This window comes from Arthrobacter sp. SIMBA_036 (assembly GCF_046535135.1).
Classification (GTDB): Bacteria; Actinomycetota; Actinomycetes; order Actinomycetales; family Micrococcaceae; genus Arthrobacter.
Map to the genome: position 1 here is coordinate 1 of NZ_JAWRXG010000015.1, position 51,197 is coordinate 51,197.

Annotated in this window: 42 protein-coding genes and 1 pseudogene; 17 read left to right on the plus strand and 26 right to left on the minus strand. The window is 59.3% G+C overall.

The features are described 5' to 3' along the window. Window positions 1-616 precede the first annotated feature (616 nt). The gene (locus tag SB659_RS17560; RefSeq protein WP_410551280.1) at window positions 617-850 is read left to right on the plus strand and encodes a hypothetical protein; all 234 of its coding nucleotides are present in this window, start codon (window positions 617-619) and stop codon (window positions 848-850) included. Window positions 851-1,048: 198 nt separating this feature from the next. Here SB659_RS17560 and SB659_RS17565 read toward each other — a convergent pair whose 3' ends face one another. Continuing rightward, window positions 1,049-2,113: an acyl-CoA thioesterase domain-containing protein gene (locus SB659_RS17565; RefSeq protein WP_410551281.1), complete on the minus strand. Its 1,065-nt coding sequence runs from the start codon at window positions 2,111-2,113 to the stop codon at window positions 1,049-1,051. A gap of 744 nt (window positions 2,114-2,857) precedes the next feature. Here SB659_RS17565 and SB659_RS17570 point away from each other — a divergent pair. Then, window positions 2,858-3,298: a MarR family winged helix-turn-helix transcriptional regulator gene (locus SB659_RS17570; RefSeq protein WP_410551282.1), complete on the plus strand. Its 441-nt coding sequence runs from the start codon at window positions 2,858-2,860 to the stop codon at window positions 3,296-3,298. Further along, entirely contained in the window at window positions 3,291-4,712 is a 1,422-nt protein-coding gene (locus SB659_RS17575) for an MFS transporter (protein WP_410551283.1), read from the plus strand. Before SB659_RS17570 ends, SB659_RS17575 begins: the two co-directional genes overlap by 8 nt. 635 nt (window positions 4,713-5,347) lie before the next feature. Here SB659_RS17575 and SB659_RS17580 read toward each other — a convergent pair. Next, the gene (locus SB659_RS17580) at window positions 5,348-5,740 is read right to left on the minus strand and encodes a hypothetical protein (protein WP_410551284.1); all 393 of its coding nucleotides are present in this window, start codon (window positions 5,738-5,740) and stop codon (window positions 5,348-5,350) included. A 990-nt stretch (window positions 5,741-6,730) separates the two neighbouring features. Between SB659_RS17580 and SB659_RS17585 the strand changes: the two genes are divergently transcribed. Then, complete coding sequence (locus tag SB659_RS17585; RefSeq protein ID WP_410551285.1) at window positions 6,731-6,997, plus strand: hypothetical protein; 267 nt, start codon at window positions 6,731-6,733, stop codon at window positions 6,995-6,997. Between the two features lie 62 nt (window positions 6,998-7,059). Next, window positions 7,060-8,055: a zinc-binding dehydrogenase gene (locus SB659_RS17590; protein WP_410551286.1), complete on the plus strand. Its 996-nt coding sequence runs from the start codon at window positions 7,060-7,062 to the stop codon at window positions 8,053-8,055. Window positions 8,056-8,236: 181 nt separating this feature from the next. Here the strand turns inward: SB659_RS17590 and SB659_RS17595 are convergent, their stop codons facing one another. The 7 genes and pseudogenes from SB659_RS17595 to SB659_RS17625 form a co-directional block, all read right to left on the minus strand. Then, entirely contained in the window at window positions 8,237-9,751 is a 1,515-nt protein-coding gene (locus tag SB659_RS17595) for an MFS transporter (RefSeq protein WP_410551287.1), read from the minus strand. 596 nt (window positions 9,752-10,347) lie between these two features. After that, window positions 10,348-10,653, minus strand: coding sequence for a DMT family transporter (locus SB659_RS17600; RefSeq protein ID WP_410551288.1), 306 nt, complete (start codon window positions 10,651-10,653; stop codon window positions 10,348-10,350). Continuing rightward, window positions 10,650-11,003: a DMT family transporter gene (locus tag SB659_RS17605; protein ID WP_410551289.1), complete on the minus strand. Its 354-nt coding sequence runs from the start codon at window positions 11,001-11,003 to the stop codon at window positions 10,650-10,652. The genes SB659_RS17600 and SB659_RS17605 overlap by 4 nt, the downstream gene beginning before the upstream one ends. 106 nt (window positions 11,004-11,109) lie before the next feature. After that, window positions 11,110-12,466: pseudogene (locus SB659_RS17610) on the minus strand (glycogen debranching N-terminal domain-containing protein); the annotation flags it as partial. A gap of 169 nt (window positions 12,467-12,635) precedes the next feature. Next, entirely contained in the window at window positions 12,636-14,924 is a 2,289-nt protein-coding gene (locus SB659_RS17615; protein ID WP_410551290.1) for a molybdopterin-dependent oxidoreductase, read from the minus strand. 341 nt (window positions 14,925-15,265) lie between these two features. Next, window positions 15,266-16,414, minus strand: a complete 1,149-nt coding sequence (locus tag SB659_RS17620) for an alcohol dehydrogenase family protein (protein WP_410551291.1) — start codon at window positions 16,412-16,414, stop codon at window positions 15,266-15,268. Window positions 16,415-16,434: 20 nt separating this feature from the next. Further along, on the minus strand, window positions 16,435-17,883 hold the full coding sequence (locus tag SB659_RS17625) for an aldehyde dehydrogenase family protein (RefSeq protein ID WP_410551292.1): 1,449 nt from the start codon (window positions 17,881-17,883) through the stop codon (window positions 16,435-16,437). A 353-nt stretch (window positions 17,884-18,236) separates the two neighbouring features. Between SB659_RS17625 and SB659_RS17630 the strand changes: the two genes are divergently transcribed. Both SB659_RS17630 and SB659_RS17635 read left to right on the plus strand, forming a co-directional pair. Then, the gene (locus SB659_RS17630; protein WP_410551293.1) at window positions 18,237-19,919 is read left to right on the plus strand and encodes a choline dehydrogenase; all 1,683 of its coding nucleotides are present in this window, start codon (window positions 18,237-18,239) and stop codon (window positions 19,917-19,919) included. A 321-nt stretch (window positions 19,920-20,240) separates the two neighbouring features. Continuing rightward, window positions 20,241-20,675 (plus strand): hypothetical protein, encoded by a 435-nt coding sequence (locus tag SB659_RS17635; protein ID WP_410551294.1) that lies wholly within the window; start codon window positions 20,241-20,243, stop codon window positions 20,673-20,675. Window positions 20,676-21,480: 805 nt separating this feature from the next. Here the strand turns inward: SB659_RS17635 and SB659_RS17640 are convergent. From SB659_RS17640 to SB659_RS17660, 5 genes are all read right to left on the minus strand, one after another. Continuing rightward, entirely contained in the window at window positions 21,481-21,606 is a 126-nt protein-coding gene (locus SB659_RS17640) for a hypothetical protein (protein WP_410551295.1), read from the minus strand. A 1,029-nt stretch (window positions 21,607-22,635) separates the two neighbouring features. Beyond that, complete coding sequence (locus SB659_RS17645; protein WP_410551296.1) at window positions 22,636-22,998, minus strand: hypothetical protein; 363 nt, start codon at window positions 22,996-22,998, stop codon at window positions 22,636-22,638. Window positions 22,999-23,123: 125 nt separating this feature from the next. Then, on the minus strand, window positions 23,124-23,504 hold the full coding sequence (locus SB659_RS17650) for an acyl-CoA thioesterase (protein WP_410551297.1): 381 nt from the start codon (window positions 23,502-23,504) through the stop codon (window positions 23,124-23,126). A gap of 20 nt (window positions 23,505-23,524) precedes the next feature. Continuing rightward, window positions 23,525-24,430: a nitrilase-related carbon-nitrogen hydrolase gene (locus tag SB659_RS17655; protein WP_410551298.1), complete on the minus strand. Its 906-nt coding sequence runs from the start codon at window positions 24,428-24,430 to the stop codon at window positions 23,525-23,527. Window positions 24,431-24,719: 289 nt separating this feature from the next. Beyond that, the gene (locus tag SB659_RS17660; RefSeq protein ID WP_410551299.1) at window positions 24,720-25,958 is read right to left on the minus strand and encodes an NAD(P)/FAD-dependent oxidoreductase; all 1,239 of its coding nucleotides are present in this window, start codon (window positions 25,956-25,958) and stop codon (window positions 24,720-24,722) included. 355 nt (window positions 25,959-26,313) lie between these two features. Here SB659_RS17660 and SB659_RS17665 point away from each other — a divergent pair, with 355 nt between their 5' ends. Then, window positions 26,314-27,981, plus strand: coding sequence for a PucR family transcriptional regulator (locus SB659_RS17665; protein ID WP_410551300.1), 1,668 nt, complete (start codon window positions 26,314-26,316; stop codon window positions 27,979-27,981). Window positions 27,982-28,291: 310 nt separating this feature from the next. Here SB659_RS17665 and SB659_RS17670 read toward each other — a convergent pair whose 3' ends face one another. The 7 genes from SB659_RS17670 to SB659_RS17700 form a co-directional block, all read right to left on the minus strand. Beyond that, window positions 28,292-28,903, minus strand: a complete 612-nt coding sequence (locus SB659_RS17670; RefSeq protein WP_410551321.1) for an adenylate kinase — start codon at window positions 28,901-28,903, stop codon at window positions 28,292-28,294. Window positions 28,904-28,908: 5 nt separating this feature from the next. Then, a complete protein-coding gene (locus SB659_RS17675; RefSeq protein ID WP_410551301.1) occupies window positions 28,909-29,829 on the minus strand; it encodes a polysaccharide deacetylase family protein in 921 nt (306 codons plus the stop codon). 65 nt (window positions 29,830-29,894) lie between these two features. Beyond that, window positions 29,895-30,380 carry a MaoC/PaaZ C-terminal domain-containing protein gene (locus SB659_RS17680; protein ID WP_410551302.1) on the minus strand — a complete coding sequence of 162 codons (486 nt, stop codon included), beginning with the start codon at window positions 30,378-30,380 and terminating at the stop codon, window positions 29,895-29,897. Between the two features lie 56 nt (window positions 30,381-30,436). Continuing rightward, a complete protein-coding gene (locus tag SB659_RS17685) occupies window positions 30,437-31,663 on the minus strand; it encodes an NAD(P)/FAD-dependent oxidoreductase (protein WP_410551303.1) in 1,227 nt (408 codons plus the stop codon). An 80-nt stretch (window positions 31,664-31,743) separates the two neighbouring features. Continuing rightward, on the minus strand, window positions 31,744-33,285 hold the full coding sequence (locus tag SB659_RS17690) for a class I adenylate-forming enzyme family protein (RefSeq protein ID WP_410551304.1): 1,542 nt from the start codon (window positions 33,283-33,285) through the stop codon (window positions 31,744-31,746). 103 nt (window positions 33,286-33,388) lie between these two features. Beyond that, entirely contained in the window at window positions 33,389-34,441 is a 1,053-nt protein-coding gene (locus SB659_RS17695; protein WP_410551305.1) for an NAD(P)H-dependent flavin oxidoreductase, read from the minus strand. A gap of 118 nt (window positions 34,442-34,559) precedes the next feature. After that, window positions 34,560-35,339, minus strand: a complete 780-nt coding sequence (locus SB659_RS17700; protein WP_410551306.1) for an SDR family NAD(P)-dependent oxidoreductase — start codon at window positions 35,337-35,339, stop codon at window positions 34,560-34,562. Between the two features lie 610 nt (window positions 35,340-35,949). On the opposite strand from SB659_RS17700, the gene SB659_RS17705 reads away from it, so the two are divergent. The 7 genes from SB659_RS17705 to SB659_RS17735 all read left to right on the plus strand — a co-directional run bounded on the left by SB659_RS17705 (window position 35,950) and on the right by SB659_RS17735 (window position 42,633). Continuing rightward, complete coding sequence (locus SB659_RS17705; protein WP_410551307.1) at window positions 35,950-36,792, plus strand: citryl-CoA lyase; 843 nt, start codon at window positions 35,950-35,952, stop codon at window positions 36,790-36,792. A gap of 22 nt (window positions 36,793-36,814) precedes the next feature. Beyond that, entirely contained in the window at window positions 36,815-37,309 is a 495-nt protein-coding gene (locus SB659_RS17710) for a MaoC/PaaZ C-terminal domain-containing protein (RefSeq protein WP_410551308.1), read from the plus strand. A 14-nt stretch (window positions 37,310-37,323) separates the two neighbouring features. Continuing rightward, window positions 37,324-38,031, plus strand: coding sequence for an NUDIX hydrolase (locus SB659_RS17715; protein ID WP_410551309.1), 708 nt, complete (start codon window positions 37,324-37,326; stop codon window positions 38,029-38,031). Window positions 38,032-38,179: 148 nt separating this feature from the next. Continuing rightward, window positions 38,180-41,092, plus strand: a complete 2,913-nt coding sequence (locus tag SB659_RS17720; RefSeq protein WP_410551310.1) for an FAD-binding and (Fe-S)-binding domain-containing protein — start codon at window positions 38,180-38,182, stop codon at window positions 41,090-41,092. After that, window positions 41,089-41,367 carry a hypothetical protein gene (locus tag SB659_RS17725; protein ID WP_410551311.1) on the plus strand — a complete coding sequence of 93 codons (279 nt, stop codon included), beginning with the start codon at window positions 41,089-41,091 and terminating at the stop codon, window positions 41,365-41,367. The genes SB659_RS17720 and SB659_RS17725 overlap by 4 nt, the downstream gene beginning before the upstream one ends. Before the next feature lie 62 nt (window positions 41,368-41,429). Beyond that, window positions 41,430-41,858, plus strand: coding sequence for a MarR family winged helix-turn-helix transcriptional regulator (locus SB659_RS17730; RefSeq protein ID WP_410551312.1), 429 nt, complete (start codon window positions 41,430-41,432; stop codon window positions 41,856-41,858). A 49-nt stretch (window positions 41,859-41,907) separates the two neighbouring features. Continuing rightward, window positions 41,908-42,633, plus strand: a complete 726-nt coding sequence (locus SB659_RS17735) for a nitroreductase (protein WP_410551313.1) — start codon at window positions 41,908-41,910, stop codon at window positions 42,631-42,633. Between the two features lie 69 nt (window positions 42,634-42,702). Here SB659_RS17735 and SB659_RS17740 read toward each other — a convergent pair whose 3' ends face one another. Continuing rightward, on the minus strand, window positions 42,703-44,403 hold the full coding sequence (locus SB659_RS17740; RefSeq protein ID WP_410551314.1) for a CocE/NonD family hydrolase: 1,701 nt from the start codon (window positions 44,401-44,403) through the stop codon (window positions 42,703-42,705). A 32-nt stretch (window positions 44,404-44,435) separates the two neighbouring features. Beyond that, window positions 44,436-45,386 (minus strand): alpha/beta hydrolase, encoded by a 951-nt coding sequence (locus SB659_RS17745; RefSeq protein WP_410551315.1) that lies wholly within the window; start codon window positions 45,384-45,386, stop codon window positions 44,436-44,438. A gap of 999 nt (window positions 45,387-46,385) precedes the next feature. Here SB659_RS17745 and SB659_RS17750 point away from each other — a divergent pair. Further along, the gene (locus tag SB659_RS17750) at window positions 46,386-47,840 is read left to right on the plus strand and encodes an APC family permease (RefSeq protein WP_410551316.1); all 1,455 of its coding nucleotides are present in this window, start codon (window positions 46,386-46,388) and stop codon (window positions 47,838-47,840) included. Window positions 47,841-48,229: 389 nt separating this feature from the next. Then, a complete protein-coding gene (locus tag SB659_RS17755) occupies window positions 48,230-48,373 on the plus strand; it encodes a hypothetical protein (protein WP_410551317.1) in 144 nt (47 codons plus the stop codon). Window positions 48,374-48,562: 189 nt separating this feature from the next. Here the strand turns inward: SB659_RS17755 and panD are convergent, their stop codons facing one another. The 3 genes from panD to prpB form a co-directional block, all read right to left on the minus strand. Further along, complete coding sequence (gene panD / locus SB659_RS17760; RefSeq protein WP_410551318.1) at window positions 48,563-48,988, minus strand: aspartate 1-decarboxylase; 426 nt, start codon at window positions 48,986-48,988, stop codon at window positions 48,563-48,565. Window positions 48,989-49,242: 254 nt separating this feature from the next. Continuing rightward, window positions 49,243-50,400, minus strand: coding sequence for a bifunctional 2-methylcitrate synthase/citrate synthase (locus SB659_RS17765; RefSeq protein ID WP_410551319.1), 1,158 nt, complete (start codon window positions 50,398-50,400; stop codon window positions 49,243-49,245). Further along, the coding region (gene prpB / locus SB659_RS17770) for a methylisocitrate lyase (protein WP_410551320.1) at window positions 50,397-51,197 on the minus strand (801 nt) is incomplete at its 5' end. The genes prpB and SB659_RS17765, both read right to left, overlap by 4 nt.

A 51,197-nucleotide genomic window follows, 5' to 3' on the forward strand; every position in this document is an offset into this window, starting at 1 on the left:
CTTCGTCCCCAATGGACGCTCTGACGTCTAGCTGCCGGGGACCCTTACGCGTCGGCGTGATCTCGGCTGTCGCACGTGAATTCCTTTGAGCTCGCCGCTGAGCCTGCCGAACCCGAGTCGCTCGCCGAAGCGGAGATTGTCGAGGGCAGTCACGCCATGGGTGCTGACGCCTAGGGTCGCTCCTTATCCTCCCGGCCCCTTGCATCGACACCCTGCGGCTCGACTATGGTTGCTCGCTTTGTCGCTATGCACGCCACCCGGCGAACGACTCCTCGGCACTGTGAGTCGCGGGTTATAGAAAGGCGCTCGGGATTTACCCCCGCCTTTGCTTTTGTCCTCTGTATTCCTAGTCATAAGGGTGCTAAGAACCGGATCCGACCGCCGATCCTTCGGGCTTGTTGGGGTCTGCCGTAGCATGCTGTCGTTCCTCCCGAACAACCATCCATACTTAATCCTCACCGTGTTCGTCGCCGCCGCGTTGGCGGTCCTGGTGGGCGTTCGGATTTCTACGTGGTGCCCGAGCGTGCCGAGCTCCTCAAGGCGCTGTACCCGATGGGATGGGCGCGAGCATTGCACTTTCCGGTGATGCTCTACTGCGTTGATTACGGTGGTGCACGTGTTCTTCACCGGAGCATTGCGGAACCTGAACCACATCTACGGCTCCCGGGACGTTGTGGGCTGGTGGGGCCTCGCCACTTTGCTGGTTGCCGTGCTGGTCATTGCCGCAGCGACACCGACCACATGGGGTCCTGGTCGTCAGGGCATGCTTTCCAAGGAAATCTACATTCTGCCGCTCAAGAAAGTACTTCCGGTCGGGACCCCTGATTCAAGAGATAACCGGTGGGCATGATGCCAAAAGCAATTGACCCTGCCAGACCCGTGAGTTCCCGAAATGGTCGCCAAGGTTGTCCGCCTCAAGGGCGACGGCGTCAACTACCGCCGGCCCCTGGAGCAACTACGCGTTGTTCGACCTTGACTACGGGCCCGTCAGTGCGCCGGGCGGAGAATCGCTTGGGCTTGTGCAATCGGCTTGCTTTTGGTGGGCTGGTCATTCTCCTCCCTTTGACTCCGCGCCTGGTGCATGCGATGTCGGGTTGCCTGGAGTCGTGTGGCCGCTGAACAGTCCCACGTCCACGATGCGCAAGGAGCGTCCGGGATGGCGGATTCTTGCCCGAGAAGTAATCGGACCCGTGGCCGGGCGGAGGAACACCAACCGCAAGGACTGGAGATCGAAAGAATCAGAATCGGGCGGCATGGCCGCCTTGGCAGCGAGTCCCGCCATCATGGTAGTCACTCCTCCATGAACGGTCCCGTTGCGATTCAAGAACTCGTCGATCATGGGGAGGTCCGGCCCTTTGACGAATCCGTCGCTGTCTGCTGGGCCGCCGTCCGCAGCCTTCGACGCCAGACTACGAAGACCTAGCAACTTGTCCAGGGTGACGTCGAATGTGGGTCCTAGAGGCAACGCGCCCATGCGATGGAAATTGTCGAGTGCTCCAGTCGGGGCGGAGTGAACCGCTTGGAACCATCCAACGGCATGCACGTACTCCCTTGCGTCCGGCCCACGAAGGGCGCCAAAGGCCACGCCTCCCCTGGAATCAACGAAGCCGCTTCTGGTCCACGCCTCGAGAACGGTGCCGTCCGAAGGTGGCGGCACCAGGAAGTTCAGTTGGAGTTCCGTCGTGACCATCGTAGAAAGCTCCGGGGCCGCAGCGCGGATAGAGGTTGCCAGAGTTTGGTCGAGTAGGGCAGCGGCCGACAATCCCGTTGCGCGCCCGTCTTGGTCCAGGCACCAGGGGCCGGTGACTATGGAGCCGGTGCACTCCGGGATTGTCCCGTCCATCGCGCCACGCAGTCGGGTTCGCAAAAGCCGCTCGACTCGCCCCGAGGTTGGCGCCCTGAAGTTGAAAGTGCCATTCCACGAACATATCGGAATCTCCACGAGGCCTGAATCAACTTTGTAAATTGGACGTAAACCTGCCACCGAGGTTCGCATCAAGGCGTACATGGCGTTGAAATACCAGGGCGCGTCTCCTAAAGCTGTCACCCAGATGCTGACTGCCCGGAGAACGGCTCCGCCAAGGTAGGTGAGTGCGAGTTTGTCGTACCACATCGCGAAGGCCCGTCACTGATTGAAGATGCTGAATAGGTCCGTATTGCCCGGCGCGTACGCTAACTGGGCCCACAACGAACATTCGGATCATGCATTTGCACCCTCAGCAGCGGTCTTGATGTATGCGGCGTATCGGTCAGTTGGCTTCGCTAGCAGAGGACTTCAGTCCGCCCAATTGTCATCCTTGATATGAGCAGAAGGGCCGGGATTTCCACGGGTCCGACCGTAAGGGCGTGGCGGGTGGGGAAGTGGCACATGAGTCCAGGCTTGCTCACTTTGGCGGCAGTGGCGACCTTATCCAGCGTAACGCGGGGCCACCGGGTGGGCAGGCAACCTTAAACCCTGCTTCATCCCGTGGTGTGCACACTTCTGCTGCTGTCGTTCTACCCAGCAGAGTCTGGCGACCGCTGCCTCGATGCCGATTCGATCGGCCTTAGCGCCGACGCTTAGAAGTGCTGCCATGAATATTCCGCTCTGACGCCGTGAACGATGACGAGGTTGGGGCCAGCTCTGGCGACAACCACTCCAATGTTGCTGTTGAGCCGCTGAATCCAGTACTGCCGAGCTTTCCGCCGGTGGACAAAATCACGCACTCGGAGCTCGGACCTGCCTAATCCATCCGTCTGGATTCCGCTACCCCCTGATGACCACCTTCCCGGTCCCACAGGCGGAACCGTACTCGACCTTTCGTGGTTGTGACTGATTACACAAGTAACTTGGTCAAGTTACTTGTACAGTTAAGGGGTGGAACCAAGAATAATCGCAGGCGAAATTACTACGCGCTCCTTCTTCGACGCACTACGTCCGCTGTGGCGGCGCCTCGATGCTGAACGGACGATGTCCCCTGGCAAGCTTGGCGTGATTAGCCGCTTCGTGGAGCAAGGGCAAGCGGCATCGTCGGAACTTGGTGCCGTTGCTCACGTCAGCCCCCAAGCAATTTCGTTGGCAGTCGGCGAGCTGGAACGGCTGGAATTCGTGGTGCGGGCGACCGGCGACGAGGACCGTCGTCGGACCTGGACCATCCTCACGGTCGAGGGACGGCGCAAACCAGTTCAGGAGGTTGCAGCCGAGCATGCCTGGCTTGACCGTGCAGTTGCGGAACGGTTGACACCGGAAGGCCGGAAGGCGCTGGAGGGGGCTATCCGAGTCCTGAGCAAGCTTGGGCCTGAGGTGTCCGTTGACTGAACCGGCCGTACGTTCAAGCCTGGTTCCGGCGCTGGTCTACGCGGCGCTCTCCACAGCGATCGTGAGCTCGCTCGGCATGTTGTTGGTGCCGTCAATTGCCCGTGAGATGGATGTGCCGGTCAGTACGGCGCAGTGGATGCTCACCGTCAACCTTCTGGTCGGTGCGGTGGCGACCCCGGTGATGGGACGGATCAGCGACGGACCGCACAAGAAGCGGCTCCTGCTGTTGGCACTGTGGATCATCCTCGCCGGGTCCGTCATGGCTGCGACGGCTCCAAACTTCACGGTGTTCCTGGTCGGACGGGCGCTTCAGGGCCTGACCTACGGGATTGTTCCTGTGACGATCGCCCTCGCCCGCCGCTACATCGCTGCTGATAAGGTGCGATTCTCCATATCGAGCCTGTCGGTGACGGTGGCGACCGGCCTTGGCGTCGGCTACCCACTGACCGGAATCATTGCGGGGCTCTTCGACTTCCGGTTCGCTTTCTGGTTTGCCGCGTTGTTCGTGGTGACGGCGATCTTTGTGGTCTTCCGCGCCGTGCCGGCAGGACCCGACGAACGAGCCCCACGGCTTCCCTTTGATTTCGCCGGAGCTAGCCTGCTTGGCCTCGGTTTGGGCCTTCTGCTCCTGGGCGTCAGTGAAGGGCCTTCGTGGGGATGGAGCTCTCCCGGGGTCATAAGCTGCTTCATCGTGGCGGCAGCAGTCCTGACCGCTTGGGTCCGGGTGGAGCTTCGGACGCGGCATCCCCTGGTCAACCTTCGGGTCCTGCGGAACGGTGAGGTGTTGTTGGCGAACGGCACGGGCATGGGGTTGGGTGCCGCGATGTACATCGGCTTATCAATCTCCAGCCTCGTGGCCCAAGCCCCGACTTCAACCGGCTACGGCATCGCCTTGCCCGTGTTCTGGGCCGGTTTTGTGATGCTTCCGCTGTCGGTTGGAAGCTTCCTCGCGAATCGTATGGTGCGCCGTTTGGCGCGCAGGATTCCGTTGGCGACTTTGCTGCCGATCGGCGCAGGCATTATGGCAGCCGCCGGAATGCAGCTCTGGTTTGCCCACACTGCGCTTTGGGAGATCCTGACCGGGATGCTGGTATTCGGCCTGGGAATGGGTGCCAGTTATGCCGCCATGCCAGCGCTGATCGCGCGGAGCGTTGCCGCCGAGGAACTGGGTAGTTCCGTAAGTTTCAATCAGGTCCTGCGCAATGTGGGAAGCTCCTTCGGCACAGCGGTCTCGGGTGCGGTGCTGGCAGCCAACATGGCGCCGGATCTTCACCCGACCGGTGCCGGAATCGGAACCTCGTTTGCGATCGGCGCACTGCTCTGCGCTGCGGTTTTTGCAACGCTACTTGTACACGCCCTGATAACGCGTTTTCGCCGGGCTACTGATGGGCGGGCGGACGCTTTGTTCAAGTAAACGTAGCAGCGAGGAGACGGCAGCTGGATGCTGCCTCTAGACGTGCCTGGCGTCGTTGTCCTTGTTGGCTACGAAGACGAGGGGCGGTGAAGCTTACGGACTCGCCGCTGACCGGCCGTTCGGCGGCCTGACGAGAACTCGGTGCTTGCCGAATCCATGGTGATCCAAGCGTAAACAGAATCCCTCGCCGTCTAGCGCCGAATGGTCGCCTCCACCTTTCGCTGGCTGACGGCGCCCCGATGGGGGAGCTCTTTTGACCCATTCCACTGCTCGAAGTGGCAGTTTGCGACGTCCCTCTCAGGCGCCCTCGTGGTCCTGTGTGCGTCCTTCGTGAGAGAGGTTGTTGCGGACGGAAGAGCTCTGTGACGCTTTCTCCATAGGTATGTTTGTGTGTCGAAAGCGTGAAGGCCCTGGGCAGCCGCTGCCTCGTGCCTTCGCCATCATTGGCTTGCGACTCCCGCCCGGATCTCACGCCTTCGGGTAGGGCGAGCCGAATTAGCCGATGGGAAAGATGTCCTCGATGTGTTCAAGCTCTGCCTCGGTGGAAATTTCACCACCCCATCACGTCGAACCGGGCGAGAAGTGGCTGCGATTGAGAGGACGCCAGAGTCCCGAGGGCTCGTTGGCACAAACAACTAGTTACGTGCAAATGAATATCGTTTTCCGTTGCCGGTCCCAAACACCCGAACAGGCCCTCGTATCGATGCACCCTTGGACCGGGCTGAAGACGCGGCCTTGCAGCGGGGAAGGACGTCGCAAGCGACCACGATGACGACCTCAAGGAACAGGGAGATAGTCAGCACCTTTGCTGACAGTTCGACCTTGAAATAGCCGAGGATTGAGCTGGCAGCCCAGAAGATGCTTGCCCAGACGTACCAAGGGAGGTTGGGCCCGTTGAGCGTGCCATGTACCAACTCGCCCATGACGACACCCCCGAACACGACGCTTCCGGCATAGGCGCAGAAATAACCCGGAAGTGCAACCAGACCGGAGCCAACGGCAGAGATGCCGGCTACGGTCTCGCGCAATCCGCGCCGCGGCGCAGCTGCCGAGCGTCGAGAAGGCCGAGGACGAAATGATGTTTCTCACCCAAGCGGAATTCGACTTGATGATGGAGGGCCTGGCGGAGCGGTACCGGGACTTCACTAACTTCCAGGTCATGACAGGCGCACGGTTGGGCTAGGCAACGGCAGTGACCGTGGCGAACATTGATTTGGTGGGTAAACCGGCTACGGCCCGCTTCAACAAGGCATGGAAGCGGGACGGTCAGAACCAGTTCTGCATTGGGCCCAAATTCTGTAGCGGTCCACACCGTCTCGGATCAGCGCAGTGAGGACCTAAAACGATTCAGCCTTAAGAAAATAGGTAATCTCGCGAAAGTTGGGCCGCTGTTCATGCCGAGAAGTCGCAGACGATCCGTTCCAGCCCTGATCAGGCCAACGTTGTCTTTGTTAAGATTCCCCGATCTTCATATCGGAGATTGCCATCCTCGACGCCTTAGTCTCTTCAATGCCGCCGGATCAAGACCTGCGTAGCTAATCGCCCCAGACGGTGGCGAAACCACCTTTCGGGGCCCTCACCGGGCGGCCCCCGCCGATATTGACCCCGGTGGAAGGTCGGTGAGGAGGAACCGTTCAAGTTACAAGCCAGTGCCCGCCCAGGTAGGCTCCTGCAGTTTTTCGCCGTTCATGGGGCTTCCCTCATGTTGGACTAGGCTGAACTCGAATATGTACCATTGTACGCACTGGGTCCGACACGGGAAAAGGCATGAGCGAGGAAACCGAACGATCCCGGTCGCAGTGCCCATGTCCTGCAAGCAACGCTGGAGGTGATCAAGGAAGATGGGTGGCTGGTGTCTCGTATCGCGGTGTCGCCGCTCGCACCGAGGTTCCACTTGGCTCGATGACTTGCTGCTTCCCCACTCTGGAGGACCTTATCGTGGATGCCTTCGACTCGACTCGCAGCCACCTCGGACCCCGCCAGGCCGTGCGCTTTGTGAGGCCCGAACCCTCACGGACGTGGTCGGAGTGCTAGTCAACGCAGCGATCGGCACCACTAGTCCTACCCTCGACGACATCCGTCTGCATGAGGAGGTCCGCCACTACGGAGCGCGGAACCCGAAGGTGACAGAGGTGCTCCAGTGCGTCGAGGACGATTCCCTCGAGATCCTGCATCGGGGACGCCGAACCCGGACCGCACGCACTGTCAATGTTTTGCTTTGGGGGTGGTGGAGTCATCGCCTCGCCCACGGCGATTCCGCTTTCAATGATCTGACGTTGCGCTAAACTCTCAACGCTCTCGTCGCCCCTCCAACCCCAAATCACCCATTCCACGAAGGAGCAACATCATGTCTGAGACAATGCGCGCCATCCGCTTGACCGGCCCGGCTGACCTTCAGGGGCTCACGGTCAGCGACGTACCGATCCCCGACGTGCGACCAGGATGGGTGCGTATCCGTGTGAGGGCGTTCGGGGTCAACGAGTCCGAGGTGACCAGCCGTCAGGGTGAGTCCAGTCCCGACTTCTCATTTCCCCGGGTCCTGGGAATCGAAGGCGTCGGCGAGGTCGATGCTATCGGTAAAGGCGTCGACCTCGCCCCCGGACAGAAGGTTGCCACAATGATGGGCGGTCTGGGTCGAAACATCGACGGCAGCTACGCAGAATACACAGTTGTCGATGCCGCGAACCTTATCCCGTTCGACACCGACCTAGGTTGGGACATCGTTGGGGCGCTCCCGGAGATGTTGCAAACAGCGCACGGCTCCATCACCAGCGGGCTTGGAGTTCAGACTGGCCAGAGCGTCCTCGTCCACGGCGGCACCTCCAGCGTGGGGCTCACCGCCATTGCGATCGCTCACCACCTCGGTGCCACCGTCATCGCAACAACCCGGAACCCCGCCAAGTCCGACCTCCTCAAGAGCGTCGGCGCGGACCACGCCCTCAGCGACGACGAGACCCTTCCTGAGGCAATCCGGGTGATCGCACCGGAGGGTGTCGACGCCGCACTCGAATTCGTGGGAGCCACCGCACTGCCTGATGTGCTCTCACTCATCCGACCCGGCGGCACCGTCTGCTTCGTCGGCGCACTCAGTGGGGCCTGGACCGTCCCAGACTTCGACCCTTTTATCATCCCCACCGGCGTGCGGCTTACCAGCTACGCCGGCGAAGCCCGCGACCTCCCCGCCAGCGCGCTGGACCAGTACTTGAACGCTATCGAATCCGGGGCACTTAAAGTTGTCATCGCGGAGGTCTTCGAAGGACTTGATAAGGTGGCCGACGCGCACCGCGCCCTCGAGTCCCGGCGCGAGCCCGGAAAGTACGTCGTCGTCCTGCCCGCACCATGAGGCATCGTCTCCCACTCACCTCCTTGCTGAAACTCCGCCCAGGGAGGTGAGTTCAGGGACCGACTCGTCACGTTACAGGCGTTCTTGGCGGCTTGAGGTCGGTGCGGCTGCAGATGGAGTCGTTCTCGAATGCGACCTCTTGAGCCCGGCCGGATAGGTGGCCGGGAGGGCTTCGGATCGGTTAGAAGCGCCGGCCGCCCTCCGAATCTGAAGGAACATCTTGAGTGAGGGCCATTTCGGCGGGATCGAGGAGGTTGTTGGAGTCCTGGGTATCAACGAGGTACTGAGCCTCTTCCTTGGTTTCCACGTTGGGTAATGAGCCGTTGAGAGGCTTCCTGCTTGTTTCCTTGAGGAAAAGGACGGAAATCAGTCCCAGCAGGGCTGCGCCCATCAGGTAGTAAGCGGGCACCATTCTGTTCCCGGTGGCTCCGATAAGTGCCGCAATAACCAGAGGAGCCGTCCCGCCAAAGGCCGCGTTTCCCACATTGTAGGCAAGCCCAAGAGCGCTGGAACGCGACGGCGTCGGGAACTGCTCAGGCAGCGAAGAAGCGTAGCTCGACGAAAAGAGGGTTGCGCAGACCATGATGAAGAGTGTCCCGAGTTGCGCGCCCCAAATTTGGCCCGAACCCATCATCATGAACGCTGGAACCGGAAGCACGATGCCCAGGATTGCGCCGGTGAACAGGATCCGCTTCCTGCCTATCTTGTCCGAGAGCGAGGCAAAAAACTGGGTTGCGAATGCTGCGAGTACGAACAAGGGGAAGATGACAAGGGCGCCAAGGGAACCCTGGAAACCCAGCGTCTGGTTCAGGTATGTGGGAGTGAACGAGGTCATGGTGTAGGCAATGACATTGCCTGCGGCCGCGACACCCATGACGGGCAGAATGAAACGCCCATGGGCCCGAATGACCTGGATGATACCCGGGTTTGTTGCCAGCTCACCGGTTCTCCGGGACTCCTCTGCCCGTTCCTTCAAGACGGCACTGAACGTAGACGACTCTTCAATGCGATAGCGGAAATACAGGGCTATGGCGGCGAGCGGGCCTGCGACGAGAAATGGAATCCGCCAGCCGAAGGATAGCATCGCGTCCTGACCGAACCCCAGCTGCAGAAGGGCTACCAGGCCGGCTCCAAAGGCGAATCCCAGATAACTGGATCCCATGAATCCAACATAGAAACCCCGCCGCTTATCCGGCGCATATTCGCTCAGGAAGGTCGCGCCACCGGTGTATTCCCCACTGGCGGAGAACCCTTGCAGCAGTTTCAAGAACACGAGAAGCGCCGGAGCCCAAAGCCCGACATCCGCGTACCCGGGGAGCAGCCCGGTGGCAAACGTGGAGACGGACATGAGGAGCAACGTGAACGTCAGGACCTTACGCCGCCCGATCCTGTCTCCCAGCCATCCGAAGAAGACGCCGCCCAGTGGTCTGGCAACGAATGTCACTGCGAATGTGCCGTACAGGTAAAGAGCCTGGACTGTCGGGTCGGCCTGCGGAAGGAAAACAGGCCCCATTACCGTTATGAGGTAGGCAAACACGCCGAATTCGTACCATTCGATAATGTTCCCGACGACCGTTCCAGCAACGGCGCGCCTTAAAGCGGCCTTATTGACTATGCGGACGTCACTGATTTCCAGACGCAGCTTGCCAGGTTGGGCGCCGGTGGCACTCCCAAATCTTTGATCTCCAGTGGACATTGGTACCCTTCGTTGATTCACAGATGCCAGTCGGGGTCGCATCAGACCGCAGGCCTGAAAGAAGGGCCTCGGTCCTGCGTTGGTAGGGATACCTAATCAGCTATCTACAGGGTGAACCATAAGACATTCGCCAACGAAACACCCGCAAGTTCGTATAGCCCCTGATCCCCTGCAGGGTCGGGAAGTCATCGTACCGTCCCTCATCAGGTCAACTATCGACTCGACCCAACATTGGTTGTAACGCTCCGGAAATGGAGAACGTCAATGGTGGAAATCTTTGCATCTTAGATTTGAGTCAGCGCCGAAAGAGGCTGCCATCTTAGAGTCGAACCCCATTGGGAGGGCTGAACAGTGAAGTCTCGTAGCCTGGCTTCCAACGGATCAGGTGACTTGAGGTCTCGAAACCCGACTAGCAATGATTCAGGTGTGCCGCGGTCTGGATGGGAAACAGTCGATAGTGCGGTGACGATGATAGGACCGTATGACGAAGCCTGCCAGCTACCTGGCTGTTTCTGCCTGGAATCCGGTTAGTCGCTGACGTGGTTCACTACTGGCCAGGGAGTCTGGGTGTTCAGTGAGCCAGGCCCGCGCCGATTTCAACCACCAAAACTCCTGCGCCGGTGAGCAGTATCCCGAAGGCCATGAGCGGTGTTAAGGGCTCCTTGAAGAAGACACGGGCTGATATTTGCTGTGAGTGCGACACCGCAAGCAACCCAGATCCCATAGGCTACGCCAAGTGCAAGCCCTTCGGCCAAGGCCATGCTGAGGACGACGTTTGCACAGATATAGCCGACCACTATGGGAATAAGCGACAGCTTCTTCTTCAGCTCTTCCGAAGCCCGCAGGGACACCGTGGCACCAACTTCGGTAGCGATGGCCAAGCTCAGGAAAACCCAGCTCATTGGGCATCCTTCGCTCCTTGAAGGCGCTTGGCGTTTTGCGATCCAAGCTCGACTGTTACGACGCCGGCGAGTATGAACATCATCCCCAGGCCCATTAGCCATGTAAGGGTTTCGTCAAAAATGAGGGCGGATAAAAGCGCGGTGGTTGTGACTCCACTTGCGCCCCAAGCTCCATAGGCAACGCTGATGCTCATACCGAAGCGCAAACAGACTGTGAGCAGGCCAACGGCGGAGATGTATCCGACGACGACCAACACATACCAGCCCGGCGTTTCCAGGGCGGCTTTGAGAGCGAGGATAGCGCTCACCTCCGTTAGGACGGCACCGCCGAGCGATAGCCATTTCTTCACTCTGCTTCTCCGTCCCGGGTCAGGTCGATCAATTGCGCCAGGATTACGGATCGATCTGCCGCACTTGGCCTAAGGACACCGCTGGCTTGGGCGGCCCATCGTTGCCCAGAGCATCGTCTCCGGCGTCATATGCCATCCAGGCGCGGGCCGCGTTGGCCCCGTAAACATAGGCTTGAACCTCACACAGGGCTATCGGTGGTTCGGGCATACGTCCGTCGGCGAAATTGATGCCGTCCCAGGAATCCTTCCAGCCCTGGTTGATCAAGCCACGATGGTTCAGGCGTTCATATTCGACAAAACCGTCGCCGTCTTTGTCGCCGTAGTTCCGAATCCACTCCAGTGCGCGGTCTGCGTGAGGCAGCAAGGCGGCGATGGTGTCCGCAGCGAAGCCCCAACGACTGACCGATCCGAGAACCATGACGAACAGTGGGGTGGCATCAAAGCTGCCGTAATAGGCGGCCTTGCCTCCGAGAGCGAGTCCACTGGACACATCGAACCTGACCTCATGCAGAATCTTGCCAGGTTCTTCTTCGCTTATTGGATCTACTGCGCGGCCCTGGCGGTCTGCCAACGTTTGCAGCGTACCCAGCGCCAGGGAGGGATCGATCGGAAGGGACCCCTCGGATGCCCATAATGAGTCGCGGCCGAAAAGGGTCATGAACCAGGGAGCACCGGCGGCCACGACAACCCGGTCCGGATGGTTCGGGTCCTCGATCCTGAGTGCACCCAGGTCGTCACAGCTACGCCGCATGGTCCGTTCGATTGACCGGTTCCCCATCTGCAAGACCGGAATCTTGGCTACCCACTGTTGTCGGCGCAGGTCACTGGGGGAGAGTTCGCCGTCAGCATGGCCGAAAGACGGCGGACGAGTGCCGCTCTCGGTTTCGGGCATCACCGTCAGGGTGGTACTCCACTGGCCGTGCGTTTCAACGGTCACCCTATACGTCAACGTTCCCGGCGTCTGCTCTGCGCCGGGTGCGCGGGTAACGACGCCCTTTCTGACATCTTGCCAAGTGGCGTGAAGAACCAGCTCATCGCCCCGGCTCTGGGAGGTCCCAGCCCAACGCCTTTTTATTCGCGCCTCCTTCACTTCGACAAGATCAGCGAAATCGGCTGCGACTCCTATTCCGAACGGTGATCTGCTCGTGGATTCCGGACCCCACTTCACGCAGCCGCTCCACGATAAGGGCGCTGTCGGCATGCCCGTTCAAGCCGGGGACACGTCCCGCAAAAAGCGCGCGGTAGGGTTCCTTCGTTTCGGCCCCCAGCTCTTCTACGACGTGGCCGTTAACGGTCAAGCCCCAGAGCGACAGGATGCGAGTGTCTTGGACGAAAAGGCCCTGTGGATTCCCGGGATGGATATCTCCGTTTCCCAAGGAGATGCAGAATGACGAACCCTCAACCAGGGTGACAGTTCCGGCTCCTAGAGGCCCCGCAGCGTTATCAGCACTCCAACCGGACATTCCAGCCCCCCGAATAAAGGCCAGCGCCGTTTAGCCGCCGACGCGCCACACGGTCGCAAGTGAACATTCCTTCGAAATGGACGCTACTCTCGCCTGGGGGTTTAGGCCAGCTCGTATGAAGGAGAACAATGATCTCTGCTTGCCCGAGACCGGGTACGCAAACTGCGTCCTACTGCTCCGGCACCAAAACTGGCGGCGTGAGCACATCCAGTTCGGGAATGTCGCCTGACCAAGCCTCAACCTCAACGAGCGCGTGCTGTGCAGTAGTGGCCTGCGAAAGACTTGAGGACGGCCTGTCGGAGGTCAGCACATTGGGATTCCCGTGACGGCAGAACGACGGATCATCGGGTGCGGGGTCGTACCAGGCCCCTGCTGAAAGCTGGACAACACCCGGACGTATTGCATTGGAAATTACAAGGCCTGCCAAGCACTTTCCACGGTCGTTTCTCAGTAAAACGACCTGTCCGTCCGAGAGCCCACGGGCGGCTGCATCTTTAGGATTCATTCGCAGGGGCTCACGCCCCTGTATTTTGGACCTTTGACTGGTGGCCCCTATGTCCAGCTGGCTGTGTAGCTTGGTCTTCGGTTGATTTGCTATAAGGTGCAGCGGGTAATCTCCACCTGATCCAAGCCATTCGTCGGGCTCAATCCAGACGGGATGACCGGGACAATCAGCGTAGCCGAAGCTTTCGATCGTCGAGGAGAAAATCTCGATCTTGCCGCTGGGGGTGGCCAGCGGATGCCCAATTGGATCCCGCCGGAATTCGGAGAAAAGAACCTGGTCCGTATTTATCACCGGGATCTCGATCTTCTCGCTCGCCCAGAATGTGTCGAAATCCACCACGGTGGTTCCCTTGTCGGCGAGCCTCTTCTGCCACCCGTCGTATAGATGGCGAAGCCAGCCCATGGTGTCCCGGTTTTCGGTGAAAGCTTCCCCTCGTCCCAGTTTTTCTGCCACGGCGGCGAAGATATCGAAATCATCCCGTGCTTCTCCAGCAGGTGCTGTCAGGGCGTGCATGGGGAAGAACGTGGGGTCGTTACGACCGGCCCCATAATCGTTTCGCTCAAACGTCATTGTTGCAGGCAGAACTATGTCGGCATGCCGCGCCGTACTGGTCCAGAACTGCTCATTGACGATGACGGTTGCCGGTTTTGACCAGGCCCTACGGAATTTGGCCAAGTCCTGGTGGTGATGGAAGGGGTTGCCGCCGGCCCAATAGATTAATTCTATTTTCGGCAGAGTCAGTCGATTGCCATTGAAGTCGATCTGGCTGCCGGGTTCGAGTAACATGTCCGAGATCCGCGCGACAGGGATGTAGGACGATTCTTGGTTCCGCCCCTGGGGAAAGGAAGGAGCGCTGGACACTCGCAGGGGCAATCCGACGTCCGCAGAGGAGCCATATCCATGCTGGAAACCGCCACCGGGCAGGCCGATCTGGCCCAGCATGGCTGCCAGCGTCACCCCGAGCCAAACGGGTTGCTCGCCATGCTGCTGTCGCTGCATTGACCAACTGATGTTGATCATTGTCCGCGAGGCCGCCATCTCGCGCGCAAGCCGAACGATTCGTTCGGCGGGTATCGATGTCAACTTTTCTGCCCACTGGGGGTTCTTGGGTGCTCCGTCAACGTCACCCCGGACATAGGACAAGAATTTGTCGGCCCCAACGCAATAGCGATCCAGGAATTGCGAGTCAGCCAGATTTTCTGCATCCAGAACGAAGGCCAGTGCCAGCATCAATGCGGCATCACTACCGGGCACTGGTGCGATCCATTCGGCCTTGGCCTCCGCATAGGTATCGTCCGCGATTGGTGATACATCAATGAAGCGGCAGCCTCGAGCAACCGCGTCCTTGATTGCGTTTCGGGCGACATGGCGGCCAATTCCACCTGGGCCGATTCCACTGTTTTTTTCTGACAATCCGCCAAAGGCAACGAATAGCTCGGTGTTCCGGCTGACCACGTCCCAGGATGTTGCCTTCGCCATAATTTCAACCGGGGGAGCGATGACGTGCGGAAGCACGACGCCGGAGGCCCCGTAACTGTAGTCAGTAACACCTGCAACATATCCGCCCAAGGAGTTCAGGAATCTGTGGATTTGGCTTTGGGTGTGATGGAAGCGGCCGGCGCTGGCCCATCCGTACGAGCAGCCGTATACAGCCATGGGACCGTATTCCGCGTAGACCCGTTTGAGCTCCGAACTGACTAGCTCTATGGCCCGTTCCCAAGACACCTCTACGAAGGTCTCGGAACCACGTCCTGATCCACTCCCTGGCCCGTTTTCCAGCCATCCCGAACGAACTGCCGGGCGCAGCACGCGAGTTGGATGATGTTGCGCAGAGGCCACATTATCGAGAATGTCTCTGGGGTCCGGATCTCCAGACCATGGCTTGACGGACCGCAGAGACGTTCCGTCGCTCTCAGCTTCGAAGGCTCCCCAGTGTGTCAAATGCGTGCTCATGCTTTGGGTCCCCTTGCGTCGTGTCGAGTACGTCGATCTGGATCCCGTTCACGTCCTTGGACGTACCAGGCCATTCTGAAAAAAGATTAGGTCCGGAACGGGCGCGTGGACATTGGAGTAGAGCCGACAGCTGTCTCGTGTGATCGGGGAAACTCCAAACGACCTCTGATTGGAAGTACCGATCTATTCGTCCCGTGTCCGGGTTAACCGACGACGGCGACGCACACCTGGAAGGGGCGACCGTCGCCGTCGTCCGTCTCGAGGCCGGCAAAAGCGAAAACGCTTGCCGGAAGCTTCAACTCCCCGGCCAGCGCCTTCAGCTGTTTTCAGTTACGCGTACGTCAATCGGAAGTTGTGGAACCTTCGGGCGTGACCACAATCTTGCCGATATGGGTTCTCTTCAGCATCGTTTCCTGAGCCTTCGTGAGCTCAGAGAGCGGAAAGCTTTCTTCCACGAGAGGCTTGATCTTTCCCTCCTCGATAAGACTGACAAGGCGTGCGAAGGTCTCCGGCGTCGGGTTGGTGATCCCGTGCAATTCCAGGTCCTTATAGATGAGCTCCCGAAGGTCGATGCGGCTCACGGGTCCACCGATGGCTCCAGCCGTCGCGTATCGGCCCCCACGCCTCAGCATCAGGAGCAGACTTTCGAACATGCTGCCTCCCACAACATCGATGACGACGTCGGCTCCACGTTCACCGATGACAGCTGCAACGGCGGCTGCCAGGTTTGGTACGTCTCGAGGGACAAATCCGTCGACTCCGAGTTCCCGTAGCCGGGCCTCTTTGCCAGCACTCGCAATGGCGATAACACGGGCGCCACGTGCCTGCGCAAGCTGGATTGTCGCGGTGCCCACTCCACCGGCGGCGCCGGTGACGACGACGGTCTCGCCGTCGCTCAGCTCGGTCCGGGCCAGCATCTCCTCGGCGGTGTCGTAAGAGCAGGGGAAAGTGGCGAGCTCAGCGTCACTGAGGTCGGTGCTGATGCTATGCGCGTTCACGGACGGCACAGGCACATACTCCGCGAATCCTCCGTCCCGGTCACCACCGAGGTACTCAACGATCTGTGCACGGCGGGGAAGCTTCGGATCCCGAACAGACGGGTCGACGACGATTCGGGTACCAATCCGGCTCTCATCCACTCCTTCCCCTACCGCCACGATGGTTCCAGCCACCGAGGCCCCCTGAACGCGGGGAAACGACATTTTCGCGCTATTCCACGTGGCACCGGCGTCATCATCGCGCCCCGACCGCCCAAGTTCCTCTGAGACAGACTCTTCTACGACGCGGTCGTACCAGCCAGTGCGTGTGTTGATTTCAGTATTGTTGAGCGCGCACGCACCAACCTTGACCAGCACTTCTCCCGGCCCCGCCATGGGGGTCGGCACGTCGGTCCGAAACACCAGCTGGTCGAGGCCGCCGTGGCCGACCAGCTGGACAGCAGCCATCTTTGTGGGAATGTTTGTAATCGTGCTCACTGATCTCTCTGTCATCTCTTAGTCCTCCCCGGTTCTTAAAGGTCGAGCCCAGGCTTGACCATGACGTGCTTCAGCTGGGAGTACTCGTCCAGGCCGTGCAGCGATAGCTCGCGACCATAGCCCGACTCGCCGTATCCGCCGAATGGCATCTCAGACACATTGGGCGTGTGTTGGTTGACCCACACCGTGCCGAAGCGAAGTTCTTTGCTGAAGCGCAGCGTGCGCGCAAGGTTGGTCGTCCACACGCTGGCCGATAGGCCGTAGTTGACGTCGTTGGCGAGCTGCAGCATTTCGTCGTCGCTTTTTGCCGACTGGATACTCACTACCGGGCCGAAGACTTCGCTCTGAACGATCTCATCTGTCTGCTTGACGTCGGTGATCACAGTAGGTTCGATAAACCAGCCTGGACGATCTGCCTGTCGCCCGCCCGTCTTGATTGTGTTGCCAGCGTCCCGTGCGCGTTCGATGAACCCGAGGACGGACTTCAGTTGCTTTTCCGAAATCACCGGCCCCAGTGTGGTGGCAGGGTCGGAGGGGTCGCCGAGGACAAGTTTGCTGACTTCCTCGGAGTAAGCCTCGACGAATTCCTCATAGACAGACTCTTCAACGATGATGCGGCAAGCAGCGGTGCAATCCTGGCCAGCGCCCGAATACCCGAAAGTCACGAGGTCCCTGGCCGTCTGACGGATTGGGCTATCCGCGAACACCAGCACAGGTGCCTTGCCGCCGAGCTCGAGGCCCACCTTCTTGACGGTTTCTGCAGCCGTTGCTGCTACAAACTTGCCGGTCGAGGTTGCGCCGGTAAACGCGATCTTTCGAATTCCCGGGTGCTTGGCCATCGCGGTGCCCGCTGAACCGCTACCCAGGATGAGGTTGAGAACGCCTTCAGGAACGAAGTTGTTGGCAATCTCGACCAGCTTGAGGGTGCTGAGGGGTGTCACGGTGGCCGGCTTGAGGAGGATCGTGTTTCCGGCTGCCAGGGCCGGTGCGATCTTCCAGGCTGCCATCAGCAGAGGGTAGTTCCAAGGCGTGATGAGACCGACGACACCAAGAGGCTCGCGGCGAACCCATGAGGTGCTCTCGTTGTCGTACTCGTCGACGGCGGGCGCCGTCGAGATGCGGGCAGCGCCCGCGAAGAAGCGAAGAACATCCACGACGGTCGGCACTACGAAGTCTCGCACATCTCCGATCGGAAGCCCCACGTTCAGGCTCTCGATCCGAGCGAACTCATCGGTCTCCTGCTCAACCGCATCAGCGATCTTGAGCAGAACGGCCGCGCGCTCAGCGGGGGAGGTGCTTCCCCAAGTCTTGAACGCCGCAGAGGCACGCTGCACGGCAGCATCCACGTCGGAATCAGACGCTATGGGGAATCTGGCGATCACGTCTCCGGTCGCCGGGTTGAATACCTTCGAAGCGTCTTCACCTTTCTCATCAGCGAGGTACGTTTCTGCAAAGGCCATAAAGTCCATGCTTTCCAGGGTCATTGTCGCGTTGCTCCTCAGTGGTCGTGGTAGTCGTCCGGGTGTGGTCACTGTCAAGTTCCATCATGGCTTCCCGCGATGGACGGCGCCTCGTAGATTTTCTGAAACCAATGCAGAAAAGTGAGCCGTGGCACAACTGACAACCATGTGAGGGCGTGCGGATCAGGCTTCCGGGGTCGTTCCGTCTGACAACCGTGAGATCCACTGATATGTCATGGCTCACAAGATCCCTGCCGGTACTTCGTAATCTTCCCTAGCGCCTCGCCTCCGCACTTGGGGAAGGATGTTGCTAAGGCCTCGGCTTTCAGTCGAACGACGCAGCTCGACAACGCCATCTACCAAGTGAGGACAAAACAATGAAGCTTGATGCTTATGACTACATCATTGTTGGGGGAGGTTCCGCAGGTTGCGTCCTCGCGAACCGTTTGAGCGAAGATCCACAAAACCGAGTATTGGTCCTTGAAGCCGGTCACAGGTACTCCTGGCTTGATGTCCCCGTGCGAGTGCCTGCTGCATTCCTCTTCCTGATGGGTCACCCCTTCTATGACTGGCGCACCAAGTCGGAGCCGGAGACAGGGCTTAAGGGTCGTCGAATTGACCACTATCACGGCAGGGTCATGGGTGGAAGCAGCTCGATTAACGGGATGTTTTATCAGCGCGCCAATCCACTCGTCTACGAACGCTGGGCCCAGGAGACAGGAACCGAAGAATGGGACTACGCTCACGTTCTTCCGTACTTTAAGCGGATCGAGACGTTCAAGGGCTCGGATCCAACCGGCGAGTACCGTGGTAAATCGGGACCTATTCCAGTTAATCAGCATCATCACAACGGAACGCGGAACCCGTTGTTCGGTGCGCTCTTTGAAGCGGCTGAGGAATCGGGCTACGAACTCGTCAACAACGTGAACGGCTACCGGCAGGAGGGTTTCTCCTCGTTCGATTCAAACATCGACAAGGGTGAACGTTACAACGCTGCGCGCACGTATTTTGCCCCGGCAAAGAAGCGGAAGAACCTCGATGTCATCACGGGTGCTCGAGCAACGCGGGTGGTTTTCGAGGGCACCCGTGCAGTCGGCGTCGAGTTTGCAACTCGGTTCCGGAAACGGAACATCGCGAGAGGCGCTGAAGTCATTTTGAGCGGTGGTGCGTACAACTCGCCACAGCTGCTGCAGCTTTCGGGCGTCGGCAACGCAGCCGAGCTGAAGCAGCACGGCATCGACGTTGTTGCCGACCTGCCTGGCGTCGGCGAGAACCTGCAGGATCACCTTGAAGCGTTCATCATGTTCGAGTGTAAGCAGCCCGTCTCCAACCAAAGCATTGTCAAGAAATACACCTACCCGATGACAGGGCTCAAGTGGTTGTTCAATAAGACCGGACCGGGTGCGTCGAATCACTTTGAGGGTGGCGGCTTCGTTCGCTCCTTCGATGACGCCCCGATGCCGAACCTGATGCTGACTATGCTCACGCTCGGGGTGCGGAACGACGGCACACCTGCCGAGTCGCCTCACGCCTACCAGATCAACCTCGGTCCGCAGCAGCCACAGTCGAAGGGGCACATCAAGTTGCGGAACAGCGATCCGTTCGAACAACCCGTTGCAACGTTCAATTATCTGTCCACCGAACGTGATCGCCAGGAATGGATTGACGGGGTTCGCACTACGCGAGCCCTCATGAACCAGCCCGCTTTCGCAGCATTCAACGGCGGCGAGCTCTCGCCCGGGCCTGAAGTCCAGTCGGACGAGGAGATCCTCGAGTGGGTCTCCCAGGATGCCGAGACGACCTACCACCCCTGCGGGACCTGCAAGATGGGTAACGATGACCAGTCTGTCGTTGATCCCCACAGTTTCCGGGTACACGGCGTGGACGGCCTTCGAGTAGTCGATGCGTCGGTTATGCCTTCAATCCCGAATGCGAACCTCTATGCGCCGGTCATGATGATCGCCGAGAAAGCGGCCGACGTGATCCTAAACAAGGGTCCGCTTCCTGCCGAGCACGTCGACTTCTACCGGCATGTGGCGGCGGAGGGGCTGAGCATTTAACGCTGTCCATCTTTCAGCTGGCTAGCGGGCTCCCGAGCGTCCGCAGGCACGCCTTGATCGTCTGAGTAGCCGGCCGCAAGCGGCCGGCTACTTGGGAAACTCTGGGTCCGCTCCTTGATGCGATGTGGGGTGAATGCCCGGGAACAGGTCCGAATCGTGGACCGCCCTGATGATATGAGGGGATGACCAGGTCCGACTGGAAAAAAATCTAGGATATCAACTCGAGCCGAACGTCGCTGGACGGACTGACGTTCCTGGACAATGCCAGTCGAGATGGGGAGGGGAGAAGGTGTGGACCGGCAGGAGAAAACCCCGCGAGCGGTGAGCGGCACAGTCGGCGCATGGATGGTGACGATTCCCAAGACATTCCCTCCGTCCTCGACTGTCGGTGAGGTCCGCTCCCTCTTTGCCGACGATCACGTGCACATGGCCTTGGTCGTCGGCGCTCACGGAGAGCTTCTGACCACGATCGAACGCGCTGACATTCCCACGGAAGCACCCGATGCGACGCCCGCTGCACATCTGGGACGGCTAGAGGGCAGGACGGCCTTGGAGTGCTGGTCCATTAATCAGACGACCGGGTGGCTAAATCATCAGGGCCGGCGTCGGCTTGCCGTCGTCGATGCCGGCGGGCACCTTCTGGGCCTCCTCTGCCTCAAGCGCAGTGGAACGGGTTACTGCTCAGACGCGGGCGTACTTGCCCGGCAGCAGGAATTGGGCGAACAGCGCGCTGGAGGGTCTCCGCGCTGTGCCTGATTCGCCAGAGATTATCCACGTTCCGCTCGGTGGTGCCTTTGACGCCCAGACTAAACCATAAGCCCAACCACCCTGCCCACGGCGGGACAGCCGTTCGATTCGCACCGTTGGTGGGATACACCAACGGTGATGTTCCAGGCGAATTCGGCTGCGGCAGGAGCACGGCAGCGTTGGCAGCGATTGATAATAGGCGCGGCGCGCTGCAAGTGCCAGCAGGCCAGTCAAAGCTCGGAGACGTTCATCAGCTGAACATCCCCTTGCACAACTACAACGGATATGGGCGAGCAAGGTTGTCTACACGCCCCAAGCATCGTCGAATGGTTTGACCCGCAATTACGAAAGCCTCTCGATCAGTGACCGGGCTGGGGTCCGGAGAACCGTCGAGGATTCCGCATCGCCGCTTTCTGTTGATGATCTCTGATGCGAATACGGCTCGCGTGGCAACGCGATCCCGGTCCTCAAGGTTCTGTCTTGCGCCCTAATAGGTGTCGTACTCAAGTCATATGAGTTGGTGGACACCTGGCGTCGCAAGTGGCTTTCCGCGGTAGGGATCGAAATAAGTGACCTGCAGTTGAAGGGCAGCAGTTGAAGGGGCCAGGGCCTGGCGGTGCAGGCATCGGTGCAAGGTCTGATGGAAATCCTTCGTTCTTGCCTATTGTGGTCGAATTGTTGCTTTGCCTGAGGTCGGTTAGATGCCTCTGGCGGTGCGGAACTCCACCAGCGCACCGGTGCGCCGGCGTCGTGTGGATTCAAGGCCACCGTTATCGGAAAGGGATTTTTCCGGCGTCGCGTGGCGAAGGACGACCTAGGAGTCGACGGCGAGCGTAGAGGCGCTGGTCGCCACGGTGGCGGCCAATGAAGCCTGCTCCAGACGTGAATGGTCATCGATAATCTGGAAGATCGCTACCTTCTTTCCGCCGGGGGAGGCCATTCTGTCGAATTAATCTGCTGCCACGCTTGGGGCTGAGGATAGGCGGATAGCGTTGAGGCTTCTTTTCGGCACTCGGGTACGACTCTCCGGCCCGGACAATACCGTCGCCGCAGTGGCAGGGGGGCCGAATCCCGCCCTCCGATGTTTCCAACAGCCCCATCTCAGATGCCGCCACCCGGACTTGGTAAAAACACGCACGGCGGTCATTGTGCTGCTTGTAGGAGGCGGTACCAGCACCCCGAAGCGAATCTTGGAACAGGTGGCAATGGCATGTCAGCCAGCTTGTGGGCGCACCAGCTCAAATGTCGGTGACGGTAGCTCAAATGTCGGTGACGGTAGCTCAAATGTGGGTGACGGTTTCAATGATGTGCCCTGCCGGTGGAGATGGTCAGCGAGGGCGAAGCACGGGCGGGGACTGGTTTTGGTCTTGCCGGAGAACGACGCGTTCGAGGGATCGCGACCGAGTTTGGGCCCCGAAAAGGACGCCGGTGGCCTCGGGAAAGGGTGATGAAGGCCGTGCAAGTGCATTCGTGCTTTCGAATTCGACGTGCGACAGTGAATCATCTTGGGCGCCTGGACTGGTTCTTTGACGAACACTATCGACAAAGCCGCAGGCGGCCACCGTCCTGATGGGATGGAGGCCTTAATTCGACTACAGCCTGAGCGACGCAATCTACCGTCGGCAAGAAGGCCGGACACGTGACATTGAAGACTTCAACAAGGCGTTACCCTTCTCCGAGCCGCACTCCTGTGCTGAATAGCCACGCTACGGCAACACTTCATAACCGTCAGATGAATGAAAGAGCCGCCGTTCCCCGAGATCTGTCGTAACCCAGATGATATTGCGGTCAATGGTCAGGGCATCTACTTTTCCAGCAAATCGGTAATTGCCATGTTCGAGAACCACGTCGTGCCCTTCTTCCAGCAGGCCCCAGGGAGTGGTCGATCCTGTCCCAGCCCGGGGAGGCCGTCCGCTATTGTTCCCGGCCAAACCGGACTCGGATATATCCGCCATTGTCGGGATTCAGCCTAAGCGCCTGCGGCACGCCAGTGGACGGGGCTGATGGAAAGAAGGAGCCGTGTACCGGGGGTTGCACTGTACTGGACGGTAGTTCCTTTGGGAAGAACAAGCAATTCGTCGGCATCGCCTGTCAGGGTTTCCTTTTGTTCCCCATCGATAATGACCAGCCGGGCCTGGCCCTCGATGACGTAGATTGATTCCTCGTACTGGACGGTCCAGGGATCGCTGAAGCCGTTCTCCTCGAAGGTCATGATGTACGTTCCGAGCTGCTGGAGCTCGCTGCCGGCCGTTCGATGCTCGATTTTTGCCGGACCAAAGTCGTTCACGTTGGCAGGATCAAAGGCGGGTTTGTGGATCAAAGAGATGGCCATGGTGGGCTCCTAACGCTGTAGTTCGTGATTTGATGAGCAATTCGTCGTGTTGAGACGGAATGCCCGGCTGTGCTGTGTTGATAAAAGTGACTAAAGAGCAGAGAAATACAGAGCAAGAGCCTAAATTAGCCCTGCAGGGCGCCATGGAGTGCCACGGCGACGGCGCCCGGAAGTGGCCGGGAACGAGCCTGAACCGGATCGACGTTGACGTAGACGAGTTCGACCGTCGCCACCTCCGTCCCGCCACGAGCAATCGAAACGTCGATCTTGAAGCTCGAATTCCCGACGTTTCGGCACTTGACGTCAACGTCGAGAATGTCGTCGAAGTAGGCGGGGGATTTGAACAAAAGAACTGCACTGACCACCGAGGGATCCGTCCCTTCAGCGACCAGCTTCGGGTACGGCCAACCAATGCTGCGGAAAAACTCCGTCATTGCCACGTCTGCGACCTCGAGGTAGCGGCTATTGAAGAGAAACCCCTGCGAGTCGACCTCGTGGTTTCTCACGCGATGCTGGTACAGCGGCATCAGGCTCCCATTTCTGCCTGCAGCTTGGCGTAAAGATCCAGCCTCCGCAGTGCCAGCCCGGGTGCTTCAGGTTTTGCCCGTGAGGCGACCAAAAGGTCATGATCCAAGTCTGCGACCAGCACCTCTTCGTCGGCTGTTGTGGTGGTGGCCAAGATACCGTCGTTGATTCCCACTGTCTTGTCCACAGGCCCGGCGACAAGGGCCTTACCAACTGCGAACATCGGAGAATCGGTCGGAATGCCACTTGTACCGAATAGTGGTGACATCACGACGTACAGCTGGTTCTCAATCGCACGCGCCTGGCAGCCAGTACGTACTCGGTGAATGCCCCGTCGGTTCCATGTGAGGGAAGGGCAAAGGATAAGGTCGACGCCTTTGTGGACCAGGTAACGTGAAAGCTCAGGGAACTGAATGTCCGCGCAGATCAGAAGGCCGACAGTAAACGGTCCGATCTTTGTGACCAGGAGTTCATCGCCGCCACGGGCCCCAAGGGCATGCTCCTGCGGCGTGAGATGGATTTTGTCCTGGGATTCTATCCGACCGTCCGGGTGGGCGATAAATGCAGTGTTGCGCAGCGATCCATCCTCGGCGACTCGGTTATGACTTCCGCCGGCCACCACGATGTTGTGATCCCGGGCCATCCTGCGCATGCTCTCAACGAGGTCATCCGTGAACTCCGGAAGGAACTTCCAATAGTCCGCTGTGATTGTGTCGGTTGTGACTTCATGATCGGTGACTGCTCCGAGGAGCCCTGTGCTGGCCAGCTCGGGGAAAAGCACGACTTCGGCTTGCTGCTCCGCTGCGCGCTTTACCAGCCCCTCCACATGGTCCAAATATTGCTGGAGGGTCCTCTCAGGCCGAAGCTCGAACTGAATGGTGGCTACCTTTAGTGACGCCTTGGTCATAGGAATCTCCTGTCTGCGAAGTCGGCCGTCCCTGGTCGGCGATTCTTCCACGTGTATTCTTCCCGCGGTTGCGGACGAGTTGGTCGGCAGGTCGAAGAAAGAGTGGCGCATGGCGTTGTTATGGCAATCCACGTGCCAGCCGACTCATGCAATAGACGCTAATGGAGCTTCGATAGGCTGACCACTAGGAGGAATCCGAAAGGATAGTCAGCGTTTTGGTGCTCAGTCCAAGAGTCAGGACCATCGAGCCGGCCGCCAAGGCATTGGCACGGAACCGAGTAGCGGGAACCTACTCTGCAGAGCTTCTCAGGGCGGACCGGTTCATTTTTAATGCACCAGCAAAGACACTCGCCTCCCCGGCTATGACCTCCGCCATTACCTGGCCGCAGATAGGCGCGCTTGCGATACCCCAGGCGTGACCGAGATTGACATAGGCGCCGTCAGCCCGGTCGACGATGGGCAAGTGGTCACTTGTTTCGCTTCCCAGACCTGCCCAAAGCCCCGTAACTCCGTATTCAGCAAGCTTTGAGTATCTGTCCAAGGTTGTTGACACCATTGCGTTGGTGGCATTGATGCTGATGTGCGGATTGAGTGAACCCCGTCCGTCAAAGCTGTTGCCGATGAATATCGACCCGCCCCGGTTTTGGGCGATCGAGTCATCATAGTCGACGAACGAGGAGGCGGACGCTCCGTCCACGCTCTGTCCATGATTGGAGCCGTTCGGGCGGGAAAATATCGCGGCGTCGTAGGTTGGAAGGTCAGTGAGCGCACCACATCCGTAGACCCCCCGGGGGCCGTGCATTATGGGGTTCAAGCTCCTGTCAATGGGCTGAGTCAGCATCTGACCGACTCTGGCGGTCCCGATTGGGACATCGATCCCCTCGGCGCGGAGGTTGGTTGACCAAGCGCCTGTTGCCCACACCACGCCTGATGCATGAATCTCGCCCCGAACCGTGCGGACCCCCGTGACGGTTTCGCCATTTCGCAGTGTCGAAAGGACTGACGTATTTTCAAACGTGCGGATCCCGGCTCGAACGCAGGCGCTAGCCAGTGCGTTGACGAACTGGACACCATCTATTTGGGCGTCATCGGCGCAAAATACAGCGCCCAGAGCGCTTTCCGGAAGTATTGATGAGTGCTTCTGAGCCTCTTCACGACTGATCATGGTTGCGTCCAGTCCGGCTGCCCGCCGATTGGCGGCATAATCTTCAAGAACCCTGCCCTGTGCGTCGTTTTCGAAGAAAAAGAGGCCGCCTTGATTGCGGTAGTCGAACACGTCGCCAAGATCGCTTAGGTATTCCTGGTACTTTTCCCTGCCGGCTTTAGCGAGTGACAGTTCATCTCCTGTGCGTCGGGTCTGCAGCCACAACGACCCCGGATTTCGTCCGGAAGCGCCGTAGGTGGGGAACCGCTGCTCTACGACGACGACGTCGAAACCCCGCTTGCGCAGCTCCCAAGCGGTGCAAAGCCCCACAATTCCTGCTCCTATGACGACAATGTCACCTGTTGCAAGTGTGTCAGCGCTCATGGCAAGATACCTTCTTCCTTGGGCTGTCCTGTGCCCTCTTGGTTAGTCTTCCAGATAGACGAATCCGATAGCAGGATGAGAAGTCCTTGACGCAAAAACTCGGGAGGCCAAGTCCATGCAGCATGACCTGCACGTCAGATGACGCAATGGGCTGCATATGACAGCTGTATGGTATTCGAGTCTCTACCCGTGACGTTAGGAGGCCACCGGCACTGTTGTAATTGTTTCTTGTCCAACTTTTGCCGAACAGCGTTAGAATTCTTACAGGTGGATGGCTAAATTTCTGGTCTAGTCTGGGCGAAAGCGGTGGGCGAGCCCAGCCGCCGATCCCGGTCTCTTCCTGAAAGAGTTCCTTATGATAGATGATTCGAACTCCATGCCACTTGGAGCTGTTCTAGCGGACTTGGGTCCTGCAGCGAAGCTTGTCGCGGGGGATGCCTCCCAACAGTCGAGGCAGGTACGCGGCGCTGTGGTATTGCTGAAGCCGGAGGACTTGCCCGCCGACTTGGATGTGGTTGTGATATGTCCAGGTGAAGAGAGCTTCACAGACTTGGTTGCGGGCCGCCTAGATGGCCCCGGCCGCGTAATCTTTGTCACGGCCGAAGAGCCATCCCTCTCGGAAGGTATCAAAGCCTTAGGGGAGCAGCACATTGTCATCGCTGTTGATCCAGCCCTGAACGTTGCTTCAGTCGTGATGTCGTTTTCGCGGTCGATGCAGATGCCGGAGGAATCCGTTTCCCGCCGATTAGCCTCCCTGCAGAGAGCACTCAGTCAGGCGATGACTGAAACCGAACCGATAGCGGCGCTACTATCCCGCTTGGCGCACGTATGTAACGCCAACGCTGTCCTGATCGACAGGTTCGGCAAGACTGTCCATGCAACCGGTCCCACCCCTATGTCGCTTCTGTTTGAAGAGATCGGCCGCACTGCGGCAGATTCCCAGAATGTGGACGTGGACGGATGGCGTGGGGTGGCAGCCAGAATTTCGGCTCCCGACGAGGCTGACTCTCATTTTGGATGGCTCGTCGTCGCAGCTCGGCGGCCGAATTTTCCGGATAGCCATTCAACCTCCGCAACTCACGTCGCAGCAACCTTGGTGGAGGCCAGCCAGCGGATGGCAGTGGCAGCCAGACAGCAAGAACGGGCCATACGCACTGCCGTGCTTGAGGAGGCGCTGGCCTTGCGCCGCGAGCCTCACAATCCCGAACTTGCGGCCCGAATCGCGGCCTTCGGCCTGTCTTTTGACGAGGAGTTGCGCACTATTGTTTATAGGCCGATCCGACCTACGGTGGCATCTCGGTCGTTGCCGGCTACTGAGGATCTGTTGGAGATGTTGGGCAAGGCTCTTGAGGCGCAGTCCATCGCCTACCTGATGACCGCCAAAGACAAGACAATAATAATAGCTGCCCAGTGCAATGTTCAGGCCTTCCGGCGCGTGATCGTGGCTGAAGATTCCAATCTCCCTGGAGCCCTCGTAGGAGTGGGCCGCAGTGTTCACGCGTTGGGAGACATCCTGGACTCTTATCAGGACGCCCAGCTGGCGGTTCGGACCCTTCGACGTAATTCTCGGGGCCCAAAGGTGATGGCCTACGAAGACTTCAACTACGCAACGAGGCTTTTTGCCGACGTGGGTTTCGACAAGATGATCAAATGGGCCCAAGAGTTCCTGAAACCCTTGGAGGGACGGGAACTGCTTGTTGAGGGTCTTCAGACGTACTTCGAACATGCTCAGAACATCAACGCCGCGGCCGACTATTTGGAAATCCACCACAACTCATTGCGTTACCGGATAGCTAAGGCAGAAGAGATTCTGGGTATCAATTTGAGGGAACCGGGTGCCGTGTCTTCCGTCTTCTTGGCTCTTACAGCCCTTGAGCTAGGTCGAATTCAGCAACCGCGCCCCAAATCGTCGGGCGATGCTGGACGTAGCCTTCGGCCATCGGACGTGGAAGCAAACGATGTCCTGCCCTACTCGAGGCCATACGGCGAAAGAGCTGGCGTTGTCCGGGCACCTGCACGATAAACGCTGGGGGTGAACCAAGAGCTTGGACGTGGTGAAGACGATTCAAGCGGTGACACACTTAGTGCCAAACGAGTACTTTCGTCCATGCTTCGACGGCGCGACGGGTTGGGGACCCCTCCAGGAAGCGATGACCAGGGATCATGACTTGGGTTCCGCATAGCGGCATTGCCACACACCTTCAATGTCGCGGCTCACGACTGAGGCCGGACCAATTCCAGCATTTATCGTGGAGAAGGTCCGGCCCGATTGGAGCGTGGGAGCAGCACCGTAATTCATATGGGTAGCGTGGTACTTAGAGGGGCATCATCCGCTAGACCCCGACACCGGCCCCCAAAGTGGTGGTCTGCCTTGATGACGATCCGAGCGTAAGGTCGAGAGCGGTTGAAACCCTACTGGTTACTTCCGGAATACTGCCGATCCCCTCCACCTCCGTCAGGATGCCGCGCTCGTTGTAGCGGGAGGTAACAGCGGTTGTCTGGGTGAAATACAGTTCCATCCTGCTTCTGATGACTTCGGCGGTATCATCCGAGCGGTTTTCGCGGTCAGCCCGCAGGAGTAAGCGCTGTACCAGTTCCTCAGTGTCAGCAGTGAGCTGCACTACGAGGTCAAGTTCGTAACCCTTGGCTGCCAGGATTTCGTCGAGATAATCAACCTGAACTAGAGTGCGGGGATATCCATCCAACAGAAATCCCTTGTCTGCGTCGCTCTGTTCCAGGCGCTCACGAATCATTGCGTTCGTCACCGAATCGGGTACAAATTGCCCTGCATCCAGATATGATTTAGCGGCTTGACCCAGGCGTGTTTCATTTTTGACATTTTCGCGGAAGATATCTCCGGTTGAAATGCTGACGATCCCGAACCTCTCGGCAATGTACGTTGCTTGCGTACCTTTGCCAGCCCCGGGGGGACCTATAAGGAGCATTCTGATCACGGGCGCATCCTATCTAGCGGGGTGAAGTCATTCTGAGTGGGTGAGGAAATAGGGGAGGACGACACTCGCGGCGTCGTGTCGTCTCGCCAGCACTTGAAGAGCTCCGAGAGCGTTGGAAACCATACATCGTCAAATGAAGTGACGTGGTCGAGGAACTTCTCCAGCATGACAAGGTTGTGCGCGCGCCCAATCGTCTGCGGGTGTAATGTCCATGTCATCGCGCCACCTGCACAGCGCTCATAGGCGAAATTGAAACTGTCAATCCAACGAGCCAAAACGGTCTCGTTGCTCTGCATGAGCGGGCTTCCCTTGAAAGACTCGAGTTCGGGGAAATCGTCGAGGAACCAAGACACGGGGAGCTCGAGTACACTGCTCTCCGGGCCGAAGGTGTTTCCCTCTTCTTCGCTAACGCCGACTACCATCCGCGGCCGGTATGGCTCGAAGTCCCTGCCCATCAGGGACGAGTCCCAGTCGAACTCGAATTGGGCAAGGAGGTCGAGGGTGTTGTCGGTAACGTCCAGTGCCGGTGAGCGGTATCCCTGAGGACGTTGACCCAGGAGCTTTTCATGCTGGGCTATTTGCAATTCCAGCAGACGTTCTTCCTCGGCTCGTTCGAGTGCAGGCACATATTCGTGGTAGACCCCGTGTGCACCAATCTCATGGCCGGCCGCCACAATCGCGTCCACAGAGCCCGGGAATGTCTGCATCGTGTGTGTAGGCACGCACCAAGTCGTAGTGATTCCGTAGCGGCGGAAGGCGTCGAGAAGTCGTGGTGCACCGACTTCGGCACCAAATTCTCCTCTGGACATCAAGGATTGGGAGGTTGAGCGAAAAGTGCCCAGCCATACGCTCTGGGCATCAAAATCGGGGCTTAGCGAAACAGCAAGCCGTTTGCCTTCTGGTAAATGAAGAGGCACTACGAGCACCTTTCTATTTCACGCAAGGAGATCACCTTGACGAACTTTATGGAGTATGAGGCCACCTAGACCGGGCGACGGGAAAGAAGGACGATCCAGTCGCCTTCCTGGCAGATCACGCCGTCCTGGTTCAGAATCTGAACCCGAGTAGTCACAACACCCCGGTCGGGCTTGCTGGCAGACGGCTTGATGCCAATCACTTCTTCGCGAACACTGATGGTGTCGCCAATAAAGATCGGGGCACGGAGGTTCCAGTTGTCGATCCCCAGAAAGGCTATCGCTGAGCCGTTCTTCCATCCCAGCGCCATTTCCAGCCCAAAGGCGAGTGAAAGTGCGCCGGGACCATGGAACACCCTGGTGCCGAATTCTGTCGTTTTGGCATACTCCTCGTTGGTGTGGAGCGGGTGCATGTCGCCGGACCATGTGGCGAAGGTTACGACATCGAATTCTGTGACGGTTCGTCCCGCTGAGGTCCACTGCTGTCCAAGATCCAGCTCTTCCAGATAGCGCACGGCTGACTCATTGGTCGTGCCGAGTAGGTGAGTAGTCAATGTTGTTTCACTTCCGTTTGGTTTCTGGTGCTCTTGTGGCGGGGTAGGTACCGGAGCTAATAGCGAATGACTCCGTCTACTGGGGCGGTCAGGGACGGCCGGTAGAGGGAGAGTTCGTCGAGGGAGTGGCTGAGGCGGTCGCCTGAGATCAGTTCGGCTACCAGCTTTCCCGTGATCGGGCCGGCCAAGTTGCCGTAGACGTGCCCGGTGGCCAGAACCAGCCCGGGAAGTTCCTCCACCTCGTCAACGATCGGGAGGGAGTCAGCGGTGGCGGGGACGAGGCCGGCCCATGCACGTTCGATACCGAGGGACCTGTAGTTAGGGAAAGTTGTAAGCAATGAATCGATGGCCAGCTTGAGGCCGGCGGCAGGCATCCTGTCATCGAGTTGGTCGGGATAGTCCATCGGGCAGCCTATGAATAGGTTCCCGTCCTCGGTCTTGGCCACACACTCCATGTGCTCGAGACCAGTTGACTGGTCCTCTGAAGGGGAAGTGAAGTACTCGTCCCTGTAACTGGGGAGATTCCGTATGTGGGCGTATTGTTTTGCCGCAAGCGGACCGTTCAGGATTTTATCGAGCTTTTCCTCTACCGGAGCCAGAAGGAGAGCACCCAGTCTGTGTGGCTTGATCGGTACCGTTACGCCCTCTGATTCGAGCATCGTAGACCAGACACCACCTGCCCATACGACCTTGTCCGCTGAAACATTGCCGCCGACAGTTCGTACGCCGACTACCTTCGAGCCATTCCTCAGTAGTCCGAGGACCGGTGTGTTTTCATGGATTCGTACTCCAAGCCTTCGGCATTCCTGCGCCAGGGCGCGCACAAACTTCGGTGTCCGAATCTGGCCATCTTCCGGGCTGAATGTTGCTCCAAGAACATCGGGCGGCAATATCGGAGCGGCTTCGTGAGCGGCCTGGTCGTCCAGGAGCTCGGCTTTGAAGCCATCAGCGATCCGGGCTTCCACAAATTCCTTGTAGACCCTGCGCTGGTCATCCGTGTAGAAAAACGTCATGGCGCCGTTGCTTCTATATTCGAAAGACGGCCCGAGGATATTTGCAAAGTCGTCGTAAAGGGCCCTGCCCGCACGGGTCAGTTCTACGGCGTAGTCTCCGTGGCGGTTCTGCATGTGAAGGAATCCGAGATTTCGCCCGGAAGCTCCGTGACCAAGTTCCCGCTGCTCGAGAAGCACAACATCGTGCCCTTTTGAAGCAAGAAAATAGGCAGTTGATACGCCCACTATTCCGCCGCCTACAACGACCACGCCGGCCTTGTCGAGGTTCATATTGTCATGTCCTAACTTCGTCTTGATGCAACACGTATGAGGGTGCCGAATAACGAATTATCGGCGTATCAAGCTGGCCCTTATGCCCGGCCCTGGCTCTGTTCCGTTGTCAACAGCGTGGCCACGTCCCGCCTGTTGATTTTGCCGGTTGTCGAATTCACGGGGAGGGAGTCGACGGCGATGAATTCGTTGGGGATCTTGTAGGACGACAGGCGGGCCGCGGCAAATGCCTTCAGTTCGGCTTCGTCAAGAGGCGCCGGGCCCCTGGGGACGACGGCGGCTACCACGCGCTGGCCGTAAACGTCGTCGGGAAGTCCAACGACGGCCACTTCGCCAACAGAGGCATGCTGCTGAAGTACTCGCTCAACTTCTGCCGGCGAGATGTTAGTTCCACCGCGGATGATGACATCTGAGAGCCGCCCAACGACGTAGACGAAACCATCCTCGTCCACCCGAACAAGGTCTTTTGTGCGGTACCAGCCGTCATCAGTAATGACCGTCCGTGTTTGTTCTTCGTCGCGCCAGTAACCGAGCATCAGCCCCGGTCCAGTGGAGTACGCTTCCCCCACCTGTCCGGCTGGAACTTCCGCGCCGTCGGCGTCGAGAACTTTTAGCTTGGACCGCGGCACAAGCTTGCCTGCGGAGCCGGGCTGGGGAGTTGGGTTTGCGATGGGGTCGTAAGTCACCAGGGGCAGGCATTCGGAGGCGCAATACGCATCCAGGACGGGTAGTCCAGTCTGGGCCTCCCAGCGGCTGAATGCGGCTTCGTTCCTGGGCTCTCCGCCGGAGATGCACAGCCGAAGTGATGGGAAAGCCGGGCGATCCCCTGCTAGGAGTTCGGCGTACTGGGCCAGCTTTCCGAAAGTCGCCGTCACGCCCGCCAGGAATGTGGCGGAATGCTCCTCAATGGCCGGAGCTATCATGTCCGGACGGGCCCTGCGGACTACAACAACAGTGCCGCCGCGGAGCAGGACCGCCAGGGAAGTGCTGGCAAGCCCATAGAGCCATGCCATCGGCAGGCAGATTATTGCCTTGTCTTCGGGGGAAAGATGCCAAACTTCGCCATAGGTGTCCGCGCAGTTATATATGGCTGTGGCCGAAAGCATGATTGCTTTCGGTCGGCTTGTGGTGCCTGACGAGAAGCAGATCATGGACAGCGGTTCGCGAAGGCCCTCGGGGTTCGGTAGGGCGTCGTGCCGAACACTGGTGATGTTGAAGTCAATGATATCGACGATGGGCGCATTTTGTGCAGCAGCAGTGAAGTGCGCAGAATTTACGCTTTCGGACATGATTATCAGGGCGGGGTCACACGTGGCAATCGCGTATTCCAAGTCCTCTGGACCTGAAGAAGGATAAACCGTGACCAGTACGCCGCCACTGCGCCATACCGCCAGCGCGGTGGAAAGATACTCAGCTGAGCTTTCTGCTACAAGGGCTACCCGATAACCCGGCTTGAGCCCGGCCGCTAGTAGTACTGCTGAGCGGTGCTCGATGGATGTCTGGAGATCCTTGTAACTGATGGACGTGTCGCCGTCGACAATCGCTGTTTTCTCGGGGTACTGATCGGCAATGCTTTGCAGCGCAGAGACACAATCCGTTAGCTCCGGCGACGATGTATTCATATCCGCTCTACTTTCATTTAATACCTAGATGATTCCAATTGGCCCGTTGAGCCGATTTGGTCGAACTCAACGGGCCTCTTGGCTTTGACTTGGTCGATGCTTGTTACTGTCCGGCCGCAAGTTGACGAAGAATTTTTTCTGCTTCTGATGCCATGTTCTCGACGATCTCGCCGGCAGGCAGAATTTCGTGAACAAGCTGCATGGTCTGGCCTACGGGCATCATCCCGAAGTCCATGTCACCGTCCTGGTATCCGGTTTCTACACGCGTGCCGGCAACAGCGTACTGTCCGGGGAAGCCTGCGGGTTTCTTGTCCGAAGACTCCCATTCGGAGGTCCATTTGTTCTCGAATGCACGCATACGCTTACCGCTGTATGAGTAGGTGATGGTGCTGTCCTTGAAGGATCCTTCCACTACTCGCTTCTTGAAATTGTCGTGCCCATACGCTTCGGGGCTGGCGATGAAACGCGTTCCCACCCAGACTCCTGCAGCGCCCAAGGCGAGCGAAGCGGCGAGGCCACGTCCATCCGCAATGCCGCCAGCGGCAAGGACTGGCTGATCCACTACATCGATAACGGCCGGGACGAGGGTCATGGTGGACGCGTATCCGGTGTGGCCGCCGGCTTCGGTTCCTTGAGCGACAATGAAATCGACGCCCGCAGCGCTGGCTTCCAGGGCCTTGCCGACGGAACCGACGAGCGAGAAGACGGTGATTCCGCGGTCCTTACACTCTTTGATGAACCAGTCAGGCGTAGCGAATGTCAAAACGACTGCTGAAGGTGCAGCATCCAGGACGATCTGTACCTGGTCTGCTACGGCACCTGGTGTGAGCATGGCCTCGACACCTGCCAGTTTCTTCTGGTCAGCCCCGGAGAGCGACTGCCACAGCTCGCGTACGGGAGCCCACTGTGCCTCATCCTCAGACGTCAACGAATCCGGCAACAGAAGGTTCACTGCGTACGGTTTGTCGGTTCCGGCTTCAATTTTTTTGATTTCGGCGCGAAGCTCATCCGGCATGAAGCTGACACCGCCCAGGCATCCCAGGCCGCCGGCATTACTGACTGCGGTCACGAGTTCGGCCTGCGCCACCCGGGCCATGCCGGCAGAGCAGACGGGATATTGTAGGCCCAGGGCTTCTGTCAATGCTGTCTTGATCACTTATACACCTTTCACATCGAAGCCCAGGATCATCCTGGCTTCCGGATAGTTCATGTTGGCCCCCCAGCGGGGGAGTGGGTGGGGTTTCTGTTGCTACAAGGCCGTGTACTCGGCAGGACTACGTTGCGTTCCAGCCGCCATCGACCTGGATGGTTTGCCCGTTCACATAGCCAGCAGCGTCGGATGCGAGGAACAGCACTACACTCGCCACCTCGGAGGGTTCGCCCGAGCGTTTTGCCGGGATGAGGAAGTCCATGATTTCGGGCGAAACCCCGATGCCGCGCTGCTGTGTTGAAACGAGATCCCCCAAAATCTCCTCGGAAGTCGCACGAAGGTTTGTCTTGATGACTCCCGGGGCGACTACGTTAGCGGTTACCCCGTGCGGGGCAACGTCGATGGCGAGACGACGGGTCAGTCCTTCAATACCTGCCTTGGATGTGACGTAGGAGATACCGTCTGCTGCACCCCTTTGGCCGGCGACAGAGCCGATCGTAATGATGCGGCCGGAGTTCTGCTTCGTCATTACCTGAGCTGCTGCACGGCAGCCGTAGAACGTCCCTGTCAGGTTGACTCCGATGATCTTGGCCCACAACTCCGGCGTAGTCTCGAGCACGTCGGCGTAGCCGTCGAAGACTCCCGCGCTGTTGACCATGACATCCAGTTTCCCAGTCTTCTCCACAACCTCGTCCACCAAAGCAGACACCGAGTGATAGTCGCTGACATCTACGACTCTTGTGTGGAGTGAGTCCGGAGAACCGAGTTCTTGCCGGGTCTCCGCCAGACGTTGTTCTGAAAGGTCACTCGCATAGACTTCGTAGTCTGCTTCGACGAATGCTTGGGCAATGGCCCGGCCAATGCCGGAGCCGGATCCGGTGATAATTACGCTTTTGCTTCCCATGCCCTACAAACTACGTTGGGGATCTTCCGAGTGAAACTGTCATCTTCACGGCTTTTTGCTGGCGATGTCGTGGAAGCTACAGGAGCCGGGCCGGAGGCTCGGTATCCGTGCCGGCCACTCTAGGACTCGTAAGTGATGGATGCGGCTGGACCCGGCCGGCCGGCTTTTGTACTTTGACCAGGGTTGGGTGCTTGCCGTTGAAACAATTCCGGCGACGGAACCGGTCTCCTCGTTCTAGTCTCAGCAGATCTCGCTAATTGATTGATCTCTGGAATCCGATGACTACGCAGATCAGCCATAAGATTTCGGTGAGCCGAGGCGCCCGGATAAGAAGCCTGGCGGCGCAGCGGCTATGCCGGCCCTACCCCGGGTCCTCCAGCTGACCGTGCGCTGGGGGACCCGGCGCCAAACACGTCGCTGAGCGGCCTGCTGCGCAGATGCCTCGGTAATTTCTACGCCTGGACGCTACGGCTTCAGAAAATCTCCAATGCCGGGATGGTTCTCTGGATTCTAAAGTTCAATGACATGGCCGACACACTTGGGAGCTTGGCTCGTCAACTTGCCTAGCACCGCAGGCCCATTTGAAACACATGACGGTTTGGGAGAAACATTGCAAAAGGATACTGCAGACCAGTCCGGGGCTTATTGGTCGTCCTCTGTCAGCCAAGTCACTGATACTAATGTGTATGTTCGCGGCTATGACCTTGAGGACCTGATCGGGCAGATCCCCTTCACGGCAGCCATATTTCTCGTGATCCGTGGACGGATCCCCTCGGACCATGAGATCCGGGCATTGGACGCAGTCCTCAGCGGAATCCTGGATTATGGTCTTGAAAAGCCCGGGACAGTGGCCGCGCGGTTTGCTGTCTCCGCCAACCCGAGCATGGCCATCGGCATGTCGGCCGCCTGTTTGTCTGTCGGGAAGCACACCCTGGCGACTGAGGACAGCGGACGCTTCATCCGTGCTACTCACGCAGAGTTTCTCGGATCTGGCCTCTCACTCGAAGCTTTCGCCGAGGAAAAGGTAAACCGCATGCGTGCAGCGAAAGAACGCATCCCAGGCTTGGGGCACCCTATCTTCAAGGTTGTTGATCCTCGGGCTGAACGGCTCAGGTCGATTGCCCTGCAGGAAGGCCTGTGGGATCAGACAGCTGAAGTGTACGAGGCAGTGCATAAGGCCTTCACCAAGCTCCCAGGTAAATCGGACATCCCGATAAACGACGTTGGTGTTATGGCCGCGATACTGCTGGGTCTGGGCTTCACGCCCGAAGAAGGCACCGGAGTTGCCCTGCTGTCAACTCTCCCTGGCGTTATCGCCCACGTATCTGAGGAACTCTCCTCAGGGAAGCCAATCCGAATCGTCCCTCGAGACTCAGCATCCTATGAGGGGACCACTGGCCGGGATTTTGACGCGGACCGACTCGAAGCCGGCTGGGGCCCTTCCGGGTCCTAGTGGTTACCGAACAGGAGCAAAGATGACTGCGGGAGCCGGAAATCGCTTGATCCCTTCAGCGACTCGATTCTTTGAAGATCTCCAACCCGGAGACTCATGGTCGTCTCAAGGGCGAACGATTACAGAGACGGACCTGGTCACCTTCGCCACTTGGTCCGGAGACATGCACCCCCTGCACACCAACCAGGAATACGCGCGTGGCACCCAGTTCGGGGAAAGGATTTTCCACGGTCCGGGGACACTTGCGGTCGCTTTTGGCCTGGAAATGGCAATGGGATGGAAGGACCGTTCGGCCATAGCATTTCTGGGCATTCATGAGTGGAACCTCGTCGCACCTGTGCGCATCGGCGACACGATTGCCGTACGGGAAGAAGTAGTAGAGCTGCGGCCTTCTGCGACCAAGCCGGACCGGGGCATCGTGAAAACGAGGCTTCACGTACTTAATCAGCGAGGCGAAGTCTGCCAACAGGGATTCTGGGTTGTGTTGCTGTATCGGTCGGCGGCTTACACGCCATGAGGACGGAGGAAGCGATGAGCAGCACCCCGTACGAGGAGATGGACGCAACGGTACTCCCGGCTCCACGGCTAGCCGTAAGCGTGGTCCTGATGCGGGATTCAGTTAACGGAGTTGAAGTGTTCGTCCAACGCAGGGCACTCACTATGGATTTTGCTGCCGGCGTTGTTGCATTCCCAGGAGGCAGGGTAGACGCTGTCGACTCCTCACTATCGGCGCCCAACATAACGCTCTTGGATTCACAGGCAGGGGCGTGGAGCCGGACCAGCGTTGGAACCGAAGCATCGTTCGCGCGCCAAGCTGCCGCCCGCCTTCTAGCTGCCGCCATCCGCGAAGTTGCAGAAGAATGCGACGTTGTCCTCCAGCCTACAGCCCTGGTTCCTTGGGCAAACTGGATCACACCCGAGGGCTTTCCCAAACGTTTCGATACGTTCTTTTTTGTCACTGCCGTAGCGCCGAAAGTGGAGCCGAGGCATGTCACGACGGAGGCAACGTCTTCGGAGTGGATATCCGTTCGAAAGCTCCTCCAAGACGAAGCGGCCGGAAGGCTTAAGCTGCTGCCCCCAACGCTTGCGATTCTCGATGAGCTTGTAGAAGCGCGTACCACCGAGGAAGTGCTTTCGGTGAAACGGCCCATCGATTCGGTGTGCCTTCAGCTTGATGAGATAGAAGAGTTTCATCGCCGGCGGCAACAGATGACGAAGGACACCAGGGCTCAGCCTTGAAACACCTTCGCCGACCCTCTGCCAAGACTTTCACCAGAGTTTGCGTGAGGTGGTTGTTGGGTTTGCCAGCAAACGTATTTCTCACTACTGCATATCCCGACGTGCGTGCCAATCTTTGTCGGGACCGAAACTGGAGCCTGATAACGCTATGACTCAAGACGTCCTCTCCACTCCGGGCCATGCACCGGTTCTTGCCCGGCTGGAAGCGGCAGGCGTACTGGCCGAGAAATCGGGCCACCGCATTGCCGCATATTCCTATGACGCGTCCAACTACCGGGTTCCGCCTGTTGCCGTGGTCTTCCCGCGAAGCGTCCAGGACGTCGTTACGACCATGGCAGTATGTCGCGAAACCGGCACGCCGGTGGTCAGTCGTGGCGGTGGGACATCCATGGCTGGTAACGCCATCGGCCCGGGCATTGTTCTGGACTTCTCCCGATACATGAACCGCATCATCAGCGTCGACGAGGCTACAAAAACCGCCGACGTCGAGCCCGGCGTCGTCCTGTCCCATCTCACGCTTGAGACCGAGAGGGTCACTGGCGGGAGGTTCACGTTCGCGCCGGATCCTTCCTCAAAGAACCGCGCCACCATCGGCGGCTCGCTTGGGAACGACGCGTGCGGTAATCACTCCGTACGGTACGGCCGCACCTCTGATCACGTGCTGGAGATCGACGTCGTCACTTCCGACGGTGCACAGCTAACCGCCACACCGACCGGTCTACGAGCGACTGACCCAACCGACGCATTCTCGGTCTCCCGCGCCTTTGAGTTGGGGGAGGACCTTAAGCAGCTCGCCCAGGACAACCTGGCAAGCTTCAGGGTTGAGCTTGGACGTATCCAGCGCCAGGTCTCCGGCTACCATCTAGGGAATCTCCTGCCCGAGAATGGATTCAACGTGGCCCGGGCCTTGGTGGGAACCGAGGGCACTTGCGCGGTCGTCGTCAGGGCCAGCATGAAGCTCGTTCCTAAAGCGCCCAGCGCGCTCCTTGTGTGCCTCGGCTATGCCGACGTCGTGGACGCCGCGAAGGACATCGAAACCATCCTTGAATTCTCTCCCGCCGCCGTCGAGGGCATTGACGAGGCGATCGTGGACACCATGCGGATGCGCCGCGGTCCCGACTCCGTGCTCGGCCTGCCCGAAGGCAAAGCCTTTCTGTACGTGGACCTGGATGGTGACAACCCCGAAGACGTGGCTGCCGAAGCGGATCGACTCATCGAACGGCTCGCAGCCAACCGCCGTCTCGTGGACGGTCGTGCGGTCGCGGACACCACCGAGCGGGCCACTTTGTGGCGTGTCCGTGAAGATGGCGCTGGCTTGTCCTCCCGTCCAGCCGGCGGCGGGGAATCACAGGCAGGCTGGGAAGACTCCGCCGTGGCACCCAAAAACCTTGCCGCGTACTTGGCTGACTTCCGGGAACTGCTGGACGAATACGGCCTGACCGGCATTATGTACGGGCACTTCGGTGCCGGCTGCATGCACATCCGCATCACTTACGACCTGCGTAGCGACGAAGGCCGGAACGTGTTCAGCAAGTTTACGCAGGCCGCCGCTGAACTCGTCGTCCGGCACGGCGGGTCGCTCTCCGGCGAGCACGGCGACGGGCGCGCCCGGTCGGCTCTGTTGCCGGTGATGTACTCACCGGAAATGATCGCGGCGTTCGGCACCTACCGGAAGCTGTGGGATTCGGCCGGGTTGTTGAACCCCGGCTCCATCACCGAGCCCGATGCCTTCGAGGACAACCTCGCGCTCGAAGGGATCCCGGACCGCGAGTGGCGGACCCACTTTGAACTCCGTCCTGTCGAAGCGGAGGCCGCCGGGGCTGACCCGTGGGTTCATGCCGTTCAGTCCTGCATCGGCGTAGGCAGATGCCGGTCCGACGCCGGCGGCGTAATGTGCCCCAGCTACCGGGCCACAGGGGACGAAAAGGATTCAACGCGCGGCCGGTCCCGTGCTCTGCAGGATATGGTCCGCGGTGCCAAAAGCATTGACGAAGGCTGGAAGTCAAAGGACGTCCGAGAAACACTGGACCTCTGCCTGGCCTGCAAAGCCTGCTCCAACGACTGCCCCGCCGGTGTGGACATGGCCACGTACAAGTCGGAGTTCTTCTCTCACTACTACGAGGGCAAGCTCCGCCCCATGTCACACTTCTCCCTCGGATGGTTGCCGCGCTGGCTGAAACTGACCACGCTGATCAGCCCGCTCGTGAACATGGTGCTTGCCAGCCCGCTGGGCAAGATCGTGGCCGCCGCAGGGGGGCTGACCACGCACCGTAAGATGCCGAAGTTTGCCTCTCGGGCCATGCTCCGCAAAGAGCTGGCACCCTACGCCAACCGGTCGGTCTCGGCAGATGCTGTCCTGTTCGTCGACTCGTTCACCAAGGGCTTCAGGCCCGAAGTAGCTGGGGCCGCCGCCCGGGTCATGGAAAGCACAGGACGCACCGTTGGCTGCCAATCCGATGCGTGCTGCGGCCTGACCTGGATTTCCACCGGCCAGTTGGACACCGCCAAGAAACTCATGGGCAAAGCGATTGCAAAGCTCGACGACGGCACCGACACACCAATCGTAGTCATCGAACCGAGCTGCGCGGCGGCGTTGAAAAAAGACGCACCCGAACTGCTCGGCACCGAAGCAGCCGAACGCGTCTCCCGCAGGATCCGCAGCTTCGCCGAGGCCGTCAAGGACTGGGTCGACGGCGGCTGGACGCCACCTGTCGTGCCAACGGACGTCACTGTGCAGACCCACTGCCACGAATACTCCACCTTCGGGGCAACCGTCCAACGCAAGGCCCTGGCCGCCCTCGGCGTCGCCAACGTCAACGAAGCCACCGGTTGCTGCGGAGTCGCGGGGAACTTCGGCTTCGAAGCCAACCACTACGACATCTCCATGAAGGTCGCCGAGCAAGCCCTGGCTCCCGCCCTGGCCCAAACAGCCGTCGACGTCCCCGTCCTTGCCGACGGCTTCAGCTGCGCCATGCAGGTCAAACAGCTTGAGCCGAATCGCAAGAGCCTGCATTTGGCCGAGCTACTCGACCAGTGTCCACCAAGCGGTGAAATGCAGTGAAGAGTAACGAGGAAGCTGCAAGCCCTCCGGCCGTAGCCGAACCCGACACCCAATACATGCCTCTCTTCTTTGACCCGTTGGAAGAGCTGACAGGACACCGCTCCATTCGGCGAGCACAATCGGCACCTGCGGGCCCGTGGAAGTCGTCCATCCAACGGCCGCGATCGGGAAAACGCTCCCGCGACAGGGCACTCGACCGAAGGGCCATGCTCGAGATGGTCGTCCATGACCTGCATGCCCTTGGTGACTTGGTCAAGAGCACGGGTAATAATTAGGGAGGCCCTCTCCACCACTGGAAGAGCAATCAGCTTGGTCAAGTACGTTGTATATTCGAGGAATGACAGACCAGAAGAAAATCACGCGCTCGTTCTTCGAGACGCTGCACCCTGTACTGAACCGCTTGAATATGGAACGGACCCTTTCGCCCGGAAAACTGGGCGTTCTCCGGAATCTTTCTGAGCATGGGCGCGCGACCACCTCGGAACTAGCTGTGGCTGGACAGGTCAGCCCTCAGGGCATTTCACTCGCTGTCCGTGAGCTCGAACGGATGCAGCTGGTGACGCGCACTCCTGACAACTTGGATCGTCGCCGGGTCTGGATCCAATTAACAGACCAAGGGAGCCAAAAGCTCTCTGAGGAAGTGTCTGTCGGGTTTGGCTGGCTTGACCGGGCAGTCACGGATCGCTTGACGCCGGAAGACTGCAAGGCACTCGAGGCAGTCATCCCCGTTCTCAGGAAGCTGGCGTTGGAGGCCAAAAGCGACTGAACTCGTCGAGTTATCCGGAAGATCTTGGAACGGTGTTAGGAGAATTGCGTTGATATCATCCCGCGTCCCGGTTGAAGTAGAGGACCCGACGAGCGTGCAAGCCGCCATTGAGGGTCGTTTCTCTTGCCGGGCGTTCCTGCCCAACAAAGCTGTGGCCCAAAAGGACATTAAAGAGATACTCTGCGTCGCAAGCCAAGCAGCGTCAGGTACGAATACCCAACCCTGGAAGGTCTATGTTCTGCAGGGCGAACGTCGGGACACCCTTGTCAATGAGGTCTGCGCGGTGGACGACGCTGTCTACGCCGATCCTGGACTGGCGGAAAAGTATCGCGAGAAGGTCGACTACTACCCGGCAGAATGGGTTTCTCCGTACCTGGAGCGGCGGCGTCAGAACGGCTGGAGCTTGTATGGTCTTCTCGGCATCGCCAGGGGCGAAAAGAAGAAGATGCACGCCCAGCTGCAGCGCAACTATCATTTCTTCGATGCCCCAGTGGGACTGATGTTCACGGTCGATCGGGTGTTGGGGCGAGGCTCACTTATCGACTACGGCATGTTCCTGCAGAACATCATGCTCATGGCGCGGGCTCGGGGCCTGCACACCTGCCCCCAAGTGGCTTGGAACCACTATGCGAGGACCATTATGCCCATCATCGGAGCTGGTGCAGACGAGACGCTGGTCTGCGGCATGTCCTTTGGCTACGCCGATGAATCAGCCCTAGTGAACACACTGGTTACGCCGCGGCAGACGGTGGATAGTTTCACGCACTGGGTTTGAACCCGCCAAAAGCCAGTCAGTCCTACTGCGCTGCATAGCGCGCGCAATAGGACTGACTTCTGACCTCACCTACGCGTCGCAAGGTTTCTTGTCCTCCGGGACGACGGGGAGCTCGACGTATGACTGACGGATAGCGTCGTGGTAAAGCCGCTGCTGCGCGGTGACGAACTTTGTCCCCCTCTGGTCACCCGTGTTGAGGTTTCGGTCCCACCGAGGGAAGCAACTGTTGGTGACCTGCACCCTGATCCTGTGACCGGCCAGGAACACGTTGCTGGTCGACCAAAGATCGATCTCGATCTCCTGGGGCTCGTCTGCACCGCTGTCCAGGCGGAGAATTCCGTCGGTCAGGTTTAGGGAACGTCCGTCGGGGTCCACGTCGCATAGGCGCGCGACCCAGTCGGTCGATGGCGCGGAGCTTTGCGCGTGCAGCTTCACCCTGACGCGGCCCGTCACCTCGAGATCTTTCTCGAGTACTTCTGAGGTGAAGACGAGTACGTCGTCACGCGCCTCGACTGGCGCTTGGTCGACAGGGCCCCGCCCGGGGCCGAGGCCGACCGTCCCACCCCACGTGGGCACAGGGTCGGCGGGGTCGTAGTCAACCTCACTAGGACGGCTGTCCTGGGGCTTAGCCGTGCTCAGGCCACCGCCAGCGTGCAGGTGCCAACGTTCGGTGCGGGCGCGTTCGAGCGGCCACGTCTCCTCGTCGCGCCACGCGTTGCGTCCCATCACAAAGATCCGCACCGGGGCTGTGCGCTTCACCTGCGCGTCACCGGCGACGTGGCGCCGCAGGAACGCCAATACCTCGGCACTCCAGGTTCCATGAGGATGCACCGCTGCGTCCCGCGACGACGCCGCACCGAAGTCAAGCGCCCCGATCACGTTTCCGAAGTCTGTATGTGTCCACGGGCCGACCAGAAGCTGCGACTCGAGACCGAGGTCGCGCATCGCCATGAAGGCGTCGAGGGTTCCCTGCACGCAGCTGTCGAACCAGCCACCCGTGTGAAAACTGGGGACCTGTGCGCGCGCATGCTGACCCGCGACGCGCATGTGCTGAGTGGCCTCGACGTCGTCGGCGTCACCGGGGTCGACGAACCTCGGCAGCCCGTTCCGGTGGATGACTGGCAGCTCAGCAACCGGGAGCCCCCAGTAGCCCGTCTTCTCAAGATTCTCCATCTCTTCCGTCAGCGCGGCGACGCGATCCGCAAGTTCTGCATCGCTCAGGCCCTGACGGGACAACCAGTCGAAGCCGGCAGCCATCGACCACCCCGTGATGACCGAGATCTGTGTGGCGCCCCCGCGGGCGACCAGGGCTTCGCGCGGCTCCGACCAGGTCATCAACGGTGTGATCGCCTTTAGCGCCGGCGGTTGCTCAATGGCGGCGCGCCACTGGGTATGACCGCAATAGCTGCCCCCAACCATTCCCACGCTACCGTTCGCGCCCGGAAGCTCGGCGGCCCACTCAACGGTGTCGGCACCGTCTTGCCCCTCATGTCGCAGGGGCTCCCAGACGCCTTCAGAGGCGTACCGGCCCCGGACGTCCTGGATGACCATGATGAAACCATTACGGCACACCTCTTCGGCAGAGAAACCGTTCCACGCGTTCTCTGCCGCATCAGCCTTGTTGTAAGGGGTCCTCACCACCACGGTCGGCCACGGACCCTCGCCACGAGGTCGGTACACATCAGCCCGCAGGACGACGCCGTCGCGCATTCGCGCAGGGACGTCCAAGTCTACCTGCACTGATGTTGGGGTGTCAGTATCCGCGTTCATGACCCTCGTTCCTTCAGCTTTTGTGTCCTGGCTCATTTGTCTTCAACCTGGTCGCGGAAGATCCATCGGAGTGTCTCGGGAAACACCGCGCCGGCGTGCCCGAGGGTGTGCCCGGCGGTTCCGAACACGAACATCGAATCGTAGCGGCGATACTTCAGGGCAGCGTCGAGGTCGTGGTTGGCGATGGGGATGTTGCCGTAGACGATGTCGACGTCGCGCTGTCCGGACTGGTGCCAGACCCGGATAGGCTTACGCGGGGCGCGCCGGACCATGCTGGGCAGGTTGTTCGCGCCCAGGATGTTGATGAAGCTGCCGCAGTGAGAGATGACATTCCCGAACTGATCGGGGCGGTGGAAGGCAGCGGTGAAGGCGCCTGCACCACCGGAGCTGAAGCCGCAGATGACCCGGCCCTTGGGGTCGTCCGTGAGCCTGACCTTCGTCCGGATGACCGGAAAGAGTTCCTCTACGAGGTAGCGGGCAAAGTCTCCGCTTACGGTGTCGTACTCGACAGCGCGGTTGGTGCTCCCACCATAGATCGGATATCCCGGTCCCGTCTCCCCAGGGTTGTGGAACAGGCCTACGGTCATGGGAATCTCACCCGCATGGACGAGATTGTCCAGCACTGTCGTGGCTCGAACCTTCTCTCCTGTGTACTCCAGGCCGTCCAGGCAGATCATCAAGTTGACCGATTCGGCCTCCTCGGCACCGTGCGGCAGGTAAAGGTAGACACTGCTCGTCACGCCCGGATAGACGGTGTGGCTGGTCCAGCGGAAGTGGTAATACTTCCCTGCGGGAATGCCCTCCTGCGGCGACGACTCGGATGTCAATCGGTACTCCGACACCGTGTCGTTTTCTGACAACTCGTACATGGCTATGTCTTTGAGCGGCAACGTGTTCGCCAAGTCTTCGTCATTAGTGATCATTCCCCAGTGATCTAGATCCACCAGTTCGAGCTCTATTGCAGCTACCTGCGTATGGGTCATGGTGAAACACCCTTTCTTCTTCTCAAGGTGATCGAGATCTTGTCTCGAGGTCGCGTGAACACTGCGCCGTCGTGGTCGGCGTCGAATTCAATACTTGAAGGCTGGCGCTCAGCTATCAAGCACTGAGAAACCAACACCAAGCACCCTGGCGATGGTAGCTGCCGTCCATCGTAGGATCGGCTTACGCGCCTCGCCGGCTTCGATTTGCGAGCGTACCCTCAGGTCGTCTCCTTAGGCCTAAGTATTCGACGGCTGTATGTTGTGTGGCCCATGGCCAGGTTTCAGAGGGATTTCGGCTCCGCCATCTCCACGAGGCCAAAACCGCATCTTCAATCCTGCAGTGCGCATTGATTCTGCACTAAGTTGAAACACTTCGGGTAGTGGTGCTTTAACCAATCTGCCAGCAAGAATTTGGTCTTGTTTCAGTGTCCCTACCCACCCCTTGGATGTAGTCGGGTCACTAGGAGCGGATACTTTTTGTTGGCGAGTAGTCGCGGGCAAGAGTGGCAGATCGACCAAGCGCCGTCCCGTTTGCCTTCAACCTGGTCGGCCTTTCTTCTCGAGGTGGTCGTCTCCAGTGCGCGGAACCTCACACCTTCACGTCAGCCGCATGAGTTGACTTTCTCCCAAGTGCAACGCTTCGGATAGTGGTGCTATAGCCAATCGAACCAGCAGGAGTTGGGGGTATTCCAGCGACTCGGTCGGGGCGACGACAAAGCCGCCCCAACCGGCAGAACCGATAACGGGGCCGGGGTGTTCGTGATTGGGAAGAGGCCAAAGTCCTGACGGCTCGTTGGTAAAACAACTAGTGACGATCAGATGACCAAGCAGCGAACATCGTAGTCAGACCATCGGCGTGTGATGGACGTCCCAACAACTGAGTAAGCAGGTGTAACTTCGCCACGCGCGCCTAAGGAGCAGCCGCTCATGTCGGACCGCGCTGAAGGCGCGGCCCTGTCTCGGGGAAGACTATTACTTCTAGGAAGGTACTGATCGAATATGGACCTATTGAGTTCAGTGGATACGAAAGCGCCGCCACAGAGCCAGCCACACCTCAAGGGCAACATGGGGTTCCTCTCGCTGTTCTTCAGCGTGGTGGCGTACAACGCCCCTTTGGTGGTCGTCGTCGGGGCCATCCCCATCATGGTGAGCAGCGGGGCAGGCCTGGGAACGCCAGTGTCGTTCATCATTGCTGGGGCCATCTTGGGCGCCTTCGCCGTCGGCTTCACGCGAATGTCCAAAATCATGCCGAAGCCCGGTGGCTTCTACTCGATGATCACCGCCGGACTCGGCCGGGAAATAGGCCTTGGCTCCGGTCTGGTTGCACTCCTGGGCTACTTCTGCGCCTATGCCGGAAGCGTCGTGTTCGGGGGTGTCGTCATGGGCGAGTTGGTACATGGCATGCTCTACGGGCCCAACCTCCCTTGGTACGTCTGGGCAAGCATCTTCTGGGCTGCCAGCTCAATCCTCGGCTATTTCAAGGTCGAACTGTCAGCAAAGGTGCTGACTATCTTCCTGCTCCTTGAGGTCGTCATCGTGGTCGCTTACGATGCCCTTGTTTTCGTCAATGGGGGAGCCGGCCATGAGGGCATCTCCGTTGCACCGCTGAGCCCGATGCACTGGTTCGATGGGTCCTTCCCTCTGGGGTTGCTCTTCGCTCTCGGGATGTTTGCAGGCTTCGAGGTGACCGTCCTGTTCCGTGAGGAGGTCCGGGATCCCAGCCGAACGATTCCCCGCGTCACCTATGCCGTCATCGCCTTGGGGACTGTCGTCTACGGCCTTTCCGCACTGTTGTTCCTCAACTCGATCGGTCTCGATAAGGTCGTTGAAGCCGCCACCGAGGACCCAACCGGTTCAATGACGCACAGCCTCCAGGCTTTCGGCGGGAAAGTCCTCGCGGACGCCGCGACCGTCCTCGTCAATACGAGTACCTTTGCCGTGATCCTCGCTGCGCATAATATTTCGGCCAGATATTCCTTTAATTTGAGTGCCGACGGAATCCTTCCGCGGAAATTGAGCATGGTGCACCCCCGCCACGGCTCTCCGCACGTCTCGTCTATGGCCATTAGCGGTGCAGGCCTGGTTGTAAGCCTCGCAGTGATCTTCACGGGTATAGGGGCCATTGACTTCTATACGGCTCTGCTCGGCATCACCAGTTTCGTGATCCTAGGCGTGATCTTCGTGACAGGAGTCGCAGTTCCGGTCTACCTGCGTCGCCATGGCCAGCAGCATTCTGTGTGGAGCAGGGTCGTCTTACCGGCCGTATCACTCATCGGTCTGGGAGCCGGACTGATCCTCGCGGGGATCAATTTCCCCCTCCTGGTGGGCGGCTCCTTCGTCTTGGCAACCATTCTGATGGCGCTGATCGTCGGCCTATTCGTGCTCGGCATCGCTCTCGCGGTGGTTTACCGGCGGACCAAGCCGGCCACCTATGCCCACATCGGTCGGCAGTAAAGTCCGGCAACAGCTAGGCAGTAGGACGCCGGAAGCTCCGAAGCGCACGGTCTGGAACCCTTAAGCGAGGGATGCGACATGACTGCTCTATGGGCCGGGCCAGAAGGACTGGAACTCGCGACCCCGCCGCAACGTATCAGGCCAAGTCGCGCTGGTCAACCTCTTCGCAGTAGGTTGACCAGCGCGCTAGTAGCCCCTGCTCCACGAAGTATCAGGCATTTCGGGACAGTATTTTGATTTTCCTTAAGAGGCCGCAGCGTATTCCATGAAATGCTCCATCTGAAAAATTGCATGGTTTCGAACAGCTATCCCTTGCCAAGCTGTTGGATTTGCCGTTCGGAGGTCAAGAAGTGCTTGACTTTGGTGTTGTGGGTGATGGAGAACGACTCATGCAGTGGGCTCTTAAAAGACCGCGCAAGGATGATATCGCAGGGCTGTACCCTGACGTGTTACTGGGCGCTGCCGGACGTCAGATTGGGGTGCCGTTGACCTTGGCTGAGGCCGTGGGCACGCTGATCCTCAACGCTGCATAATTCATGAGTTGCGGAAATGTGCTCCACGGCGATCCATCGAGAACTGATGATAATGTCGGCCTCTTGGACAAGCGTCACATGGTCCCCGCTGAATACCCGTGCCGCCCAGGCTGCGACGGATGCGGGGCTGTACCGCAGGCACCAAAATATTTCAGGCACACCTAGAGAGTGGTAAACCGAATGTCTGGCTCAAAGCGCGGCGTTGTCTAGGGCGTGGGGTGGACGTAGGAGACCTCGTGTGAAGGCTTCTGCCGGGTCGCTTCCTAACTGAACAATCTTGTTCCTGTCGTCTACATGGACGACCCGAGGCTTGAAGGCTTCGGCTTCTTCTGTAGTCATTTCAGCGTAGGTGATCAGGATAACGATGTCGTTTTCCTGCACCAGGTGGGCTGCCGGACCATTGATGCCTATCACACCGGAGCCGCGTTCTCCAGCGATTGTATACGTCTCCAGACGGGCACCGTTTGTAACGTCGACTATGGCGACCAACTCTCCCGGAAGAATATCGGCCGCGTTCAAGACGTCTAGGTCGACAGTAATCGAACCGACGTAGTGCAAGTCCGCATGAGTAACCGTGGCCCGATGAATTTTCGACTTGAACATTGTCCGTTTCATTTGGAGCTCCATTTATAGCAATTTGTAACCGTTCGATCGGCTTTCCCCGATCCGACCAAAGGCTACTCGGTTTTGGGTTTGCCTCGGTAGTCAGGGTGCCAGCCTTTTGAAGCACCGTTTGTCCGGAGATGCGTGAAGATACGTTTGGTTCGATGAGGCGACCTGCGGTGAGGTGTCACATACGTTGCGAATATTTGATGATCCCAGTGATCATCCGACGCCTCACCGCAGGAACTTAGGCTGCACGTATGCAGTTATACGGATCGCTGGCCTACGCCGTTGTACTCGCTCAGGGGACGGATGAGCGAGTTGGAGGCCACCTGTTCCATGATGTGGGCGGTCCAGCCGGTGATGCGGCTGGCGACGAACAACGGTGTGAAGGTTTGGGTGTCGAAGCCCATGAGGTGGTAGGTCGGTCCGGCGGGGTAGTCCAGGTTGGGCTTGATCGCCTTTGCCTCGTCCATGGCCTGCTCCAGGCCGTTGTACAGTCCGAGCAGTTCTGGCCGGCCGTAGTGGGCAATCATCTTATCCAGCGCGGCCTTCATGGTGGGGACGCGGGAGTCGCCGTGCTTGTAGACGCGGTGGCCGAAGCCCATGACCTTCTTCTTGTGAGCCAGGGCATCCTCCATCCAGGTCTTGGCCCGGGCGGCGGCTTCCTCGAGCGATTCTTCGCTGCGGATGCCGATCTCGTCGAAGGTGTGCATGACGGCCTCGTTGGCTCCGCCGTGCAGCGGGCCTTTGAGGGCGCCAATGGCTGCGGTGACAGCCGAGTGCAGGTCAGCGAGGGTGGAGGTGACCACGCGTGCGGTGAACGTGGAGGCGTTGAAGGAGTGTTCCGCGTACAGGATCATCGAGACGTTGAAAGCCTCCACCACCTCATCCACAGGCTCTTCGCCGAACGTCATCCAGAGGAAGTTCGCTGAGTAGTCCAGGTCTTCGCGTGGTTCGATGACGTCCTGGCCACGGCGGCGGCGCTGGTCATACGCCACGACGGCGGGCATGGCAGCCCACAGGTCGATCGCTTTCTTCATGTTCGCTTCGGGCGACGAGTCCTCGGCCAGCTGATGCCGGGCACCGATCACGGATGCGGCCGTGCGGCACACGTCCATCGGATGCGCCGTGGTAGGGAGGGCGTCCATGATGGCCTTGAGCGCCGGGTCGAGTGTCCGGCTGGCCCTTTCGCGGGCGTTGAATTCGGCGAACTGGGCCTCGTCGGGCAGTTCGCCGTTCCACAGCAGGTAGGCGACTTCTTCGAAGCTGCATTTGGCTGCAAGTTCCTGTACCGGATAGCCGCGGTAGAGCAGCGAGTTGGTGTCCGGGTTGACCTTTGAGACGGCGGTGTAGTCCACCACAACTCCCGCCAGCCCCTTACGGATCTGTGATGTGTTTACTGCTTCTTGCTGAAGGGTCATCGCGACTCCATTGTCGGGCTGAATATGGCTGGCACTTCGAAGTCGAAGATGCCCGAATCGAACTTGTTGTATGCCTCGTAATCGACGAGTTCGTATAGGCGTGCGCGGGTCAGCATCTGTGGCACACGCACTTCTTGTGTTCCCAAGCTCCTAAGAGTGTCGAGCACCCCTTCCGTCGCGCCCATGGCAATGCGGAGGAGGGTGACGGGGTAGATGACCATGTTCACGCCGACGTTCTGGAGTTGTTCGGTGGTGAAGAGGTCGCTTTTGCCGAACTCTGTCATGTTGGCCAGGATGGGCACGTCCACGGCGTCGCGGATGGCTTGGAATTCGGAGAGGTCGCGCATGGCTTCGGGGAAGATCGCATCAGCCCCGGCGTCCACGAGTGCGCGGGCCCGGTCCTTGGCCGCGTCCAGTCCTTCGACTGCGCGGATGTCGGTGCGGGCCATGATGAGGAAGTTCGGGTCCCTGCGGGCATCGGCTGCGGCACGGATTCGTTTGGCGGCCGTGTCGATGTCGACGACGTTTTTGCCGTCGAGGTGGCCGCAGCGTTTGGGGTTGAATTGGTCCTCGATGTGGAGGCCGGCCAGCCCGGCGTTTTCGAGTTCCTGGACGGTGCGGGCCACGTTCATGGGTTCACCGAAGCCGGTGTCCGCGTCCACGAGGGAGGGCAGGTCTGTCATGCGTGCGATCTGCCCTGCCCGGGTGGCGACCTCGGTGAGGGTGGTCAGGCCGATGTCGGGCAGGCCGAGATCGTTGGCCAGGACCGCGCCGGAGATGTAGACCCCGGCGAAGCC

Excerpts from the sequence above, each read along its gene's own strand:
- SB659_RS17595 (WP_410551287.1), bottom strand. The coding sequence starts at position 9,751 with ATGTCCACTGGAGATCAAAGATTTGGGAGTGCCACCGGCGCCCAACCT.
- SB659_RS17630 (WP_410551293.1), top strand. The coding sequence starts at position 18,237 with ATGAAGCTTGATGCTTATGACTACATCATTGTTGGGGGAGGTTCCGCA.
- panD (WP_410551318.1), bottom strand. The coding sequence starts at position 48,988 with ATGAAACGGACAATGTTCAAGTCGAAAATTCATCGGGCCACGGTTACT.
- SB659_RS17700 (WP_410551306.1), bottom strand. The coding sequence starts at position 35,339 with ATGGGAAGCAAAAGCGTAATTATCACCGGATCCGGCTCCGGCATTGGC.
- SB659_RS17745 (WP_410551315.1), bottom strand. The coding sequence starts at position 45,386 with ATGACCCATACGCAGGTAGCTGCAATAGAGCTCGAACTGGTGGATCTA.
- SB659_RS17600 (WP_410551288.1), bottom strand. The coding sequence starts at position 10,653 with ATGAGCTGGGTTTTCCTGAGCTTGGCCATCGCTACCGAAGTTGGTGCC.
- SB659_RS17710 (WP_410551308.1), top strand. The coding sequence starts at position 36,815 with ATGACTGCGGGAGCCGGAAATCGCTTGATCCCTTCAGCGACTCGATTC.
- SB659_RS17750 (WP_410551316.1), top strand. The coding sequence starts at position 46,386 with ATGGACCTATTGAGTTCAGTGGATACGAAAGCGCCGCCACAGAGCCAG.
- SB659_RS17755 (WP_410551317.1), top strand. The coding sequence starts at position 48,230 with ATGCAGTGGGCTCTTAAAAGACCGCGCAAGGATGATATCGCAGGGCTG.
- SB659_RS17685 (WP_410551303.1), bottom strand. The coding sequence starts at position 31,663 with ATGAACCTCGACAAGGCCGGCGTGGTCGTTGTAGGCGGCGGAATAGTG.
- SB659_RS17615 (WP_410551290.1), bottom strand. The coding sequence starts at position 14,924 with ATGAGCACGCATTTGACACACTGGGGAGCCTTCGAAGCTGAGAGCGAC.
- SB659_RS17625 (WP_410551292.1), bottom strand. The coding sequence starts at position 17,883 with ATGACCCTGGAAAGCATGGACTTTATGGCCTTTGCAGAAACGTACCTC.
- SB659_RS17765 (WP_410551319.1), bottom strand. The coding sequence starts at position 50,400 with ATGACCCTTCAGCAAGAAGCAGTAAACACATCACAGATCCGTAAGGGG.
- SB659_RS17640 (WP_410551295.1), bottom strand. The coding sequence starts at position 21,606 with ATGGCCTCCCCCGGCGGAAAGAAGGTAGCGATCTTCCAGATTATCGAT.
- SB659_RS17645 (WP_410551296.1), bottom strand. The coding sequence starts at position 22,998 with ATGGCCATCTCTTTGATCCACAAACCCGCCTTTGATCCTGCCAACGTG.
- SB659_RS17690 (WP_410551304.1), bottom strand. The coding sequence starts at position 33,285 with ATGAATACATCGTCGCCGGAGCTAACGGATTGTGTCTCTGCGCTGCAA.
- SB659_RS17670 (WP_410551321.1), bottom strand. The coding sequence starts at position 28,903 with ATGCTCCTTATAGGTCCCCCCGGGGCTGGCAAAGGTACGCAAGCAACG.
- SB659_RS17730 (WP_410551312.1), top strand. The coding sequence starts at position 41,430 with ATGACAGACCAGAAGAAAATCACGCGCTCGTTCTTCGAGACGCTGCAC.
- SB659_RS17665 (WP_410551300.1), top strand. The coding sequence starts at position 26,314 with ATGATAGATGATTCGAACTCCATGCCACTTGGAGCTGTTCTAGCGGAC.
- SB659_RS17660 (WP_410551299.1), bottom strand. The coding sequence starts at position 25,958 with ATGAGCGCTGACACACTTGCAACAGGTGACATTGTCGTCATAGGAGCA.
- SB659_RS17565 (WP_410551281.1), bottom strand. The coding sequence starts at position 2,113 with ATGTGGTACGACAAACTCGCACTCACCTACCTTGGCGGAGCCGTTCTC.
- SB659_RS17655 (WP_410551298.1), bottom strand. The coding sequence starts at position 24,430 with ATGACCAAGGCGTCACTAAAGGTAGCCACCATTCAGTTCGAGCTTCGG.
- SB659_RS17715 (WP_410551309.1), top strand. The coding sequence starts at position 37,324 with ATGAGCAGCACCCCGTACGAGGAGATGGACGCAACGGTACTCCCGGCT.
- SB659_RS17590 (WP_410551286.1), top strand. The coding sequence starts at position 7,060 with ATGTCTGAGACAATGCGCGCCATCCGCTTGACCGGCCCGGCTGACCTT.
- SB659_RS17740 (WP_410551314.1), bottom strand. The coding sequence starts at position 44,403 with ATGAACGCGGATACTGACACCCCAACATCAGTGCAGGTAGACTTGGAC.
- SB659_RS17720 (WP_410551310.1), top strand. The coding sequence starts at position 38,180 with ATGACTCAAGACGTCCTCTCCACTCCGGGCCATGCACCGGTTCTTGCC.
- SB659_RS17620 (WP_410551291.1), bottom strand. The coding sequence starts at position 16,414 with ATGACAGAGAGATCAGTGAGCACGATTACAAACATTCCCACAAAGATG.